This window comes from Actinophytocola sp. (genome assembly GCF_035634895.1).
Lineage (GTDB): Bacteria > Actinomycetota > Actinomycetes > Mycobacteriales > Pseudonocardiaceae > Actinophytocola.
Genome location: NZ_DASQCC010000022.1, coordinates 1 through 57,671, shown reverse-complemented (window position 1 = coordinate 57,671; position 57,671 = coordinate 1). Strand labels below are relative to the sequence as shown.

Here is a 57,671-nt window from a genome sequence, read left to right as displayed (position 1 = left end):
GGGCGAAGGTGCCGGTGAGTACGGCACGGGTCGAGGTCACGAGTGCTCCTTGGCTGGAACGGGGGACGGAGAGGCGGCGGCCGGCGCGGGCTGTTGCCTGCGCGGCCACAGGAAGATGGTCAGCACGACCACGACGTAGAGCACCCACACGACGGCCTGCAGGACCGTGGTCTGGGCGGAGTAGTTGAGCAGGCCCTTGAGCAACGCGCCGTACCAGGAGTCCTCCGGCATCGGGCCGGACAGGTCGAACGCGAGCGTGTTCAGGCCCGGCAGCACCCCGGCCTCCTGCAGGTCGTGCAGGCCGTAGCCGAGGATGCCTGCCGCGACGAACACCAGCAGGACACCCGTGTAGGTGAAGAACTTCCCCAGGTTGAACCGGACGGCACCGCGGTAGATCAACCAGCCGAGCACGACGGCGACGGTGATGCCGACGACGAAGCCGATCAGCGGCTCGTCCGGCCCGGTTTCGGCGGTACGCACGTTCGCGTAGAAGAACGCCATGGTCTCCAGGCCCTCGCGACCGACCGCGAGGCACGCCATGACCGCGACCGCCACCGGGCCGATCGCCAGCGCGTCGGACAGCCTGCCGCGCAGGTCCTTGGCGATCGTTCTGGCCGTCGAGCGCATCCAGAAGATCATCCAGGTGACGAAGGCCACCGCCATGATCGACAGTGAGCCACCGACGATCTCCTGCTGCTCGAACCGCAGTTCGCCGATCGTGTAGGCGACCACGGTGCCGATGGCGACGCAGATCAGCAGCGCGGCGGCGACCCCACCCCACACCCATCTCAGCGCCGACCGCTGGTCCGACTTGACCAGGAAGGCGACGAGAATACTGACGACCAGCGCGGCCTCGAGGCCCTCGCGCAGGCCGATCAGCGCGCTGCTGAACAGCACCGTTCCTCCCGGAGTTGGTATGCCTAACCTTGCTGAAGGTAGGCATGCCTTACCTATGTTGTCCAGCCGGGTCCGCTGGATGCGCACCGAAAGCACTCGCAACTGTCCGAATATTCGTATTTGTCCAGTTCAAGACAGCCGAAGAACCAGCCGAAAGGGGACGTTTCGCGGCGCTCCGAGCGCGCGTGAGCCACAACACCCCCGACGGATCCGTACCTTGGAGTTCGTGTCCTCCCCTGACCTGTACGACAGACCCGGGTTCGTCCCCCCGCCTCGCCGCCGCCGGATCGGTGGGGTGGTCGTGTTGGTGGCCGTGCTCATCGCCGGCCTGGTCGTCGTGGTGATCGGGACGCGGCACGAGGGCGTCGTGGCCACGCGTCCCGACTTCGTGGTGCCGGAGCTGGACGTGGCGCCGGGCAGCGCCGTGCCCACCGCGACCGCGGTGGCGGCACCGCCGGGCAAGGACAGCGTGGCGTCGTGGGCCAGACGGGTCTCGACGAAGATCCAGGTCCCGGCACGTGCCCTGGAGGCCTACGCGCAGGCGGAGATCCTGACCGCCCGGTCCACCCCCGGTTGCAGGATCACCTGGACGACGCTCGCCGGGGTCGGCCGGGTCGAGTCACAGCACGGGCGGCACGCCGGCACGCGGATCGGCGCGGACGGAGTGGTGACGCCGCCGATCATCGGCATCGCGCTCGACGGGTCGCCGGGGGTGCGGGCCATGCCGGACACCGACGGCGGACACCTCGACGGCGACGCCCAGTGGGACCGGGCCGTCGGCGCCATGCAGTTCCTGCCGACCACCTGGGCGCGGTGGGGCATGCGGGCCAGTGCGGACGGTGCCCCGCCGGACCCCCAGAACATGGACGACGCCGCGCTCACGGCCGCCAGGTACCTGTGCGCCAGCGGGGGTGACCTGGCGACCGCCGCTGGCTGGTGGAAGGCCGTGTTCACCTACAACACCTCGACCACCTACGGCCAGGAGGTCTTCAGCGGCGCCGACGCGTACGCCAAGGCCGCCGCGAAGATCTAGTCCGATGCCCACCGACAGACGCGGCGAACGTCGGTGGACCGCGCTAGCGATCCCGCTCTACGGAGATGCGCGCGCTGACCTCGCCAAGCGCCTCCTGGTAGGCCGGGTCCGGGTGCATGGCGACGGCCAGGCGCAGCTGGGTCTGTGCCTCGGAGAGCCGGCTCATCCGCTGCAGGGTCTTGCCGAGCGCGAACAACGCGTAGTGGTCGGTGGGGTCGAGCTCGATCACCCGCCGAAACGCCATCTCGGCCCGCCTGAGCTGGGCCGAGATGAGGTATGCGCGTCCGGCGAGCAGGTGCACCGACGACTTGTCTGGCTCCGCGTCGAGGACCGGCGCGAGCACCGCCAGGGCATCCAGCGGCCGGCGTTGGGCCACCAACGACTCAGCGCGGCGGAACGCCTCGAAGGTCTCCTGGGCGTCTCCGGTCATGGTGCGGTCAACGCTACCGGGGCCACCCGTGTTCCAGAAAGATCCACAAGGGTGGTTACGGAGTGTTCTTAGCGAGTCTCCATCGGGGGAATCCGGAGGCTCTGTACGCTCGTTGACGAGACTTTCCTGAACCGGTTGAGGAGCAAGCACGTGGCGGTTATCGAGCAGGTTGGTGCGCGTGAGATCTTGGACTCGCGCGGTAACCCCACCGTCGAGGTGGAGGTCGCTCTCGACGACGGCACGCTGGCCCGCGCAGCGGTGCCGTCGGGTGCGTCCACTGGGGAGCACGAGGCCGTCGAGCTCCGGGACGGGGACGCCAAGCGGTACTCGGGCAAGGGCGTCGAGAAGGCCGTGCAGGCCGTGCTCGACGAGATCGGCCCGGAGCTGAAGGACATCGACGCCGTCGACCAGCGGATCGTCGACCAGAAGCTGGTCGACCTGGACGGCACGCCGGACAAGTCGCGCCTGGGCGCCAACGCGATCCTGGGTGTTTCGCTCGCCGTCGCGAAGGCGGCCGCGGACTCCAGCGGCCTGGAGCTGTTCCGCTACATCGGCGGCCCGAACGCGCACGTGCTGCCCGTGCCGATGCTGAACATCCTCAACGGCGGCGCGCACGCCGACTCCGACGTGGACATCCAGGAGTTCATGATCGCGCCGATCGGCGCCGAGTCGTTCCGCGAGGCGCTGCGCTGGGGCGCCGAGGTCTACCACTCGCTGAAGTCGGTGCTGAAGGGCCGCGGGTTGGCCACCGGTCTGGGGGACGAGGGCGGCTTCGCGCCGAACCTGCCCAGCAACCGCGAGGCGCTCGACCTGATCGTGACCGCGGTCGAGAAGGCGGGCTACACGGTCGGGCGGGACATCGCGTTCGCGCTGGACGTGGCCGCCACCGAGTTCTTCTCCGACGGCACCTACGTGTTCGAGGGCACCAAGCGCAGCGCGGAGCAGATGACCGCGTACTACACGGAGTTGCTCAACGCGTACCCGATGGTGTCCATCGAGGATCCCCTTTCGGAGGATGACTGGGACGGCTGGGTGCGCCTGACCGACGAGATCGGCGAGCGGGTCCAGATCGTCGGCGACGACCTGTTCGTCACCAACCCGGAGCGCCTCGAGGAGGGCATCGCCCGCAGGGCGGCAAACGCGCTGCTGGTCAAGGTCAACCAGATCGGCACGCTGTCCGAGACGCTCGACGCGGTGAACCTGGCCACGTCCTACGGCTACCGCAGCATGATGAGCCACCGCTCCGGCGAGACCGAGGACACCACGATCGCCGACCTGGCCGTCGCGACCGGTGTCGGGCAGATCAAGTCGGGTGCCCCGGCCCGCGGTGAGCGGACCGCCAAGTACAACCAGCTGCTGCGCATCGAGGAGATCCTCGGCGACGCCGCGCGCTACGCCGGCGACCTCGCGTTCCCCAGGTTCAACCCGGAGAGCTGATGGCCGGCGAGCCCGCGCGGGAACCCAGGAAGCGCACCACCGGCCGGCGTCCGCAGAGCGTGCGCCGGCCGAGGGACGGCCGGCCGGCCCGGCCCGTGGTGCCGGGGCGTGCGGGCCGTAGTCGCACCGTCCGCGCGGCGGCGGCCTTCGGGCTGTCGACCACGCGGCGGGCCGCGGTGTTCGCGATCGTGGTGTGCGCGCTGGCGTTGTCGGTCGCGGTGCCGCTGCGGACCTACCTCGGCCAGCGCGACGACGTGGCCACGGAGGAGCAGCGGCAGGCCGAGCTGCGCTCACAGGTGCAGGCGCTGCAGGAACGCAAGGCACAGCTGGACGATCCGGCGCAGGTCGAGGCCGAGGCCCGCCGCCGGCTGCGGTACGTGATGCCGGGGGAGACCCCGTACATGGTGGAGCTGCCCGGCGACGGGACCAGCGAGACCGGCGACGAGCCGGCGAAGGGCAAGGCGAAGGACGAGTCGTGGTACCAGCTGCTGTGGAACGCGGTGTCGGGGTGAGTGAGCGCACCGCGACCGTGTCGGAGGCCGACCGCCTCGCGGTCGGCGAGCAGCTGGGCCGGCCGCCGCGGGCGATCCGGAAGGTCGCGGCCCGCTGCCCGAGTGGGCATCCGGCGGTGATCAAAACCTCGCCCCGGTTGGACGACGGCACCCCGTTCCCCACGCTGTACTACCTGACGTGCCCGCGGCTGACGTCCCTGACGAGCCGGCTTGAGGCGAGTGGGCTGATGAAGGAGATGACCGAGCGGCTGGCCGTGGAGCCCGAGCTGGCGGCCGCGTACCTCGCCGCGCACCGGTCGTATCTCGCGGAGCGGGACGCCATCGAGTCGCTCGGCACGGACGTGAGCGCCGGTGGAATGCCTGGTCGGGTGAAGTGCCTGCACGTACACGTGGCGCACGCGCTCGCCGTCGGGCCGGGCGTGAACCCGTTCGGGGACGAAGCGGTCGAGCTGCTGAAAGCGGACTGGCCGGCCGGTGACTGTGACGCCTAGTCACGCCAACTGGTAAACGCGAAGTTTCATGCGCGGCTAAGTTCATGTACCCGAAAGGGCAACCTGGCGCCCATATATCTACGTCTGTGATGCGGAAGGTTACGGCTTGACCGTCAACTGACCCCTTTCTTGCGATGATGGTTCGTGAGACGGTGGCAGGCGGCACACAGGCTGCGACGGACGGCGACCTGTCCGTCGCGCACGGCGCGAAGGGGTTCGGTACAGGTGAGTGCGGCGAACGGAAGATCAGCCGAGCGGCGTCTCCGGCGGCGGCGCCGGAAGCTCGCGGCGGCGACCAGCACCGTCCTGCTGGTCGCGGCGGCGGTCGCGGGGGAGCCGATCAGTCTGGCGGCGGGCGCCACCCAGGTCGCGGGTGGTATCGGCGGCGGTCTGAAGGGCATGACCGATCCCGACAACGTCGGCGCGTCCGGCCGGATGAACGACGACGACGAGATCGGCGACTACCTCAAGGACAACGCCGACGACGTCGACAGCCTGCTCAAACTCGGTGGTGACGCACCGACCGACGACCAGCTGGGCATCCCGGGCAACATGCTCGAGGCCTACATGAACGCGGCCGACATGCTGGCCGAGTCCCAGCCGAGCTGCAATCTCGACTGGTCGCTGATCGCGAGCGTCGGCCGGATCGAGTCGAACCACGCGCGTGGCGGCAAGATCGACGACAACGGCGACACGGTGCCGAAGATCTTCGGCCCGGTGCTGGACGGCGGCGGCTTCGCGGCGATCCGCGACTCCGACGGCGGCAGGTTGGACGGCGACAACCGCTGGGACCGCGCGGTCGGCGCCATGCAGTTCATCCCGACGACGTGGACCAAGTACGCCTCGGACGGCAACGACGACGGCGTGCAGAGCCCGCACAACGTCTACGACGAGACGCTGGCCGCCGGCAAGTTCCTGTGCTCGGGCAACCTCGACCTGTCGAACCCGGCGGACCGCGCCGCGTCCGTGTTCCGCTACAACCACTCGGACAGCTACGTCGCGACGGTGCTCCTGTGGGCGGACGCCTACGCGGATGGTGTCACCCCGATGCCGGACGACTACGTGCCGACGGAGGACGCGTACGGCCCGCCGTCGGTCGGCGACGAGCCGCCGCCGCCCCCGACGAACCCGCCGCCGACTGGTACGCCGGGCGGCGGCACCACGAGCACCCCGCCGACGACGCCGAGCGGACCGATCGGCTCTGGCACCGGCATCCCCACGTCTCCGCACCTGCCCACGACGACGACCACGCCGCCGTGCACCGCGACGTCCGACCCCACCACGACCACCTCGGACACGCCGGCGTCCTCGACCGAGCAGCCGGGCACCACCGACTCGGCCGAGTCGACGACAACGACCACCGAGACGACGACCACCACGACGACGCCGTCGCCGACCTGCTGAGGTTCGGGCCCGTCGCCGGCCGGCGGCGGGCACCGCAAGCAGGCGGGGTGACGGGTCGCGTCGTCGCATAGGCTGGCGGCATGGCACGGGTTGCGGCGATCGACTGCGGGACCAACTCCATCCGTCTGCTGGTCGCGGACGTGACCGAGCACGACGACGGCACCTCGCATCTCCGTGACGTGCATCGCGAGATGCGGATCGTCCGCCTCGGCGAGGGTGTCGACGCGACCAAGCGCCTTTCGGTCGCCGCGCTCAAGCGGACCAGGGACGCGCTCGCCGACTACGCGATGATCTGCCGCCGAAAGGGTGCCGAGCGGGTCCGCATGGTCGCCACCTCCGCCACCCGCGACGCCACCAACCGCGACGAGTTCTTCGCCACGACGCGGGACATCCTCGGTGTCGAGGCCGAGGTGATCTCCGGCGACGAGGAGGCGCGGCTCTCCTTCGCCGGCGCAGTCGGCGACCTGGAGCCGGCGGACGGCCCGTTCGTCGTCACGGATCTGGGCGGCGGGTCGACCGAGCTGGTCGTCGGCACCTGGGACGGCAAGCGTGCCGACGTGCTTGGCGCACTCTCCGTCGACATCGGCTGCGTGCGGATCACCGAGCGGTGCCTGCGCGGAGACCCGCCCACGGCCGACGAGATCGCACAGGCCAAGGACTTCACCGCCGAGACCCTCCGGCCCGCCTTCGACGTCGTGCCGGTCGGCGAGGCGCGGACGTGGATCGGCGTGGCCGGGACGATCACCACGCTCTCGGCCGTCGCACAGGGTCTGCCGGAGTACGACGCCGAACGCACGCACCTGTCCCGCCTTTCGCGTGCGGACATCGGCCGAACGGCGCAGTGGCTTCTTCGTGCCACGAAAGACGAACGGGCCGCCAACCGGGTGATCCACCCCGGCCGGGTGGACGTCATCGGCGGTGGCGCGCTGATCACCGAGGTGCTGGCCGACCGGCTCGCGGAAACCGCCGGGATCAGCGAGTTGCTGGTCTCCGAGCACGACATCCTCGACGGGATCGCCCTTTCCCTGCGCTGACCGGTCGCGGAGATTGTGACTCCTTCGTGATCCCACTGCGGGTGGGCCGGTTTCCGTTGAGCAACTAACGTCCTGACACATTCCGGCCGCGCGGCCGGAGCAAGCACACGCGGGCGGCGGACCGCAGGGGTACTTGTCGAGGAGTTCCCTCATGCGCAGACCGCGCGCGCTCGCGGCCGCGGCGATTCCGCTCGCCATAACACTGACGATCACCAGTTGCAACACCGCCGGCGAGAAACAGCAGGGCGGCGGCAACGCGGACAAGACCAGGTCGGCCGTGCTCACGGTCTTCGGCTCGGAGCCGGAGCGTCCGCTCGTCCCCGGTGACACCAACGAGACCGGCGGCAGCAAGATCATCGACTCGCTGTTCACCGGGCTGATGTACTTCGACCCGGCCTCCGGCCAGGCGAAGGAGGCCAACGCCGAGTCGTTCGAGCTGACCGCGCCCGACGAGTACACGGTCAAGCTCAAGAAGGGCTGGAAGTTCCACGACGGCACCGACGTCACGGCCGACAGCTACATCAAGGCCTGGAACTACACCGCCTACGGCCCGAACGCCCAGCAGATGGCGAGCTTCTTCCAGCAGATCGAGGGCTTCGACGACGTCTACACCGAGGACCCGGACGGCCCGGAGGGACCGCAGAAGGCCCCGACGCCCAAGGCGACGGAGATGTCCGGCCTGACCAAGGTGAACGACTACGAGTTCAAGATCAGGTTCTCGGCGCCGTACACCCTCTTCAAGATCAAGACCGGCTACGGGGCGTTCATGCCGCTGCCCGACGCGTTCTTCGCCGACCCCGAGGGGTGGAAGAAGAACCCGATCGGCAACGGACCGTTCCGGTACGTCGGCCGCGTGCCCGACCAGAACGTCGAGATCGAGCGCTGGGACGGCTACCAGGGCCCCGACAAGCCGAAGATCAAGGGCGTGAAGTACGTCTACACCGACGCTGACGCCGCGTACGCCGACGTCAAGGGCAACCAGCTCGACTTCCTGGACACCGTGCCGCCGCAGGGCATCGCCGGCAACGTGTGGGAGTCCGACCTGCCGGGCCGCGCCAAGGCTTTCCGGGTCATGGCGGTCCAGCAGATCTCGTTCCCGCTGTACGACCCGAAGTACCAGAACGTGGACTTCCGACACGCGATCTCGATGGCGATCAACCGCGAGCAGGTCACCAAGACGATCTTCGAGGGCAACCGCAAGCCGATCGACGGCTACGCGCTGGAAGGGGTGCCCGGTTACGAGCCGGGCGCGTGCGGCAAGTACTGCGAGTACAACCCGACCGAGGCGAAGAAGCTGTTCGACAGGTCCGGCTGGACGGGGCCCATCCAGATCACCAGCAACGCCGACAACGGCCACAAGGAGTGGATCGAGGCGGTCTGCGGCCAGCTCAAGGAGGCGCTCAAGACCGAGTGCACCTTCGAGCCGGTGCAGGCGTTCGGGCAGATCCGGCAGGCCATCAACGCCCACCAGATGACCCAGATCTACCGGGCGGGCTGGGTCATGGACTACCCGGACATCGAGAACTTCCTGAACCCGATCTTCCGCACCGGCGGGTCGTCCAACGACAACGGCTACTCAAACCCCGAGGTCGACGCCAAGCTCAAGGCGGCGGACGAGGCGTCCTCACCGGAGGAGGCGCACCGGCTGTACCACGAGGCCGAGGTGATGATCGCCAAGGACATGCCGGTCGTCCCGCTGTGGGAGACGCCGTCGATCAGTGCGTGGTCGGACCGGCTGACGAACGTGCGGCTGACCCCGTCACGTGAGCTGGACCTCTCCTACGTAGAGGTCAAGTAGACCAGCGGCTCGTGGGCCGGCTCCCCGTCACCCGGGAGCCGGCCCCCCAGGGGTACTCAGGAGATGCCATGGGACGTTACGTCCTCCGCCGCCTGCTGCAGCTGGTCCCGGTCTTCGTCGGCACCACCTTCATCATCTTCGTGCTGGTGTGGGCGGTGCCCGGCGACCCGTTCACCGGCATGTGCGGCGACCGGCCGTGCCCGCCGCAGTTCGTCGCGGCCATGACCGACAAGTACAACCTCAACGACAACGTCATAGTGCAGTACCTGAAGTACATGAGCGCGCTGCTCACCGGTGACTTCGGGACGACCTACTCCGAGCAGTCCGTCGGCGAGCTGATCGGGCTCGCGGCGCCGGTGTCGCTGCGGCTCGCCGTGGTCGCGGTGACCATCGAGGCGGTCATCGGCGTCACCGCCGGGGTCCTCACCGGCCTGCGTGGCCGGGGCTTCCTCGACAACCTGGTGCTGGTGTCGACGCTGTTCCTGATCGCGATCCCCACGTTCGTCACGGGGTTCGTGATCCAGATCGTGCTCGGTTTCCAGCTGGCGATCCTCAACCCGACCGTCTCCGCCGACGCGACCTGGGGCGAGCTGATCATTCCCGGGTTCGTGCTCGGCAGCCTGTCCATGGCGTACGTGTCCAGGCTGACCAGGACCTCGATCTCGGAGAACAGGCGCGCGGACTACATGCGCACCGCGCTCGCCAAGGGCCTGCCGAAGAGCCGGATCGTCGGCGTCCACCTGCTGCGCAACTCGGCCATCCCGGTGCTCACGTTCCTGGGCACCGACATCGGCAACCTGATGGGCGGCGCGATCGTGACCGAGGGCATCTTCGGCATCCACGGCGTCGGCAGGCTCGTATACGACGGGATCATCGACAAGCAGGGCTCGATCGTCGTCGGCGTGGTCGTCCTGCTGGTGGTGGTGTTCCTCGTGGTCAACCTGCTCATCGACCTCACCTACGCCGTACTCGACCCGAGGATCCGCTATGACTGACCCCACGACGGCGATGGCCGGGATCGGCACCGCCGAGTACGTGACCGCGGCGGAGCACCGGGAGACCGGGCCGGGCAGGCCACGCAGCCTGTGGTCCGACGCGTGGCGAGACCTGCGGCGCCGGCCGCTGTTCATCGTCGCCGGCGCGGTGATCGTCCTGCTGGCGGTCATCGCGATCTTCCCCAGCTGGTTCACCTCGGTGGACCCGAACCACCAGGACCTGGACTTCTCGCGGCAGAAGCCGTCCGGGGACGCCTGGTTCGGCTACGACCTGCAGGGCAGGGACGTGTACGCCCGCGTCATCTACGGCACCCGCTGGACGTTGCTGGTGGGGGTCGCGGCGAGCGTGCTGACCGTGCTGGTCGGCGCGTTCCTCGGCATCCTCGCCGGCTACTTCGGCGGCTGGGTGGACGGGCTGGCATCGCGGATCGGCGAGATCTTCTTCGGCCTGCCGTTCGTGCTCGGCGCGATCGTGATCCTGAACCTGGTGCGCAACGCGCAGATTCGCGGCGCGCTGCCGATCGTGTTCGCGGTGGTGGCGTCGATCGCCGTGCTGTCCTGGCCGGTGGCCATGCGCATCATGAGATCGGCGGCCATCGCGGCCAAGCAGCAGGACTACGTGAAGGCGGCCAGGGCGCTCGGCGCGAGCGCGCCGCGGATCATCTTCCGGCACCTGCTGCCGAACTGCCTGGCGCCGGTCCTCGTGTACGGGACCATCGCGCTCGGCGCGTTCATCGGGGTCGAGGCGACGCTGTCGTTCCTGGGCATCGGTCTGCGCGACCCGGCCGTGTCGTGGGGCGTGATGATCTCCGACGCCCGCAACTACGTGCGGGTGGCGCCGCACATGCTGCTGTTCCCCGCCGGCTTCCTGACCGTGACCGTCCTGGCCTTCGTGATGCTGGGCGACGCGGTCCGCGAGGCCCTCGACCCGAAACTGAGGTGAGCCATGGAGCCAGGTGCGTTGGCGGATCCGCTTCTGGAGGTCGAGGACCTCTTCGTGGAGTTCCGCACGCGGGACGGCGTGGCCAGCGTGCTCAACGGCGTCACGTACCACGTGAACGCCGGCGAGACACTGGCCGTGCTCGGCGAGTCCGGGTCGGGCAAGAGCGTGACCGCGCAGGCGATCATGGGCATCCTCGACATGCCGCCCGCGGTGATCACCGGTGGTGAGATCCGGTACCACGGCGAGAACCTGCTCGCCGTGAGCGACGAGCGGCGCAACGACGTCCGCGCCGAGGGTGTCGCGATCATCTTCCAGGACGCGCTGTCCGCGCTGAACCCCGTCTACACGGTGGGTTTCCAGATCGAGGAGCAGCTGCGCGTGCGGCTCGGGATGTCGCGGCGGGAGGCCCGGATCCGCGCGGTCGAGCTGCTCGACCTCGTACGGATTCCCAACGCGGCCCGGCGGGTGCGGCAGTACCCGCACGAGTTCTCCGGTGGCATGCGGCAGCGCGCGATGATCGCGATGTCGCTCGCCCTGGACCCGGAGGTGCTGATCGCGGACGAGCCGACGACCGCGCTCGACGTTACCGTGCAGGCCCAGATCATGGACCTGCTGAAGGAGATCCAGGTCGAACGCAGGATGGGGCTCATCCTCATCACGCACGACCTTGGCGTGGTGGCGGAGGTCGCGGACCGGATCTCGGTCATGTACGCGGGCCGGATCGTGGAGCACGCGGACGCGCCGTCGCTGTACCGCAACCCCGGCCACCCGTACACGGCGGCGCTGATGGACTCGCTGCCCAGGCTGGACCAGAAGGGCTCGACGCTCAACACCATCCGGGGGTTGCCGCCGAGCCTGCTGCACATCCCGCCGGGCTGCCCGTTCCACCCACGCTGCCCGATGGCGACCGCCCGGTGCTCGGCGGAGATCCCCGCCAACCACGGGCTGGGGTTCGGGCGGACGTCCAGGTGCCACTTCGCGGAGGAGCTGGTGTCGCGTGTCTGAGCGGAGCTTGCGGAGCGAGTCGTCGGGTGCTGAGCGGAGCTTGCGGAGCGAGTCGTCGGGTGCTGAACCCATTCTGGAGGTTCGTGATCTGGTCAAGCACTTTCCGGTTCGGGTGGGTGTGTTGTTCAAGCACACCGTCGGGCAGGTGCGGGCCGTGGACGGCGTCTCGTTCGACCTGAACGAGGGCGAGACGCTCGGCGTGGTCGGCGAGTCCGGCTGCGGCAAGTCCACGCTGGCGCAGGTGCTGATGCGGCTGGAGCCGCCGACGAGCGGCACCGCGCGCTTCCGCGGGCGGGACATCTTCGCGATGCGTGGCGGCGAGCTGCGGAAGCTGCGGCGCAGCATCCAGATCGTGCTGCAGGACCCGTACACGTCGCTCAACCCGAGGATGACCGTCGGCGACATCGTGGGTGAGCCTTTCGAAATTCACCCGGAAGTGGCACCGAAAGGGTCGCGTGCGGGCAAGGTTCAGGAGCTGCTGGACGTCGTCGGGCTCAACCCGGAGCACCTCAACCGGTACCCCCACCAGTTCTCCGGCGGGCAGCGTCAGCGCATCGGGATCGCCCGTGCGCTGGCGCTGCGACCGGACGTCATCATCTGCGACGAGCCGGTGTCCGCCCTGGACGTCTCCATCCAGGCACAGGTGATGAACCTGTTGGGAGATCTACAGTCCGAGTTCGGACTGTCCTATGTGTTCATCGCGCACGACCTGTCCGTGGTGCGGCATCTCTCGGACCGGGTGGCGGTCATGTACCTGGGCAAGGTGGTGGAGCTGGGCACGGAGGACCAGATCTACAACCACCCCGCGCACCCGTACACCCAGGCCCTGCTCTCGGCCGTGCCGGTGCCGGATCCGACCGTGCGCGGGCAGCGACAGGTCATCCGCCTGGAGGGTGACGTGCCGAGCCCTGTCGATCCGCCGTCCGGGTGTCGGTTCCGCACCAGGTGTTGGAAGGCGGCGGACATCTGCGCCGCGGAGGAGCCCGCACTTGTCCACAGGGCGGGGGATCACCCCAGCGCATGTCACTTCGCTGAGGAAAGATCGGTCGTGCCGTAGGACCGGTTGACGAGGAGGCGTGCGTGAGACGCAAGATCATGCTGGCTGTGGCGGTAGTGGGTGCCGCCGCGGTCGGTGTGCCGGCGGCCGCCGAGCCCACACCGCCCGAACCGTCCGGCAGGACGGTCGAGTACAGCGTCCTCGCCAGAGACGGCGTGGACGTCGGTGCGGTCGAGGCGGCCGTGCGGGCAGCCGGCGGCACGGTGACCCGCGACAACCCGGCCGCCGGCCTGCTGACCGTGGAGGCGCCGGAGAACGGCTTCACCACAAGGCTTTCGAGCGTGCGGAGCGTGCTCTACGTGAGTCGCACCGTCGCGATCGGGCACACGCCGACCAAGGTGCCCATTGTGGACAGGGACGCGGTCGAGAAGGAGAACCGCGCGGGCGGGGCGGGAAACAGGAGGGACAGACCCCAACCCACTGGGATGGATCCGCTCGACGGCCTGCTGTGGGGGCTGCGGTCCGTCCGGTCGGATCTCGCGCGGACCGTCCAGCCCGGGAGCAAGCGGGTGAGGGTCGGTGTGCTCGACACCGGTGTGGACGGCTCGCACCCGGACATCGCGCCGAACTTCGACGCGGGCCTGTCCCGCAACTTCACGCACGACATCCCGGTCGACGGGAACGGGCACCTCGTCGACGGGCCGTGTGAGTTCCGTGGCTGCGTCGACCCGCCGAACTGGGACGACGGCGGTCACGGCACGCACGTGGCCGGCACGATCGCCGCGGCCCCCAACGGCATCGGCATCACCGGCGTCGCGCCGCGGGTGTCCATTGTGAACATCCGAGGCGGCCAGGACTCGGGGACCTTCTTCCTGCAGCCGGTCGTGGACGCGCTCACCTACGCGAGCGACGTCGGCCTCGACGTGGTGAACATGTCGTTCTTCGTGGATCCCTGGCTGTACAACTGCGCGGCGAACCCGGCCGACACGCCGGAGCAGCGGGCGCAGCAGCGGACCGTCGTGACGGCCATGACCCGCGCACTGAACTACGCGCACCGCGGTGGCGTCACGATGGTGGTGTCGCTCGGCAACCAGCACGAGGACAACGGCGCGCCGAAGGCCGACGAGACGAGCCCGAACTTCCCGGTCGGCAGCGCGCACCATCGCGTCATCGACAACTCGTCGTGCCTGGTGTTGCCGATCGAGGGCCCGCACACGATCGGTGTCGCGGCCTACGGCCCCTCCGGCGCCAAGGCCGACTACTCCAGCTACGGCCTGGAACAGATCTCGGTGTCGGCGCCGGGCGGCTACTTCCGTGACTTCTTCGGGACGCCCCGGTTCCGGACCAACGAGAACCTGGTCCTCTCGGCGTACCCCAGGAACGTCGGCGTCGCCGCGGGCTCGATCGACCCGGCCACGGGCGAGGTGACGGCGGCGGGCGCCTCGCTCGGCGTGCGGAAGTCGTGCCGTGGCGCGGTCTGCGGCTACTACCAGTTCCTGCAGGGCACGTCGATGGCGGCCCCGCACGCGGCCGGCGTCGCGGCGCTGATCGTGTCGCAGTACGGCCGGCTCGTGGGCCGTGACATGCGCATGAACCCCGACGACGTGCAGCGGGTACTGGAGAACACGGCGTTCAGGCGCTCGTGCCCGATGCCGAGGACGGTCGACTACACCGACGAGGGCCGCGACGACTCGTTCACGGCGACGTGCGTGGGCGGCACGGACTTCAACGGCTTCTACGGCCACGGCAACGTGGACGCGTGGGCCGCGGTCACGAGCGGGGAGCAGTACCTGGGCTGACTGACAAGGGTGAGTGCCCCGTGCGGTGCTGGGCCGCACGGAGCACTCGGCTCAACCGGCCCTGCGCCTTCGGGCCAGCAGCAGCGCGCCGCCGCCCAGCAGAAGGGCGGCCATGCCGGAGAGGCCCGGCAGGACCAGGCTCGCGCCGGTGTGGGCGAGATCGGGCAAGGCGCTGCCTCGCGGCGCGGGCGGGTTGCCGCCCGGCCCACCCGGCCCGGCGCAGGCCGGTGGCGGCACCAGGTTGGGGTTGTCGCCTACGCCGCCGTAGACCCAGACGAGGTAGTCGTCGCCGTCCCGGTTGGCGACCACGTCCACCGGCACGTGGTTGCCGTACTTGAAGACCCAGTGCTTGTCCGGTGGCACCACGAACATGTCGTACTGCCCGACGGGCAGTGGTCCCAGCGAGAACCGGCCGGCCGGGTCGCTCGTGTCCTCGCCGACGATCGGGCAGCCGCCGCCCTTGTGGGTCAGGAGCACGCGGAAGCCGGCGCGGGAAGCTCCGGGGTCGTTGTTCGTGATCTGGCCGGAGAACTCGGCGACCTGGCCCGGCACCGAGGCCTGGTCGCTCGTCCGCGGGTTGGCGCCGTAGTCCACACCGGACTGTCCGAACGCGCAGTCGACCCGCACGTACCCGAAGTCGTAGGCCGTGGCCGGCATGGCTTCGGTGACCTCGACGACCTTGGACGAGTCCGCCGGGATGGTCACGCCGCCGTCGGACAGCCCGGCCCAGCCGCCGCCCGTGAGGTTCGGGTACGGCTCGCGGTGCTCACAGGTCGCGACGATGCCGGTCAGCAGCAGGCGGCCCTTGTTGGTCAGCGTCACGCGGACGGTCGGCGCGTCCTCCTTCGCGTAGGTGTCCCTGGTGAACTCCGTGCTGACGGCCAGGACGGTGTTGAGCGGGCGCTCGGGCTGAGTGGCCTTCCCGGTGATCCTGACGGGGAAGGAGTACTCCCGTTGACCGAACCGCACGTACAGCCTGGCGGTTCCGGGGTCGGCGACCGTGCCCGTGACCTCGCGGCTGACGCGTGCGCCTGCGTCGAGGGTGACGTCCATGGCCGGGTCTTCGCCGGGCGTGAGCTCGACCATGTCCGCGTGCGACGGGAAGGACCCGGACGTGGTGACCGGCTCGGCCCCGGTGTTCTCGACCGTCACGGTGGCGGTGATCTTCTTGCCGGGGAGGTAGGACGGCTGGTCGAATGTTGCGGTGACCCGCAGGTCCCTCGGCTCCTCGGCCGGTGGCGTCTCCGGCGCCGAGGACGGCGGGTTCTCCGTCGAGGAGGAGGGCGGCGACCCCGGTTCCGGCGAGGACGAGGTCGGCGGCGAGGACGGGTCGACGGGATCGGCGGTGGCCACGGCGGTGACGGCCAGACCGAGCAGCGCGGCGGTCAGTGCCAGGCCGAGCCTCGCCGTGGTTCTGTTCGAGGAACGCACGCTCATCACCTCGGGTTCGTCGAAGTCCCGAAGTGCACGCTTTCGCGCCACGCCCGGTTGCCTCGCCGGCCACCCGATCCTTCGGGTGGCCGGCGCGGGACACTAGTCCTTCTCGAGTGGGCGGCGCCTGCGAGTCCCCAGGACCGCGCCGGTGCCTGCCAGCAGTGCGAGCGTGCCGACGAGGACCGGGACGGCGATGCTCGCGCCGGTGTCGGGCAGCCCGTCCACCGGGGCGGTGCGACCCTGCGGCGCCGGGGCCTGCGGCGCGGCCGGGCAGCTGGGCAGCGTCGGCGGCGTCGCGGCACCGGGCGCCAGCTCGATGTACATCTGGCCGGTCCACCTGCCCACCACGGAGGTCGAGGTGGGGTTGTCGTACTCGACGTGCCAGCCGGCGGGCGGGAACATGTACAGGTCGTAGTCGCCGACCGGGACCTGGTGGAACGCGAAGCGGCCGTCCGCGCCGGTCGTCGCCTCGGCGACCGCGCAGCCGCCGCCCTCGGGCACGAGCACCAGCCGCACCCCGGCGATGCCGGTGTCGTCGTCGGCCAGGACACCCTCGAGGTCGCCACGCTGGCCAGGCACCGCGGCCCGGTCGGAGTCGTGCGGGTTGTGGTCGAAGTCCTCGACGTTCTTGTAGCTGAAGTCGCAGCCGACGGTGACGAAGCCGTACTCGTAGGCGTCGGCCGGCATGGGCTCGGTGACCTGGAGGACCAGGGCGGTGTGCGGTGCGACGGTGACGCCCTCGCCCGCGAGGTCGCCCCAGCCCGGTCCGCTGCCGTCGAGGCTCGTGCCGAAGCCGCCCCGGTCACAGTTCGCGACGATGCCGATGAGTGGGTCGTCCGTCGAGTTGGTCAGCGTCACCCGGACTACCGGCGCCTCGTCCCGTGCGTAGGTGTCCTTGGCGAACTCCAGGTCCACGGTCAGCCCGACGAGCGGGCCGACGGCCCGGAACAGCAGACCGTCCACACCGGACTCGTCGACGACGACCTGGCGGTACCCGACCTTCAGCCCGTCCGGCCCGCTGCCGTCGACGAAGTACGTGCTGGTCGGCAGCTTGTCGATGGCGAACCGGCCGGTCGAGTCGGACGTCGCCGTGAAGGTGGCGCCCTCATGCAGCTGGTTGCGCCACGTCAACTCGACGCCGCCCCGGCCCTCGCCGGTGTCGTACTTCCCGTTGGCGTTCTCGTCCACGTACACGGTGCCCCTCGCGTGCCCGAAGGTCTGCCTGATCGGCACGGTGAACGTGAACAGCTGGGCCGTTCCGGACGTGGCGTCGGAGAACCACGCGTAGAGCTTGGCGGTGCCGACGTCCGGGTTGCCCATCGCACCGGTCAGGTCGTGGGTGACGCTCGCACCGGCGGCGAGGGTGAACGTGCCCTCCTCGAACGGACTCGGGAAGTTCACGCCGATCGCGTCGGGCTGACTCGAGAAGAAGTGCGCGTTCAGCGAGACCGGGGTGGTGCCGGCGTTCTTGACCGTCAGCGTGATGGTCATCTTCTCGCCGGTGTTGTAGGACGGCTTGCCGAACGTCGCCGTCGCCTGGATGTCCTGGACGGACTGCGTGGTCGCGTCCTCGGCCTGGGGCTGCGCGTCGACCGGTGCATCCGGCTCGGTCGGTGCGGTGCTTTCCGTGCTCTCGGTCGGTGGCGCCGGAACGGTCGTACCGGTGGGTTCACCGGTCTCCGTGGCGGCCGGCGCCGCGGGATCGGCCGGGTCGGCGACGGCCGCGGCGCTCGCCATGGCGAGGCCGAGCACCGCCGCGCTCAGTGCCAGGCCGAGCCTGGCTAACGGGTTGGGTCTTCTAAGCACGCCAAATCACCCCAGTTGCTTGGGGCGGCCGGAATCCCGGCTGTGTCGACGGTCCCCGCACCGCACGAACGGGAGCGGGAACCGCGGCCGCCATGCGTGACAATCCGGCGAGTATATCGCGATCAGTACGAAGTCGACGATTCAACGCGGAACGGACGAACTCCGCGATGTGGCAAAGGGGGTACCGGTCTCGCGACCGGTACCCCCTTGTCCCATGTGGCTCGTGGCCGAGCCGTGTTCTACGTGCCGGGTTGGTCAGCGGTTCGACGCGGAACGGACGAACTCCGCGATGTCCTTCGACTGCTGGATCCGGGACGGCTCGTGCACGTACATCATGTGGCCGGCCTCGTAGTAGGCGACCTCGATGTTCTCCCGCAGCTCGGCCGGCAGCTGGAGGTGTGCCAGCACGTGCTCGGTCGCGAAGTACGGGGTGGCGCCGTCGGTGTAGCCGGACGCGACGTGCACCTTGAGATGCGGGTTGGCCCGCATCGCGGTGGCGAGCTTGTCGGCGACGGTCACGTGGGAGTTCTCGAACTCCTTGTACGACCAGTTCTCGTTCGTGGTCTCGCTGAGCACCTCGTAGGGCAGGTCGTTCGGGTACTCCAGCTCGGCGCGGACGTAGTGGTTGAGCGCCGCCGCGTACGCGCCGCTGATGGCGGTGATGGACGGGTCGTTCTCCCAGTGCTCGCGGGCGTAGTCGGGGTCCCAGCCGGTGAAGCGTCCGTCGAGCCGGCCGACGGTCTGGCGGCGGTGGCGCAGCAGTTCGGTGTAGAAGCGGACGTGCTCGACCCGCAGGTCGACGCGGTCGAGGAAGTCCTCGGACAGGCCGGTGAGCGAGGCCAGCTTGGCGATCGCGGCGGTCCGGTCCGCATCGGAGAGCCGGCTGCCCTGCGACAGGACCCACGGGTAGTCGCGGGCGGCGTACTCCTCGGCCTCGGCGAGCACGTCGGCGAGCGGACGGTCGCCGAGCAGGCCGTGGTAGTGCGCGATGGCCGCGTAGGTGGGGAGGAAGGTCGAGTAGGGCAGGTCGTTGCCCTTGGTGAAGTCGAGCGAGCCGAAGTCGAGCACGGCGGAGATCAGGATGATCCCGTTGAGGTAGAGGCCGTGGCGGGACTGCAGGAGGTGGGCGAGGCCGCCCGCACGGGTGGTGCCGTAGGACTCACCGGCGATGAACTTCGGGGACAGCCAGCGCCCGTTGCGGGTGGTCCACAGCCGGATCACCTCGCCGACGGACTCGAGGTCACCCTGGAACCCGTGGTAGTCGGCGGGCTTCTCGTTCTTGGCCGCACGCGAGTACCCCGTGCCGACGGGGTCGATGAACACGAGGTCACTGTGCGCGAGCAGCGACTCGGGGTTGTCGACGAGGCTGTAGGGCGGCGGCGCGGGGTCGCCCACGTCCCCCGACACCACGCGGCGGGGTCCGAACAGTCCGAGGTGCAGCCACACGCTGGCGGACCCGGGACCGCCGTTGAAGGCGAAGGTGACGGGTCGCTGGGTGGGGTCGGCGTCGTCGAGGGTGTAGGCGGTGAGGAAGACCTCGGCCTTGGGGAGGTGCCCGTCGAACTTGCCGTCGGTGAGCACCTCCTGGCGCAGCACGAGCCGGCCGGTGGTGGCGGTGTAGGTGAGCTTGCGGCGCTTCACCGTGAGTGTGTGCGAGGTGGTGACCAGATCGTCGGTTAGCTCGAGTGGCTTGGTGTCGTCGCCGGTGGTGTCTGCCATGCGGGGCAGATTACGGCTTTGGCAAGCTGTGACGGGTGAACGCCCTGGCCGAACTTGATCAGCGGGTGACGGAGTGCCGCCGCTGCCCGCGCCTGGTCGCGTGGCGCGAGGAGGTGGCGCGGGTCAAGCGGGCGTCGTTCGCGGACTGGGACTACTGGGGGCGCCCGGTGCCCGGCTTCGGGCCCGCCGACGCGTCGATGGCGATCGTGGGCCTGGCGCCGGCGGCCCACGGGGCGAACCGCACGGGCCGGATGTTCACCGGGGACCGGTCGGGGGAGGTGCTGTACGCGGCCCTGCACGCGGTCGGCCTGGCCTCGCAACCGACGGCGGTGTCCCGCGACGACGGGCTGGAGCTGTACGGGGTGCGGATCACGGCGCCGGTGAAGTGCGCGCCGCCGGAGAACAAGCCGACCCCGGCTGAGCGGGACAACTGCCGGCCCTGGCTGGCGGCCGAGCTGGAACTGCTGGCGCCGACGTTGAAGGTGATCGTGGTGCTGGGGGCGTTCGGCTGGCAGGCGTTGTTGCCGGTGCTGGCGACGGCCGGCTGGCGGATTCCGGTGCCCCGGCCGAAGTTCGGCCATGGCGTGAAGGTGGCGCTGGAGGGGCCCGCGCCGTTGACGCTGCTGGGCTGCTACCACGTGAGCCAGCAGAACACGTTCACCGGCAGGCTGACCCCGGCGATGCTGGAAGCGGTGCTGACCGAGGCCAGGGAGATCGCCGGAACGTCCCGGGACGACGTCCCGGAGGCACCGACCCCGCCGAATGAATAGGCCACCGGCCGGCCACTGCCGAGCGCTCCCCGCGGTAGGTCTCGATCGGGACACACCGTTCGACCGGCCGCTTCGGGTCCGGCATGCTGGTTCGGATGAGGGGACCCCGGCCGGCCCTGTCGCTGGTCGTCGTCGCAGTTCTCCTGCTCGTCGTGGTCGTGGCGCGTGGGCGGTCCGCGGTGCCCGGGCACATCCGGGACCTGCCGCTGGAGCGTGGTCTGCCCCCGGTCACCCTGACCCCGGGCGGCGACCGGCCGAGCACCGGCCTGCAGTACTCCGCCAACGACCCCGAACTGTTCGCGAAGGTCGTCCTCGGGATCGCCAGCGTCCTGGTCCTGACCGCCCTCGTCCTGTCCGTCCTCTCCTGGCTCCGCAACCGCCTCCGCAACCGCGGCGGGATCGGCGCCGTCATGGACCCCATCGAGGGGACCATCGACACCGTCCTGCGCATGCGGCTCAGGGAAGCCGTCACCGAGGCACGTGACCTCCTCACCCGCGCGGGCGGCGAGCCGCGGGACGCCGTCATCCGTGCCTGGGCCACCCTCGAGAACTCGACCGACCACCGGCGCGCGCCGCACCAGACCGCCACCGAGTTCACGATCTCCTTGCTGGAGAAGGAAACCACCGACGAGACCGCCCTGCGCGACCTCCGCTCGCTCTACCACCGCGCCCGTTTCGGCCACCACAGCGACGAAACCGACGTCCAGCTGGCCAGAACCGCCCTCGACCGCATCCTGGCCACTATCCGATGAGCCTCCTCCGCGTCGGGTTGCTCGCCCTCCTCGTCGCCGCCGCCACCGCCGCGCTCGCGATCGCCGGCATGAGCGTCCCCGTGCACTGGGCCGTCCTCCTGGCACTCCCCGCCGGCGCGGTCGCGCTCGCGGGCGGTCTGCTCTCCGGCGCGTTCGACGCCGACTGGACCCCCGAGCCCGAACCGCCCACCGCGAGCGTCAGCCTGCACGCGAGCTTCCTCACCGAGCGCCTCGAACGCTCCGTCCACGAACAGGACCGCTTCACCTCACGTGTCCAGCCCCGCCTCCGCCGCATCGCCGAGGCCGCGCTCCGGTGCGACCTGAACACGCGGGAAGCCAAGGAAAAGCTGGGACCCGAGCTGCATCACCTGCTGACTGCCCGGAACGCCGAACTGCCGCCACCCAGGAAGTTCGCGGCGCTCATGCGTCGACTGGAGGAACTGTGCTGACCACCACGGACATCAAGGCCGAGGCCACCGCTGTCCTCGATGCGGTCGGCGGGGTCGTCGTCGGCCGCGGCCGGACGCTGCGGCTCGCGCTCGCCGCGGTGCTCGCCGGCGGGCACGTGCTGTTCGAGGACGTGCCGGGCCTCGGCAAGACGCTCATGGCCCGCAGCCTCGCCCAGACGCTCGGCCTCGACTTCCGCCGCGTCCAGTGCACCCCCGACCTGCAGCCGGCGGACATCACCGGCTCGTTCGTCTACGACCCGACCGAGCGGGAGTTCAGCTTCCGCGAAGGTCCCGTGTTCGCGGGACTCCTGCTCGCCGACGAGATCAACCGCACGCCGCCGAAGACGCAGGCCGCGCTGCTGGAGGCCATGCAGGAGCGGCAGGTCACCGTCGAGGGCCGCACCTTCGCGCTGCCCCGGCCGTTCCACGTGCTCGCCACCTCGAACCCCATTGAGTACGAGGGCACCTACCCGCTGCCCGAGGCGCAGCTCGACCGCTTCATGCTGCGGCTCGACGTCGGTTACCCGCCGCCCGAGGAGGAGGCGGAGGTCCTGCGCCGCCGCCTCGCCCGGCAGCGCGAGGAGACCGAGCTGCCGCCGGTCGTCGACGCCGCCCGGCTCGCCGGCCTGCAGGCCGCGCTCGAACGTGTCGACGTGGACGAGGACGTGCTGCGGTACTGCGTTGACCTGGCGGGCGCCACCCGCACGCACCGCGTGGTCGAGGTCGGCGCCTCGCCGCGGGGCTCGCAGGCGTTGCTGCTGGTGGCACGGGCGCTGGCGGTGCTCGACGGCCGCGAGTACGTGCTGCCTGAGGACGTGAAGGAGTGCGCGGTCGCCGCCCTCGCGCACCGGCTGACGCTGCGTGCCGAGACGTGGAGCTCCGGCCAGACCGGCACACAGGTGGTGACGGAGCTGCTCGACCAGGTGCCCGGCCCGGCGACGACCCGCCCGGACGAGCCGTGACCGACCGGGACGTGCTGCTGGGCCGCGCCGGCGGTCGGCGCACCAGGGTGCGTGACTGGTTCACGGGCCGGCTCGCGGTCCGCACCCAGGGATGGCGGCGGACGGACGCGCTGGTCCGTGCGGTCGTGTGCGGGCTGGGGCTGCTGGTGGCCGGCGTGCTGCTGCACCGGCTGGAGCTGGTGCTGATCGGCCTGCCACTGGTGATCGGCCTGCTGCTGACGACCCCGCCGGCCGGCACGCCGGCCGTGGTGTCCCGCCCGCACGAGGCGACGGTCGACGCGGGCGGCGAGACGACGGTCGCGGTGACCGTCACGCCGGGGGAGGGCGCGGCGTTCACCGCGCTGCGCATGCCGAGGCCCGGCGGGTCGGGCGCGGGCCCGGTCCACCTGCTGCCTGCGGTCACGGGCGAGGTGCGTTCGGTGGTGTCGTGGCGCGCGTGGGGACACGGCGTCCACCAGCGCCCGGACCACCTGTTCGCCAGCCACGACGGGATGTACCTGTACGGGCCGGTGGTGGGGATCGTCGCCCACCACATCGTGCTGCCCCCGGTGGAGCCGTTGCCGACCGGGCCCCTGCCGCCACGCGCGGCCGGCCTGGTGGGCGCGCACCGTTCGGCGCGGCCGGGGGACGGGATGGAGCTGCGGGACATACGCCAGTTCCGCTCCGGCGACCGGCTGCGGCGGGTGGACTGGCGGGTGTCGCTGCGGGCGGCGGCCGCGCGGGGCGGTTCGCTGAGCGCCGACACGCTGCATGTGCGCGAGCGGCACGCCGAGGCGGACGCGGACCTGGTGCTGGCGATGGACACCCGGCTGGACGTGGACGAGGAGGTGGGGGACTGGAACGCACGGCCGGCGGGGGCGGCGGTTCGGCCCGGCGGGAGCCTGGACCTGGGGGTACGGACGGCGACGAACCTGGCCGCGGCTTTCCTGCGGCAGGGCGACCGGGTCGGCCTGGTGGACCTCGGACATCCGCGCGGCGGCGTGCCGGTGGGGGTGGGGCGGCGGCATCTGCAGCGGATCCGGCACCAGCTGGTGAATTCGGCGCGGCGGGTGGCAGGAAGCGGCGACCCGGTGCTGAACCAGGCACAGGTGCCGGCCGGGGCGACTGTGGTGGTGCTGTCGCCGCTTCTGGACGACAAGCTGGCGGACCTGGTGATCCGCCTCGCGCGGCGCGGCCGGCTGGTGGTCGCGGTCGATTTGTTGCCGACGGAACTGAGGGCGGACCGGACGACCCCGTGGGGGCAGGCGGTGGTGTCCATCCTGCGGGCCGAGCACGCGGTGCGGGTGCGGGCCCTGGAGGAACATGGCGTGCCGGTCCTCAGGTGGGAGAACGGCGCCGCGATCGGCGCCCTGCTCCGCGTGGCGAGAAGAAGGCGACGCTCATGACCACGGCGAACGCGCTCCGGCTTTGTCGGTGCTCGCGGGTAGCGTTGAAACCGGGGGACCCCCCGGCCTGCGAACGGTCCTTTCGTTCGGGTTTCGGGGGTGAACTTCGTGCCCGTTGCCGTTCGGGCAGCGGGGAGTGTCGGTGGCTGCCGGTAGCGTTGACATCGGGGGACCCCCCGGCGCACCAATGGGACTTTCGTTCGGGTTTCGAGGGTGAACTTCGTGCCGGTTGCCGTTTGAGCGGCCGGGAGTGTCGGTGCCTGCCGGTAGCGTTGAAAACCGGGGGACCCCCCGGCTCGCACGAAAGGGACTTTCGTGCGAGTGAGGGGGTCGGCGGGGGCGGTTCGTCACGGGGGTGGCGGTCGTGAGTGGAAGTGACGGGTTGGTCGTCGGGCGCGGGATGCCGGCGCTGCTGTTGCGTGGCGTGCTCCTGGCCGTCGGTCTCGGCATCCTCGTCGTGCCGTTGAGCGAGGGGATCACCACCGGCACGTTCGTCGTCCTGTTGCCGGCCGTGCTCGCCTCCGTCTACGCGCCCGCCTCGCCGGCACCGGCCGGCGTCGTGGTCGTCGCGGCCGTTCTTGCCGCGCTCGCCGATGGCGATCCCCTGCGGCCCGGGGTCCTCGTTCTCGTCCCCCTCGTCCACCTGTTCCACGTCACGTGCGGGATCGCCGGGGCCATCCCCGCCGCCGGTCGTGTCCACGTTCGTGCCCTGCGGGCCCCTGTCCTGCGCTTCCTCCTGATCCAGGCCGTGATGGCCGTCCTCGTCGTGCTCGTCGCGCTGCTCCCCACCGGCCGGAACGCGCCGTTCCTCGAAGCCCTCGCGCTGGTCGGACTCGCGGCCGTCGCCCTCGTGGTCGTGTTGCTCCAGCGTGTGAAATGAGTGTTAAGCCACAACTGAGGTGGGGTCACGGGCATTGTCAGGATCGGGGTGACACCATGAACATATGGGTCGAGGACTTTCGCAACCGAAGCGGATCGTGATATTGGGCGGCGGCTACGTCGGCCTGTACACGGCGTTGGGACTGCAGCGGAAGCTCAAGGGCAACGAGGCGTCCGTGACCGTCATCGACCCCCAGCCGCACATGACCTACCAGCCCTTTCTCCCCGAGGCGGCGGCCGGTGCCATCGAGCCGCGTCACGTCGTCGTGCCGTTGCGCCAGACGCTCAAGCGCTGCCACGTGCTGACCGCGCGGGTCACCAACATCAGCCACGCGAACAAGTGCATCGAGATCGAGGCGCCGGACGGCCACCACGAGCAGGTCGAGTTCGACATCCTCGTCGTGGCGATCGGGTCGGTCGCCCGGCTCCTGCCGATCCCGGGGCTGGCCGAGCAGGGCATCTCGTTCAAGACGATCGGCGAGGCGATCTACCTCCGCAACCACGTCATGTCCAAACTGGACGCCGCGTCGACCACACGGGACGTCGAGCTCCGGCGCAAGCTGCTCACGTTCACCTTCGTCGGCGGCGGATTCGCCGGCATCGAGGCGCTGGCCGAGCTCGAGGACATGGCCCGGTTCGCGACCCGCTACTACGAGAACATCGAGCCGGACGACCTGCGCTGGGTGCTCGTCGAGGCCGCTGGCCGGATCCTCCCCGAGGTGCGTGAGAGCCTCGGCGTCTACACCGTGCTGCAGCTGGAGAAGCGCGGCATCGAGGTGTACCTCTCGACGCTCGCCAAGTCGTTCGAGAACGGCCACGTGATGCTGTCGGACGGCACCGAGTTCGACAGCGACACGGTCGTGTGGACGGCGGGCGTGAAGGCCAACCCCGTGCTGGCCACCTCGGACCTCCCGCTCGACGAGCGCGGCCGGCTCAAGGCCACCGCCGCCCTGCGGGTCGAGGGCATGCCGGACGTCTGGACCGCGGGTGACAACGCCGCCGTGCCGGACCTGTCGCGCCGCGACGAGGACCCGGACGCGCTGTGCGCGCCCAACGCCCAGCACGCGGTGCGTCAGGCCAAGCAGATGGCCAAGAACATCGTGGCGGTGCTGCGGGACAAGCAGCCGACGGACTACTTCCACAAGAACGTGGGCTCGGTCGCGAGCCTCGGCCTGCACAAGGGCGTCGCGGACGTCTACGGCCGCAAGGCCAAGGGCTTCATCGCGTGGGGCATGCACCGCGGGTACCACGTCTCGCGGGTGCCGACGTTCAACCGGAAATTCCGCGTAGTAGCCGACTGGTTACTGGGTGGACTGTTACGCCGGGAAGTCATCTCGATGGGCCAGATCAACAATCCGCGAGCCGACTTCGACCGCGTGTCACGAAGCTGACATAACGATTTCGGAAACACCGACCGGTAGCCTTATACAGCCCAGTGTGGGTGGAGCCAACCGGCGTATCGCGGATTGGTCTATCGGAAGGTTTTTTCCGAAAACCCCTCCGTAGCGACATGATCTCGTCCTAGGCTGCGCCTGCCCCCGTAGCCCAACTGGCAGAGGCAGCCCCCTTAAAAGGGGTGGAGTGCCGGTTCGAATCCGGTCGGGGGCACAACCAGTACATTTATCCGCGCGTTCTCCGCAACTCCCAGCAATTGCATTGACACGGAGCGTGAAGCGATTCCGGGGCCATTCCCGGAATCGTTTGCGTTAACGCAGGTGAGCGCGTCCGGCAACACGCTGAATACACACTCGATCGCGTTCAGCGACGAGGAAAAGGCTTACCTGGATCACTCGGCTGGTGGTTGACACGACCCCGGCGCGTGCTATGTTCAACCTGTTGGTTAATTAACTGAATGGTTGAGCAGCATGGCAGTGGATCGGCTCAGTACGACGTTCGGCGCGTTGGCGGACCCGACGCGGCGGGCCATCCTGGCGCGGCTCGCGCAGGGGGAGGCCTCGGTCACCGAGTTGGCCGAGCCCTTCGCCATGAGCCTGCCGGCGGTCTCCAAACACCTGAAGGTCCTGGAGAACGCCGGGCTCATCACCCGGGGTCGCACCGCCCAGTGGCGACCGTGCCGGTTGGACGCAACGCCGCTCAAGCAGGCCACCGACTGGCTCGCCGAGTACCGCGAGTTCTGGGCGGGCAGCTTCGAGCGGCTGGACGAGCACCTGCGCGAGCTGCGGGAGGCCACGCGGGCCGAGGAGCGAGATGACTGACCTCGATCTCACGATCACCCGCGTCCTCGACGCGCCACGCGACCTCGTCTTCGAGGTCTGGACGAACCCGGACCACCTCGCGAAGTGGTTCGGTCCCACCGGGTTCACCGCACCGTCCTGCACGACCAGGCTCGTCGAGGGCGGCGCGTGGCGGATCTGCATCCGCAGCGAGGAGGAGCGCGTCGAGCGCTGGGCCCGCGGCGTCTACCACGAGATCAGGCGGCCCGAACGGCTCGTCTTCAGCTTCGCCTGGGAGGAGCCCGACGGCGGCCCAGGGCACGACACGCTCGTCACCGTCGTCCTCGCCGACCGGGACGGTAAGACCGAGATGACCTTCCACCAGGCGATCTTCGAGACGGTCGAGGACCGCGACGGCCACCTGGACGGTTGGCGTTCGGCGTTCGACGACCTGTTCACCTATCTGGAGGGGAGCATCCGATGACCACCACGACGAACCTGCCCGAGGTCGTCTCGGCCGAGGAGTGGGCCACGGCCCGAGAGGCCTTGCTGGTCAAGGAGAAGGCCGCGCTGAAGGCCCTCGACGCGGTGAACGCCGAGCGCCGCGGGCTGCCGATGGTCCGCTGGGACTCCGACTACGAGTTCGCCTCGACCGACGGCCCGAAGTCCCTGCTGGACCTGTTCGAGGGGCGTCGCCAGCTGATCACCTACCACTTCATGCTGCATCCCGGCGACCCGCACCGCTGTCCCGGCTGCGCGCTGCTCGTCGACCACATGCCGACACACCTCCAGCACCTGCACGCCCGCGACACCACCCTCGTGGTCACCGCGCCCGCGCCGCTCGAGGAGAGCGAGCCGTACCGGAAGCGGATGGGCTGGACCGTGCCGTGGTACTCGACGTACGGCTCGGACTTCACCGAGGACAGCGGCGCCGGCACGCTCTTCGGCGTCAGCGTCTTCCTGCGCGACGGCGACGACGTGTACCGGACCTACTTCACCGCCGGTCGCGGCACCGACCTGCTGGTCGGCACGCTGCGCTACCTCGACCTGACCCCGCTCGGGCGGCAGGAGGCGTGGGAGGAGGCCGGTCGCGGCACCGACGGACCGAGTCACTGGTGGCGCCTTCACGACGAGTACTGAGCCGGCGGATCGTGAGTTACTGTTATTCGCGGTAACAGTCAACGTGGAGGTGGTCCATGGCCCGGGAACCGATCGAGATCGCGTTCGAACGGCGTGGCGACGGCAGCCCCCTGGTGCTGCTGCACGGCATCGGTCATCGCTGGCAGGCGTGGGCGCCGGTGCTGGACGCGCTGTCCGCCGAGCATGACGTGATCGCGGTGGACCTGCCGGGCTTCGGCGCCTCGCCGCTGCTGCCCGAGGGGCGCGGCTACGACATGCCGAACGCGGTCCAGGCGTGCGCGGACATCTTCGCGGACCTGGGCCTCGGCCGGCCGCACGTCGCCGGCAACTCGCTCGGCGGGGCTATCAGCCTTGAGCTGGCCTCCCGCGGGCTGGTGTCGTCGGCGACCGCGCTGGCGCCGGCCGGGTTCTGGAACGCGCGGGACCGGGCGTGGGCACTGCGGGCGCTGACGATGATCAGGTCGAGCGGCCGGACGCCCGCGTGGCTGCGGGCGGCGTTCGTGCGTAACCGGTACTTCCGCATGGCGGCGGGCAGCATGCTCTACGGGCACCCGTCGCGGATGACCGCGGAGACCATGCTGGCCGACCTGCTGTCGATGGTCGGCGCGCGGGGCTTCGACCTGGTGGCCGAGGCCGGCCGGGAGTACACGTTCGCGGCGCCGGAGCCGACCGTGCCGGTGGCCGTGGGATGGGGGACCCGGGACCGGATCCTGTGGCCGCGTCAGGCGCGGCGGGCGGCCGCGCTGCTGCCGAAGGCGCGGCACGTCTGGCTGTACCGGGCCGGGCACGTGCCGATGATCGACGAACCGGCGCAGGTGGCGTCGCTGATCCTCGCGACCTGCGCGGCCGCGGCGGCCGACCGGGCGGCTTGACCTCGATCCCGCTGGAGGTTGCAGAATCGGGGTATGGAAGATCGCCTGCTGGCACTGCTCGCCGACCACCACAGCGGGGTCGTGGTCGCACTCAAGAGGGACGGCCGCCCCCAGCTCTCCAACGTGAGCTACACGTTCGACCCCGATCGCCGCCTGATCCGCGTGTCGATCACCGAAGGCCGCGCGAAGACGAAGAACCTGCGGCGCGACCCGCGCGTGAGCTTCTACGTGGCCGCGCCGAACTTCCGGTCCTATGTGGTGGCCGAGGGCGAGGCGGAGCTGACCCCGGTGGCGGCCGCGCCCGACGACGCGACGGTGGACGAGTTGATCGAGGTCTACCGGGCCGTCGCCGGCGAGCATCCCGACTGGGACGAGTACCGGGCGGCGATGGTCGCCGACGAGCGACTGGTGCTGCGGATTCCGGTGACTCGGGTGTACGGGATCGCCTGACGTCTCGCGCGCGGCCCGGTCAGCCGCTCGCCGCTGTCTGGCGTTTCGACACTCGTTGCGGCGGGACCGTGCGCTTCGTCGCCGCGTTCGACGCACTCACGTCGTCGTGGCCGGCTGCGGCCGGCTCGTCCGGCACGGTCGCGGCCTCGCCCTCCACCGGTTCCAGCAGGGACGTGCTGAGGTCCAGCAGCTCCTTCGTGTCCCGCAGTCGCTCGCTCAGCTGGTCGCGGACCGACGTCAGGCGTTGGACGTGGTCCGTCACCGAGTCGACGCGCCGTTGGGCTTCCGCCGTCGCCTCGGCAAGGCGTTCGGTGACCGCACGCTCGCAGGCGGCCTTCGCCTCCTCGAGCTCACTCCTGAGCGCCTCGCGCTTGGTGCTCATCGACTCGGAGAACTCGCGGTCGATGCGGATCCGGTCCTGCTCGGCGTCCTTGTCGATGGCCTCCCGCCGGCGCTCTGCCTCCGTGGTCATCTGCTCGACCTGGGCCTTCGCCGACGCCATCATCGACTTGTGTGTCCTGGCCAGCTCGTTGTGCTGGTCGTCCAGGGACGCCAGCAGCGCGTGGTAACGGTCGCGCATCGACCGGGACGCCTCCTCGGCCGCCGCCCACATCTGGTCGGCCGCAACGCGTGCCCGGGAGGTCACCTCGGCGGCCTGGGACTTCGCGACGGCCAAGAGCCGCGTCGCGCTTTCCTCGTCCGCCTGGGCCTCGAGGCGCTCGGTCAGCGCGGCCACCTCACGGCGGGCGATCTCCAGCTCGCCGTGCAGCTCGGCCAACTGCTCCCGGGCCTCGTCGCGCTCGGCCGACGCCGTCTCCGCGGACTCAGCCAGCTCCGCAACGCGTTGCCTGACCTGCGTGCGGTCGTAGCCGTGGCGCACCACGGTGAAACCATCAGGGTCACGGTCGTCGCCGACTGCCATAAGGAAACCGTACTCGGATCACCACCGTCCGCAACATCCTGCGAACGCACTGCCCACAGTGGACTGCGCGTCAGGTCCGCACCCGACCACCGGCCGCCTCGGCGGCACAGTCCCGATCCGCCTCGGTGCCGCCACCCGAGAACGCGGGCGGCGGACCGGTCACCAGTGGAAACCTCGGGTCAGCCGGGCCAGTGCCATCGCGGCCGCGCCGAGGTGACGGTCGCCCTTGCCGATCTTCATGCGGCCGGAGCCGCCCGCCGCCGTCGAGTCGGGGAAGATCCGGTAGCCCTGGTAGGCGATGGCGTCGACCAGCCCCGGGGCCATCGAGTACGCCGCCGCGATCACCTGACCCGTCGGCGTGCCGATGTGCTTGGGCCGCTTGACCAACGCGTCCATCACCATCTCCGCCGCCTGCTCGGGGGACTTCGTCGGGAACGCGTCGTAGATCTTGGTCGGGCGGATCATCGGGGTCCGGACCAGCGGCATGTGGACTGTCGTGAACGTGATCCCGGCGCCGTGCGTCTCCGTCGCGACGATCTTGGAGAAGTAGTCCAGCGCCGCCTTCGACGCCACGTACGCGGAGAACCGCGGCGCGATGCCCTGGACGCCGATCGACGACACGTTCACGATGTGCCCGAACCGCCGCTCGATCATGTGCGGCAGCAGCGCGAGGATCAGCCGCACCGCGCCGAAGTAGTTGATGGCCATCGCGCGCTCGTAGTCGTGCATGCGGTCGTAGGACAGCTGCACCGACCGCCGGATCGACCGGCCGGCGTTGTTGACCAGCATGTCGACGCCCGGCTGCTCCATCAGCATCTGCGCGACCATCTTGTCGACCGACTCGTCGTCGGTCAGGTCGCACGGATACACGAACGCCTGCCCGCCCGCGGCCGCGATCTCCGCGCGCACCTCCTCCAGCTCGGCCTGGCGCCGCGCGACCAGCAGCGGCACGCCACCCGCCTCGGCGACCTTCAGCGCGGCCGCCCGCCCGATGCCCGAGGACGCGCCGGTGATCACCACGCGCCGCCCGTCCAGCTCGCCGCGCTGCCCGGACCGGCGTGCGCGGAACGGGTCCAGGTGCTCGCGCCAGTACCGCCACAGCACGTCCGCGTAGTCCGCCAGCGGTGGCACGTCCACGCCGGAGTCGGCCAGCTCCCGGCGGGTCTCGGTCGAGTCGAAGACCGGCTCGAAGGTCAGCGTCGTCAGCACCACCGGCGGGATGCCGAGCCGGTCGAGGAACGCGTCCCGCGCGATCGTCACGCCCGGCACGTGCTCGGCCAGCTTCATGAGGTTGACCAGCGGCTTCGCGAACTGCGAGCCGAGCTCGGCGGTCGCGAGCGGCGCCCCGGCCGCGCCCGCGAACGCGTTGTACACCTCGCGCGCGGACTGCGGTGCCGGGTTGACCAGGTGGAACGCGCGGCCGTCCAGGCCCGGCCGGTTCACCAGGTGCGCCATGGCGTTCGCGACGTAGTCGACCGGCACGATGTTGGTGTCGCCGATGTCCGGGAACACGAACGGCACGCTCGGCACCGACGACAGCCGCTGCAGTGCCGAGAAGAAGTAGTACGGCCCGTCGACCTTGTCCATCTCGCCGGTCGCGGAGTTGCCGACCACGATCGCCGGCCGGTAGATCCGCCACGGCACGTCCGACTGGGTCCGCACGAGCCGCTCGGACTCGAACTTCGTCCGGTGGTAGGCCGTGACCAGGCGCTGGCCGGCGTCGAACATCTCCTCGGTGAACCGGCCGTGGTAGTCGCCGGCGACGGCGACGGAGGACACGTGGTGCAGGCAGCCGGCGCGCAGCGCCTCGGCCAGCGACAGCACGTGCCGAGTGCCCTCGACGTTCGCGGCGATCGAGGCGTCGTCGTCGGCCGCGATGTCGTACAGGGCGGCCAGGTGGACGAGGTGGTCGACGGTCCCGGTCAGCTCGGCGACCTGCTCGTCGGTGATGCCGAGCCGATCCGCGCGGATGTCCCCGACCAGCGGCCGGACTTTGTCAGCGCCCGGCCAGTCCCGCGCGACCTCGGTGAGCCGCTCCCGCGAGCGTTCCCGCACCAGCACCCACACCCGCTCGGTGTCCGGCCGCGCCAGGACCTCCGCCACGAAGTGCCGGCCGATCAGTCCGGTCGCCCCTGTCACCAGGTAGGTCGCCATCACGTGCTCCTTCCGCCGGCTGACAGCATCCCATCAAGTGATCTGTGCGTGCGGCTTGTGTCGGAAGGTGTCGAGCACGGCAGGGTCCTGCAGTTTCATCCAGTCGAGCACCTCGGAGTACGTCGCGCACACCGTGTTGGGGCGTACGCATACCTCGGTCATGAACTGTTCCGTCGCCCGGCTGAACGCGCCACCCGACCAGTCGTTGAAGTGGTTGCCGATCGTGAGCGGGGCGCGGTTGGTGTTGTACGCGGCCTGGTAGGCGGCGCGGTACGTGTCGAGGGTGGCGGCGGTGAACTCGGCGTCGCGGGCCGGGTCCTCCTGCGCGCCGTTCATGGCGTACCAGAGGTTGTAGTCCTGCAGGGTGACCTTCCGGTTGCCCAGCGCGGGCACCTTCACGACCGGCACCCAGAACTCCCAGATGCCGTCCCGCCGCTCCGGCCAGGCGATGCCGTCGGAGGTGAGGCTGGTGTCGAAGGTCATCGCGCGCTCGCCCAGCACCGGCAGGAACACGTCGGGGTTGCCCTCGAGGCACGGGGTCCGGCCACCCCGGACCTCGTTCTCCGGCACCCGCAGCCCACGCGCGGCCGCGTCCCGCAGGATGTCGAAGAACTGGTCGAGCTCGACGACCCAGTCCTCCTTCGACCAGGCCGCGACGCTCGGCTCGTTGCCGGTGCAGAAGTGGCCGTTGAAGTGGGTGCCGAGCTCGTGGCCGGCGGCGAGCGCGGCGTTGAGGTCCTTGATCCGGGTGGCGACGTCGGCGTCCGTGCCGCCGAAGCTGATCGACGCGCGGCCCGCGCCGTGCCCGGGGCCGTGGTAGACGCCACGCAGGTGGTCCGGCAGCAGGTAGAGGCCGGACAGGAAGCCGGTGACGTGTGCGTTCGCCTTCTGGGCGATCGGGAGGACGCGTTGCCAGTGGTCGTGCGACCCGGCGCCGTCGAACGAGAACAGCACGAACTGGGGCGGCTTCTCACCGGGCCGCATCCTGCGCAGCCAGTCCGGCGGCGCGGCCTTGCCCTGCGCGACCGGCGTCTCGTCCGAGGGAGGTGGCGCGGCGGGGCCGCCGCCGGTGCCGAGCACGATCAGGACGAGGAACGTGAGGGCGAGCGCGACCCCGGTGGCTATCGGTCCCCAGCGCCGGTCCATCGCGCCTCCCAGTGATGCTCCGTGAGGCTAACGGAGAGTAGTAGCTGAACTGGGGGACCCTGATCGGGGTGGCGTCGTCACAACTAGTCTTCGGGCAAGGTTTCTCACGACGACCACACCGGTGAGGGTAAAGTCTGTTTTACTTGCCGGGAACCAGCCGGCCTGGCTGGACGTTGTAGCCGTGCAGGAGCCATACAGGCCCAGGAGGAACAGGTGCGTTCTACCAGTAATCCCGCGTTCCGGAACCTGCCGCGCGGCGGCGGGCTCGGTGGCGGCTACGCGGGCTTCCAGACCCAGCCCCAGGGTGCGCCGGGATACGGCGGTTACCAGGCACCACCCACCACGTCCGACCGCCCGATGACGGTCGACGACGTGGTCACCAAGACCGCGATCACGGTCGGCCTCGCGCTCGTCGTCGGCATCATCACCGGTATCGCGGTGTACAGCGGGACGATCAGCCCGTTCCCGCCGCTGATCATCGGCCTGATCGCCGGCCTCGTGCTGTCGCTCATCGTCATCTTCAAGCAGACGCCGAACCCGGCACTCGTGCTGTCCTACTCGGCGGCCGAGGGCCTGTTCCTCGGCGCCATCACGGGCGTGTTCTCCGGCGTCGTGGAGGGCATCGCGCTGCAGGCCATCATGGCCACGGCGCTGGTGTTCATCGTGATGCTCGTGGTCTACAAGACGGGTGCGGTCAAGGTCACCCCGAAGCTGACCAAGGGGATCATCGGCGCCACGGTCGCGGCCGGCGCGCTCATGCTGATCAACCTGATCATGTCGTTCTTCGGCTTCAACCCGCTGCGTGACGGCGGCACGCTGTCGATCATCTTCTCGATCGTCGTCATCGGCATCGCGGCGTTCAACTTCCTGCTCGACTTCGACATGGCCGACCAGATGATCCGCTCGGGCATGCCGTCCAAGTGGGCGTGGTACGCGGCCTTCGGCCTGATGACCACGCTGGTCTGGCTGTACCTGGAGATCCTGCGACTGCTGTACTACCTGAACCAGGAGTGAGTGGTCCACGAAAGAAGGGGTGTTCCGTCGTGCGGGCGGAGCACCCCTTCTGTCATGTCCGGAGCGGTCATCTCCCGAGCGGTGGTCATCTCCCGAGCAGTGACTCGGCGATGTCGGTACGCGCGTAGAGGACCTCGCGGCCCACCCGGTGCGACGTCAGGAGCCCGGCGGCCCTCAGTGCCGTCAGGTGCTGGCTGACCCCACCCGGTGTGATGCCGGTCCGTCCGGCCAGGTCCTTCGTGGACGCCGGCTCGTCCAGCTCGGCGAGCAACCGCGCCCGGCCCCGCCCGAGCACACCGGCGAGCGCCGCGGACGGCGACACCTTCCGGTCGGCCCACAGCCCGGCGACGCCCCGCGCCGGGTACCGCAGCGTCGGCTGCCAACCCTGGACGGTGATCGAGAACACCCGCGGCCACACGAACGCCGACGGCACCAGCAGGAGCCCCCTGCCACGCAACCCGCGGCGCGCCGAGACCAGCGGGTGGTCGACGAGCAGCCGGTCGTCCCGCCACCGCACGGCCGGGTTGAGGTCGGCGAACAGCGCGGACGCGCCGCCGGTGGTCAGCCGCCGCGCCCGGTACCGGACGTCGGCCTCCAGCAGCGTCCTGATCCGCGGCCAGAACGGCGCGATCGCGCGGTCCCAGTACTCCTGGACGACGTCCGCCAGCGTGTCGGCGCTCGGCGGTGGCGTGGTGATGGCGGGGATCGCTCGAGTCTCGCGGGCGATCTGGTCGGCCGGCGTGGCACGCAGGACGGCCAGCTCGGTGTCGAGGTCCGGCAGGGGAGAGGCGGGCGGCGGGCAGACGAAGGCGGGGATCACCCGTGCGTGCGGCAGGACCAGGTCCCCGAGCGGGCGCCAGTCGAAGCCGCGGAGACGGTCGGTGGCCATGGCGGTCCACCTCGGGTGGATGTCCCGGCCCAGCTCGCCCTTCAGCACCAGCACGGAGGCGACGACCTCCCAGACGGGGGAGAACGCGAACCGCGTGTAGGCCACGTCCGCCGCGGTGAACGACAGCTCCAGCATTCAGCGGAGCCTAAATCAGTCGGCCGCGTGGTGGGGCCGTGTGATCTTCGTCGGCGTGAACCGTGACTTTCGTCTGCTCTTCGCCGCCGCCGCGGTCAGCCGGCTGGGGACCTCCGTCGGGTACGTCGTGACGCCGCTGATCGCCGTGACCGCGCTGCGTGCCACCCCGGGGGAGGTCGGCCTGCTCGCCACGCTGGGCACGGTGGCGTTCCTCGTCATCGGCCTGCCCGCGGGCGTGTGGACCGACCGGCTGCGCCGCCGTCCCGTGCTGGTCACGGCGGACGTGGCGCGGGCGGCGGTGCTGTGCTCGGTGCCGGTGGCGTGGTGGCTTGGGGTGCTGCACATCGGGCAGCTCTACGCGGTGGTGCTGCTGTGTGGCATCGGGACGGTGTTCTTCGACGTGGCGAACCAGTCGTACGTGCCGCAGGTGGTCGGGCGGTCGGCGCTGCTGGCCGCGAACACCAGGCTGGTCGGCATGGACGCGGTGAACGACATCGCCGGACGGGGCGTGGCGGGGTACCTGGTCGCGCTGGTCACCGCGCCGGTGGCGGTGCTGGTGGACGCGGTGAGCTACCTCGTGTCGGCGTGGTGCGTGCTGCGGGTCCGGCACCGCGAACCGGCGCTCGTGTCCTCGGGCGCCCGGTTGTGGCACGACATGACCGAGGGGGTCGCGTTCGTGGCGCGGAACCGGGTGCTGCGGGCGATCGCGATGTCCGGGGCGCTGGTCAACCTGGGGATCGTGCTGATTCTGACGATGCTGCCGGTGGTGCTGGTGGACGAGATGAGGGTGTCACCAGCGGTGCTGGGGTTGTTCCTGGCGACGGGTGGGCTCGGCACGCTGGTGGGCTCGCTCCTGGCCGGGCGGCTGGCGAGGCTGGTCGGCGCGGGCCGGTTGTCGGTGCTGGGGGCGCTGGTGGCGGCGCCGTGCGGGTTCGGGATGCCGTTCGTCGCGGAGGGACCGCCAATGTGGCTGGCGGGGGCGGGGTGGGTGGTCGTGACGGCGGTGGTGGGCTCGAACAACGTGCTGCTGGTGAGCTTCCGGCAGTCGGTGACGCCGGACCGGCTGCTCGGGCGGATGACGGCGTCGTTCCGGTTCCTGCTGACGGGCGCGCTGGCGGTGGGCGCGGCCGCGGCCGGGGTGATCGGCGAGGCGGTGTCGCCCCGCGCGGCGCTGGCGGCCGGCGCGGCCGCCCTCGCCCTCGTCTGGGTCCCGATCCTGGCCTCGCCACTGAGAAAAGCCCGCGACCTGGAAGGGTGACCCGCAAACAGCCAACCTGTGTTACGTCCGGATTTTTCGAGTTCTAGACTGAGCCTCGTTCTTTGTGAAGCGATTCACACGCAGCACGCCAAAGCTTGTGAAGATTTTCACAAAGTCAGGGTTAGGCAAGCCTAACCAGCAGCAACGTCGGGAAGCCCCATAAGGTGCCCGACGGGAAGCGGGGAAAGGACGGCGAAGGTGTCACTCGCGGCTGTCACATCTGTAGCACAGAACGAGAACGTCTCGGCAGGGCTGGGAAGTTACCTCCCGCTGCTCCTGCTCTTCGTGCTGGCCGCGGCCTTCGCGGCGTTCTCCGCGTTGCTCGGTCCGCTGGTCGGACCCAAGCGCTACAACCGGGCCAAGTTCGAGCCCTACGAATGTGGCATCGAGCCCTCGCCGCAGCCGGTGGTCGGCGGCGGGCGTGTCCCCGTGGCGTACTACCTGACAGCGATGCTCTTCATCCTGTTCGACATCGAGATGGTCTTCCTCTACCCGTTCGCGGTCTCCGCGGACGCGCTCGGCATGTTCGGGCTGGTGGAGATCGTCTTGTTCATCCTGACGCTCGGCTTCGCCTACGCCTACGTGTGGCGGCGCGGCGGGCTCGACTGGAACTGACGGGGGAGGCGGAACGGTGGGACTCGAAGAGAAGCTTCCCAACGGAATCCTTTTGGCCAGCCTGGAGAAGCTGGTCAACTGGGGCCGGAAGAACTCGCTGTGGCCGGCGACGTTCGGCCTGGCCTGCTGCGCCATCGAGATGATGACGACCGGCGGCCCGCGCTACGACATCGGCCGGTTCGGCATGGAGCGCTTCAGCGCCACGCCGCGCCAGGCCGACCTGATGATCGTCGCCGGCCGGGTGACCAACAAGATGGCCCCGGTGCTGCGCCAGATCTACGACCAGATGGCCGAGCCCAAGTGGGTGCTCGCCATGGGCGTCTGCGCCTCCTCCGGCGGCATGTTCAACAACTACGCGGTCGTCCAGGGCGTCGACCACATCGTGCCCGTCGACATGTACCTGCCCGGCTGCCCGCCGCGCCCGGAGATGCTGCTCGACGCGATCCTCAAGCTGCACGCGAAGATCGCCGACGAGCCACTGAACGCCCGCCGCGCGGCGCTGCGCGAGGCGGAAGGAAAACGGACCGAGATGGTCGCCTCCTCCGTCAAGTACGCGAAGAAGTGAACTGAGAAGACATGGCTGACGAACCCACCACACCAGCACCGGGCGACAAGTGGTCCAGCGCGGAACGGCAGGAGGACCTCCGGCCGCCGACCGAGGACGCGCTCGCCAGGCCGAGCGCCGACCCGCTGGTCACCGGCAAGGCCCGCAAGGGCATGTTCAACGTCTCGGGCTCCGGTGACACCTCCGGCTTCGGCGGCCTGCGCCTGCCGGCCCACGTCTCCGCCCCGGCCGAGCGGCCCTACGGCGACTGGTTCGACGAGTTCACCGACCGGATGCTGAGCGCCATGCGGGAGCGCGACATCCCGACCGAGTCGATCCTGCAGGTCACCATCGACCGCGGCGAGATCACCTACTACGTCGACCCCACCTACCTCGTGCGGCTGTGCAAGATGCTGCGGGACGACCAGGCGCTGCGCTTCGAGCTGTGCAGCTCGGTGTCCGGTGTGGACTACGGCGTGGGCGTGCCGCAGCGGCTGCACTCCGTCTACCACCTCACCTCGATGACCTTCCGCCGCCGCATCCGGCTGGAGGTCGCCATCGACTGGAACGGCGACGAGGACGGCCAGCCGCACTGCCCGTCGGTCGTGGAGGTCTACCCGACCGCCGACTGGCAGGAGCGCGAGACCTGGGACATGTTCGGGATCGTCTACGACGGCCACCCCGCACTGACCCGGATCCTCATGCCGGACGACTGGGACGGCCACCCACAGCGCAAGGACTACCCGCTCGGCGGCATCCCGGTCGAGTACAAGGGCGCGGAGATCCCGCCGCCGGACCAGAGGAGGTCGTACTCGTGAGCGGAGCTCGCGAAGCGAAGGAGGCCGCGGCATGACCGACAACCTCAGCGACGTCACCACCGGCACCGCCGCGGACGCCACGGACGCAGGCGGCGCGTACGCCCACGAGCGGGAGACCACCGAGGGCCGGATCTACAACGTCACCGGCGGCGACTGGGACTCCGCGCTCGAGGACGCCATCTCCGACGAGCGCATCATCATCAACATGGGTCCGCAGCACCCGTCCACGCACGGCGTGCTGCGCCTGGTCCTCGAGCTCGAGGGCGAGACGGTCACGCAGGCCCGGTCGGTCATCGGATACCTGCACACCGGCATCGAGAAGAACTGCGAGTACCGGACCTGGACCCAGGGCGTCACGTTCGTGACGCGCATGGACTACCTCGCGCCGCTGTCCAACGAGGCGGCCTACTGCCTCGCGGTCGAGAAGCTCCTCGGCATCGAGGCGCCGACCCGCGCGCAGGTCATCCGGGTACTGCTCCTGGAGATCAACCGGATCTCCTCGCACCTGGTCGCGCTCGCGACCGGCGGCATGGAGCTCGGCGCGATGACCGCCATGACCGCGGGCTTCCGCGAGCGCGAGGAGTGCCTGCACCTGCTGGAGTTCCTGACCGGCCTGCGCATGAACCACGCGTTCATCCGCCCCGGCGGCGTCGCGCAGGACCTGCCGGAGGGCTACGAGGTCAAGGTCCGTGAGTTCATCAAGACCATGAACGAGCGGCTCCCGCAGTACGACAAGCTGCTGACCGGCCAGCCGATCTGGAAGAACCGCCTCAAGGGCATCGGCTACCTGCCCGTCGACGCGTGCCTCGCGCTCGGCGTCACCGGCCCGATCCTGCGGTCGGCCGGCCTGCCGTGGGACCTGCGCAAGCACGAGCCGTACCTCGGCTACGAGGACTACACGTTCGAGGTGCCGACCTCCAACGCGGCCGACTCCTACGCGCGGTACCTGCTGCGTGTCGAGGAGATGCACCAGTCGCTGCGGATCATCAACCAGGCGCTCAAGAAGCTCGAGCCCGGCCCGGTGATGGTCGAGGACGGGAAGGTCGCCTGGCCGGCGAAGCTGTCCATCGGCGCCGACGGCATGGGCAACTCCCTCGAGCACGTGCGGAAGATCATGGGCCAGTCGATGGAGGCCCTGATCCACCACTTCAAGCTGGTGACCGAGGGCTTCGCCGTGCCGGCAGGCCAGGTGTACGTGCCGATCGAGTCGCCGCGCGGCGAGCTGGGCTACCACCTGGTGTCCGACGGCGGCACCCGGCCGATGCGGGTCCACGTCCGCGAACCCAGCTTTGTGAACCTGCAGTCGATGCCGGCGATGTCCGAGGGCGGCCTGGTCGCCGACGTCATCGCGGCCATCGCGTCGATCGACCCGGTGATGGGAGGGGTTGACCGGTGAGCAACGAGCCACTCTCCACCGGTTCCACTTACGGCGGTTCCGGCGTCGGCGCGGGGCGGACCCACGCCGCCGCGGGCCCCGACACGGACGTGATCGTGACGTCGGCGATCAGCGCCGAGCGGACCAGGGCACTGGTCGAGCCGGCCGTGGCGGACCTGTCGGTGTTCGGACCGGACGTCGTCGCAAGGGCGGCCGAGCAGATCGCCACCTACCCGGAGTCCCGGTCGGCGTTGCTGCCGATGCTCCACCTGGTGCAGTCGGTCGAGGGCTACGTCAGCCAGGCCGGGATCCAGTTCTGCGCCAACCAGCTGAGCCTGTCCACCGCCGAGGTCAGCGCGGTCGCCACGTTCTACACGATGTACAAGCGCAAGCCGTGCGGCGAGCACCTGGTGAGCGTCTGCACCAACACGCTGTGCGCGGTGCTCGGTGGCGACACGATCTACCAGCGCCTCGCCGAGCACCTGAGCACCGACGGCACCCCGCTCAAGCACGAGGACACGTCCGGCACGCCGGGCGAGCCGGGCTCGATCACCCTCGAGCACGCCGAATGCCTCGCGGCCTGCGACCTCGGCCCGGTGCTGCAGGTCAACTACGAGTTCTACGACAACCAGACGCCCGAGTCGGCGGTCGAGCTGGTCGACGCGCTGCGGCGGGGCGAGAAGCCCGCGCCGACGCGTGGCGCCCCGCTCACCGACCTGCGCACGGTCGAGCTGGAACTGGCCGGCTTCTACCCGGAGGAGGAGGCCGACTTCCGCGCGCGCGTCGATGGCCCGTCCGCCGCGGTGGAGACCCTGCGGGGCGCGCAGCTGGCCGCGGACCGCGGCTGGACCGCCCCGGCCATGCCGGAGAAGGCGCCGGAGCTTCCGGAGGTCGAGAAGAAGTGACGACGACTGAGACACCACGGCCCGACCCGGTGACACCGGTGCTCACGAAGCGCTGGCTGTCCCCGAACTCCTGGCGCCTGGACACCTACGAGCAGCTCGAGGGCTACACGGCACTGCGCAAGGCGCTGGCCGGCACGCCGGAGCAGCTCGTCCAGCTGGTCAAGGACTCCGGCCTGCGCGGCCGCGGCGGCGCGGGCTTCCCGGCCGGCGTGAAGTGGTCGTTCATGCCGCCCAACGAGGACCGGCCGCACTACCTCGTCATCAACGCCGACGAGGGCGAGCCGGGCACCTGCAAGGACATCCCGCTGATGATGGCGGACCCGCACTCGCTGATCGAGGGCGTGGTCATCGCCGCGTACGCGATGCGGTCGCACCACGCCTTCATCTACGTGCGTGGCGAGGTCCCGCACTGCATCCGCCGCCTCAACGGCGCGATCCGCGAGGCCAGGGCCGCCGGCTACGTCGGCGCGGACATCCTCGGCACCGGCTTCGACCTGGAGATCACGGTCCACGCCGGTGCCGGCGCGTACATCTGTGGTGAGGAGACCGCGCTCCTCGACTCGCTCGAGGGCCGCCGCGGCCAGCCCCGCCTCAAGCCGCCGTTCCCGGCGGCGGCGGGCCTCTACGCCGCGCCGACCACGGTCAACAACGTCGAGACCATCGCGTCCGTGCCGTTCATCGTCAACGGCGGCGCGGACTGGTTCCGCACCATGGGCTCCGAGCGCTCGCCCGGCCCGAAGATCTACTCGATCTCCGGCCACGTCGAGAAGCCCGGCCAGTACGAGGCGCCGCTCGGCACCACGCTCCGCCAGCTGCTGGAGCTGGCGGGCGGCATGAAGGACGGCGTCCCGCTGAAGTTCTGGACTCCTGGCGGGTCCTCCACGCCGATGTTCACCGCCGAGCACCTGGACGTGCCGCTGGACTTCGAGGGCGCCGTCGAGGCCGGCTCGATCCTCGGCACCACCGCGGTGATGGTGTTCAACGAGACCGTGTCCGTGCCGTGGGCCGTGATGAAGTGGACGCAGTTCTACGAGCACGAGTCCTGCGGCAAGTGCACGCCGTGCCGCGAGGGCACCTACTGGCTCGTCGGCATCCTCGAGCGGATGGTCGACGGCAGGGGCACCGAGTCCGACATCGAGACGCTGCTCGACGTCTGCGACAACATCCTGGGCCGCTCGTTCTGCGCCCTGGGCGACGGCGCGGTCAGTCCGATCCAGAGCGGCATCAAGTACTTCCGGGACGAGTTCCTCGCGCTGTGCGACCAGAACAAGTCCACCCCTGCGCTTGCGGGAGCCCAGTAAATGACTGCGATTGAAGAAAAGCCTGAGGCTGCCCCCGTACCCGAGGGGCACGTCCGGCTGACCATCGACGGCGTCGAGGTCATCGCGCCGAAGGGTGAGCTGCTCATCCGCACGGCCGAGCGCCTCGGCACCGTGATCCCGCGGTTCTGCGACCACCCGCTGCTCGACCCGGCCGGCGCCTGCCGCCAGTGCCTCGTCGAGGTCGAGATGGGTGGCCGCCCGATGCCGAAGCCGCAGGCCTCCTGCACGATCACCGTCGCCGACGGCATGGTGGTCAAGACGCAGGTGACCTCGCCGGTCGCGGACAAGGCCCAGCAGGGCGTGATGGAGCTGCTGCTCATCAACCACCCGCTGGACTGTCCGATCTGCGACAAGGGCGGCGAGTGCCCGCTGCAGAACCAGGCGCTGGCGCACGGCCGCACGGACTCCCGGTTCGTCGAGGCCAAGCGGACGTTCCCCAAGCCGATCCCGGTGTCCACGCAGGTGCTGCTGGACCGCGAGCGGTGCGTGCTCTGCCAGCGCTGCACCCGGTTCTCCGACCAGATCGCGGGCGACCCGTTCATCGAGCTGCTGGAGCGCGGCGCGCACCAGCAGATCGGCATCGCGGAGAACAAGCCGTTCCAGTCGTACTTCTCGGGCAACACCATCCAGATCTGCCCGGTGGGCGCGCTGACCAGCGCCGCGTACCGGTTCCGGTCGCGCCCGTTCGACCTGGTGTCGACGCCGAGCGTCTGCGAGCACTGCAGCTCGGGTTGCGCGGAGCGGACGGACTTCCGGCGCGGCAAGGTGATGCGCAAGCTCGCCGCCGAGGACCCGGAGGTCAACGAGGAGTGGATCTGTGACAAGGGCCGCTTCGCGTTCCGGTACGTGACGGCCGGCGACCGGATCACCCGGCCGATGGTCCGCGACGAGCAGACCGGCGAGCTGGTCCCGGCCTCGTGGACCGACGCTCTGCGGATCGCGACCGAGGGCCTCACGAAGGCCCGCGACGGCAAGGGCGTCGGCGTCCTGACCGGCGGCCGGCTGACCGTCGAGGACGCCTACGCGTACGCCAAGTTCGCCCGGGTCGCGCTGCGGACCAACGACATCGACTTCCGGGCCCGCCCGCACTCGGCGGAGGAGCTGGACTTCCTCGCCTCGCGGGTGGTCGGCACCACGCCGGCCGACGGGGTCACCTTCGCGGGCATCGAGGCCGCGCCAGCCGTGCTGTGCGTGGCGTTCGAGCCGGAGGAGGAGGCGCCGGTCGTGTTCCTGCGGCTGCGCAAGGCGGCCCGCAAGCACCGCGCCCAGATCTTCCACATCGGACAGTGGACGTCGCCGGGGGTCGAGAAGACGATCCGGCCGTTCAGTGTGGACAAGGGTTCCATCGGCACGCTGCTCGCCTGCCCGCCCGGCGGCGAGACCGCCGCGGTCGAGGGTCTGGTCACGCACGCGCCGGACGTCGCCGACGGGCTTTCCAAGCCCGGCGCGGTGATCCTGGTCGGCGAGCGGGCCGCCCGGATCCCCGGCCTGCTGACCGAGCTGGTCAAGCTGGCCGAGGTCACCGGCGCGCACCTCGCCTGGATCCCGCGCCGCGCCGGCGAGCGGGGCGCGCTGGAGGCCGGCGCCACCCCGACGCTGCTGCCCGGCGGCAGGCTGGTCACCGACGCGGACGCCCGCGCCGAGGTCGAGCAGGCCTGGGGCCTCGCGTCCGGCGCGCTGCCGTGGCTGCCGGGCCGGGACACGAGCGGCATCCTCGAGGCGACGGCCAAGGGCCTGCTCGACGGGCTCCTGGTCGGCGGCGTCGAGATCGACGACCTGCCCGACCCGGCACTGGCCGAGGAGGCGCTGCGCAAGGCGGGCTTCGTGGTCAGCCTGGAGCTGCGGGCGAGCGCGGTCACCGAGTTCGCCGACGTGGTCCTGCCGGTCGCGCCGGCCGTCGAGAAGGCCGGCACCTTCCTCAACTGGGAGGGCCGCCGCCGCGAGTTCGGCGCCACGCTGGAGAACACGGGCGCGCTGCCGGACTGCCGGGTCCTGGACACGCTCGGCGTCGAGATGGACGTCGACCTGTTCACCCAGACCCCGAAGGCCGCCGCCAGCGACCTGGCCAAGCTGCCCGCGGTGCTGCGCAAGGCGGCACTGCCGGCCACGCCCGTCCCGCCCGCGCCGACCCTCGGCGAGGGCGAGGTGCTCCTCGCGACCTGGCGGCAGCTGCTGGACAACGGCACGCTGCAGTCCGACGAGCCGCACCTGGCCGGTACCCAGCGGCCCGCCGTGGTCCGGCTGAACCCCGACACCGCGGCCCGCCACGGCGTCAACGGCACCGCGACCGTCAAGACCGAGCACGGCTCGGTCACACTGCCGGTCGAGTACGCGGACCTGCCGGACGGGGTCGTGTGGCTGCCGGGCAACTCGGGTGCGTCGAAGGTTCGCCGCGTGCTCAGGGCCGGTCACGGGGACGTCGTCACCGTGACCGCCGAAAACCTGCTCACCGGTAGTACGGGAGCGGAGCGAGGGAGCGAAGGAGGCGGCTCGCGGATGAGCGCAGCGACCCAGCAGACAGGTGGCGAGTGATGGATAGGGCGGCGCTCCTGGCCGACGACCCGGTCTGGCTGATCCTGATCAAGGTCGTGGTCGTGCTGCTGATCGGGCCGGTCATGACGATCGGCCTGATCGTGGGCGAACGGAAGATCATCGGCCGGATGCAGCAACGGCCCGGCCCCAACCGGGTCGGCCCGTTCGGCCTGCTCCAGTCCCTCGCGGACGCGATCAAGCTCCCGTTCAAGGAGCAGATCATCCCCGATGGCGCGGACCGCAAGGTCTACTTCCTGGCCCCGGTCATCGCGACCATCCCGGCGCTGCTCGCGTTCTCGGTGATGCCGGTCGGGCCGAAGGTGTCGATCTTCGGCGAGGAGACGGTCCTGCAGCTGGTCGACCTGCCGGTCGGCGTGCTCGTGGTGCTGGCCTGCTCCTCGGTCGGCGTGTACGGCATCGTGCTCGCCGGCTGGTCGTCCGGGTCGCCGTATCCGCTGCTCGGCGGGCTCCGCTCGGCCGCGCAGGTGATCTCCTACGAGATCGCGATGGGCCTGTCGATCGTCGCGGTCGTGCTGTACACGGGGTCGCTGTCCACCGGCCACATCGTCGACGCGCAGCAGGGCGGCTGGTACTTCTACCTGCTGGTCCCGAGCTTCCTGATCTACCTCGTCTCGATGGTCGGCGAGACCAACCGCGCGCCGTTCGACCTCCCCGAGGCCGAGTCCGAGCTGGTCGGCGGCTTCCACACCGAGTACAGCTCGATGAAGTTCGCGCTGTTCTTCCTGGCCGAGTACGTCAACATGGTGATCGTCTCGGCGTTCGCCACCACGCTGTTCCTCGGCGGGTACATGGCCCCGTGGCCGATCTCGCTGATCGACGACAACTACTTCAACACGGGCTGGTGGCCCGCGCTCTGGTTCTTCGCCAAGACCTTCGTGCTGCTGTTCTGCTTCATCTGGGTCCGCGCCACGCTGCCGCGGTTCCGCTACGACCAGTTCATGAAGATCGGCTGGAAGTTCCTGGTGCCGGCCAACCTGGTCTGGATCGTGCTGGTCACCGGCGTCCGCACGGTGCGCAACCAGGGCCAGGGATCGGTCGGCATGTGGGTGGCCCTGGCCCTCGCCGTCCTCATCATCATCGTGCTGGCGTCCCTGCTGCTGCCGGACCGCAAGATCGACGATGACGAGGACCTGGTGCCGGTCACCGGCAGCGGCTACCCGGTGCCGCCGCTGGACCTGGAGATCCCCGAGGCGCCGAAGCGCAAGGCCGTCCGCCGTGGCCGGGAGCGTCGCCGCCAGCGCGCGGCCGTCGGAAGCGGGGCGAACGCCGAGTCCGGCACTGAGAAGGAGTCCACCGATGGGAATGCTTGATCCGTTCAAGGGCTTCGGTGTCACCTTCTCGACGATGTTCAAGAAGGTCGTCACCGAGGAGTACCCCGAGGCCGGGGCGCCTGCCGCGCCGCGCTACCACGGCCGCCACCAGCTCAACCGGCACCCGGACGGGCTGGAGAAGTGCGTCGGGTGCGAGCTGTGCGCGTGGGCCTGCCCCGCCGACGCGATCTTCGTCGAGGGTGGCGACAACACCGAGGAGGAGCGGTACTCCCCGGGTGAGCGCTACGGCAAGGACTACCAGATCAACTACCTGCGGTGCATCGGCTGCGGCCTGTGCATCGAGGCCTGCCCGACCCGCTCGTTGACGATGATCAACGAGTACGAGCTGGCCAACGACAACCGCCAGGACCTGATCTGGACCAAGGAAGAGCTGATGGCGCCGCTGCTCAAGGGCATGGAGCTGCCGCCGCATCCCATGCGCCTCGGCGACGACGAGAAGGACTACTACGTCGACGGGCCCCAGCTCGCGCGTAAGTGGGGCTACCCCGACCCCTCGACCGAGGCGGTGAAGTGATGCACACCCATTCCCTTCTCGTGCTCGCACAGGGCGTGCAGAACCAGATGTCCACGGGCGAGGCGGTCTCGTTCTGGGTGCTGGGCCCGCTGGCGCTGCTCGGCGGGCTCGGCATGATCTTCGCGCGCAACGCGGTGCACTCGGCGCTGTTCCTGGTGCTGGCGATGCTCTCGCTCGGGGTGCTGTACATGGTCCAGCAGGCGCCGTTCCTCGGCTTCGTGCAGATCATCGTCTACACCGGCGCGATCATGATGCTGTTCCTGTTCGTGCTGATGCTGGTCGGCCGGGACTCCTCCGACTCGGTGGTGGAGGTCCTTCGCGGACAGCGGCTGTACGCCACGGTCCTGGGCATCGGCCTCGCCGTGCTGGTGGTCACCGCGGTCGCCCGCTCGCTCACCTCGGTCACCCCGGTGGGCCTGCAGGGCGACGAGGCCAACGGCGGCCCGGGCAACGTCGAGAACATCGGCCGGTCGATCTTCACCGACTGGCTGTTCCCGTTCGAGCTCACCTCGGCGCTGCTGATCACCGCGGCCGTCGGCGCCATGGTCCTCGGCTACGTCGACCGGCACACCCGCGGCCGCAAGACGCAGAAGGAACTGGTCGAGGCCCGCTTCCGCGGCGAGCACGACCGCCCGTCGCCGCTGCCCGGCCCCGGCGTCTTCGCGACGTCGACCTCGGTCGCCACGCCCGCGCTCCTGCCGGACGGCTCGATCGCGCCGGAGTCGCTGTCCAAGCTCATCGAGTCGGCCGCCGCGGAGCGGTTCGACGAGGACCGCAAGGCGGTCGCGGGTACCGCACCCGCCGCGGAGGCCCGTGCCTTGAACCCGACCCGGGAAGGGGACTCGAAATGACCCCAACCGTCTATCTGCTGCTGTCGGCTCTGCTGTTCACCATCGGCGCGGTCGGGGTGCTGGTCCGGCGCAACGCGATCGTCGTGTTCATGTGCATCGAGCTGATGCTGAACGCGGTGAACCTGTCGCTGGTCACGTTCGCGCGGATCAACGGCTCGCTGGACGGCCAGATCATGGCCTTCTTCGTAATGGTGGTGGCCGCGGCCGAGGTGGTCGTCGGGCTCGCGATCATCATGTCGATCTTCCGTACCCGCCGGTCGGCCTCCGTGGACGACGCCAACCTGCTGAAGTACTGAGGGGTAATCCGTGTCGTCTACATTCCTGCTGGCTGAGGCCCAGAAGGTCCATGACGCCAGCGGCGCTGCCGGCGGCGCCTGGCTGCTGATCGCGTTCCCGCTGATCGGCGCGGCCGTCCTGCTGCTGGGCGGCAAGGCCTCGAACGCCTGGGGCCACCTGCTCGGCTGCGCGACCGTCGTCGCGTCCTTCGTGTACGGCGTGATCCTCTTCTTCTCCTCCACCGGGTTGGCGGAGTCGCAGCGGATACAGAACCTGCACGTTTTCGACTGGATCCCGGTCGGCGACCTCCAGGTCGAGTTCGGCATGCGCATCGACCCGCTGTCCATCAGCTTCGTGCTGCTGATCACCGGTGTCGGCTCGCTGATCCACATCTACTCGATCGGCTACATGGCCGACGACCCCGACCGGCGGCGCTTCTTCGGGTACTTCAACCTGTTCGTCGCCGCGATGCTGATCCTGGTGCTGGGCAACAGCTTCGTGACGCTGTACCTCGGCTGGGAGGGCGTGGGCCTCGCCTCCTACCTGCTGATCGGCTGGTACACCAACCGCCCGTCCGCGGCGACCGCGGCCAAGAAGGCGTTCCTGATGAACCGGGTCGGCGACGTCGGCCTGGCACTGGCGATCTTCATCCTGTTCAGCCAGCTGGGCACCACGCAGTTCACCGAGGTGTTCGCGAACCTGGACAAGCTGTCGCCCGCCACGATCACCGCGCTCACGATCCTGCTCCTGCTCGGCGCCTGCGGTAAGTCCGGCCAGGTCCCGCTCCAGGCGTGGTTGCCCGACGCGATGGAGGGCCCGACCCCGGTCTCGGCCCTGATCCACGCGGCGACGATGGTGACCGCGGGCGTGTACCTGATCGCCCGCGCCAACCCGATCTACCAGCTGTCCGCGGACGGCAGGCTGGTCGTGATGATCGTCGGCACGGTCACCCTGCTGGTCGGGTCGATCATCGGCTGCGCGTACGACGACATCAAGAAGGTCCTCGCGTACTCGACGGTCAGCCAGATCGGCTACATGATGCTGGCCGTCGGCCTCGGCCCGTTCGGGTTCGCGCTCGGCATCATGCACCTGCTCACGCACGGCTTCTTCAAGGCCGGCCTGTTCCTCGGCGCCGGGTCGGTCATGCACGCCATGAACGACGATGTCGACATGCGCCGCTACGGCGGGCTCGCTCGCGTCATGCCGATCACGTTCGCGACCTTCGGCATCGGCTACCTCGCGCTGATCGGCTTCCCGTTCCTGTCCGGCTACTTCTCCAAGGACGCGATCATCGAGGCCGCGTTCGGCCAGGAGGGCTGGCGGGGCTGGATCTTCGGCGGCGCCGCGCTGCTGGGTGTCGCGCTGACCGCGTTCTACATGACCCGCCTGATGTTCATGACGTTCTTCGGCAAGCAGCGCTGGAAGGAGCTGAAGTCGGAGGACGGCAGGGACTACCACCCGCACGAGGCCGGCCCGGTGATGTGGCTGCCGATGGCGATCCTGGCGATCGGCTCGCTCGGCGCCGGCGCGTTCTTCGCGCTCGGCGACCGGCTGGTCGACTGGCTGTCCCCGACGCTCGGCAAGCTCCAGGAGAGCGAGCACCACACGATCCCCGAGGGCCTCATGCCGATCCTCACGATCGGGCTCATGGTCCTCGGCGTGCTGATCGCGTGGCTGGTCGTCGGCAGGCGCGAGGTGCCGGTGGTCAAGCCGGACCCGGTGGCGTTCCCGGTCCGCGCGGCACGCAAGGACCTGTACGGCAACGCGCTCAACGAGGTGCTGGTGGCCCGCCCGGGCACCTGGCTCACGCGGGCGCTGGTGTACGTGGACAACAAGGGAGTTGACGGGCTCGTGAACGGCATCGCCGCCGGCTTCGGCGGCAGCTCCGGCCGGTTGCGCAGACTCCAGACCGGCTTCGTCCGCTCCTACGCGGCGTCGATGCTCGCCGGCTCCATCCTGGTACTGATTGCCTTCCTGGCGGTGAGGTACGCGTGACAGTTTCGCCTCCCCGCATTTTCGACTGTTGGTTGCGTCGGGATCTGACGGTTCCGTCGATCACGTACTTGTGGCCGGTTTGCGTCCCGTTCCCCTTGGGTGCGGTCGGGAAGCACGCGGCTCTGACACAGGAGGCGTCGTCATGACCTCCACTTCTGGGGCGTTCCTTCTGGTCCTGCTCCTGCTGATCCCGCTGGCCGGCGCCGTCGTGGTGGCCTTCCTGCGGGCCAACGACAAGCTCGCCAAGCAGGTCGCGCTCGGCTTCTCGCTCGTCGAGTTCGTCCTGGCGGTGATCTCCTGGGCCTCCTACGACTCGGACGGCGCGCGGCTCCAGCAGGCGTTCTCGATCGACTGGATCCCGACGTTCGGCGTGCACATCGCGTTCGGTGTGGACGGCATCGCACTCGTGATGATCGCGGTGATCGCACTGCTGATCCCGGTGGTGATCGGCGCGGGCTGGACCGAGCGGCTGCCGGCCGACCGGTCGCAGGGTGGCTACCTCGCGCTGATCCTGCTGCAGCAGACCATCACGGTCGGCGTGTTCGCGGCGACCGACGTGTTCCTGTTCTACGTGCTGTTCGAGGTCATGCTGATCCCGATGTACTTCCTCATCGGGAACTACGGCGGGGCCCGGCGGCAGTACGCGGCGGTCAAGTTCTTCCTGTACTCGTTCCTCGGTGGCCTGATCATGCTGGCCGCCGTGATCGGCGCGTACTCGCTGTCCGTGGACCAGCTCGGCACCGGCACGTTCGACTGGGCGACGCTCGTGAAGGTCGTCTCGAACGCGCCGCTCGAGAACCAGATCTGGATCTTCCTGGGCTTCTTCCTCGCGTTCGCGGTGAAGGCGCCGCTGGTGCCGCTGCACACCTGGCTGCCGGACGCCGCCGCCGAGGCGCCGATCGGCGTCGCGGTCATCCTGGTCGGCATCCTGGACAAGGTCGGCACGTTCGGCTTCCTGCGCTACCTGCTGCCGATGACGCCGGACGCGAGCGTCAAGCTGGCGCCGCTGGTGCTGACCATGGGCGTCGCGGGCGTCCTCTACGGCGCCCTGCTGGCGACCGGGCAGCGGGACATGAAGCGCTTCATCGCGTACGTGTCGATCGCCCACTTCGGCTTCATCGCGATCGGGATCTTCTCGTTCTCGCAGCAGTCCGTGGTCGGCTCGGTGTCCTACATGGTCAACCACTCGATCTCGACCGGCATGCTGATCCTGGTGATCGGCATGGTGATCGCGCGCGGCGGCTCGACGCAGATCGCCGACTACGGCGGCCTCGCCAAGATCACGCCCGCGCTGGCCGGGGTGTTCCTCGTGGCCGGTCTCGGCACGCTTTCGTTGCCCGGCACCAACTCCTTCATCTCGGAGTTCCTGGTGCTGGTCGGCTCCTACGGGCGTGAGCCGGTCTTCACGATCCTCGCGACGGTGGGGATGATCCTCGCCGCGCTGTATGTCCTGTGGCTGTACCAGAGGATCTTCCACGGCCCGGTGCGCGGCAACGCGCTGGTGGACGTCGCAGGCGGTCCCGGCACCGCGGTGGCGCCGGAAGTCGGCGCGCGCAGGACGATCCTCGACCTGAGCGGCCGGGAGAAGCTGGTGCTCGCGCCATTGCTGGTCCTGGTCATCGGCATCGGCATCTACCCGAAGCCGGTGCTCGACGTGATCACGCCGACGGTCGACGCGACACTGTCGTCGGTCGGTATCTCGGGCAGTAACACAGACGGAGGCAACTGAGTTGTCCGCACTGGACTTCCTCGCCGCCGCACCTCCCGCCAAGGAGACGCTGGCGCCGATCAACTACCCGGCCGTCCTGCCCGTGCTGATCATCCTCGGCGCGGCGTGTGTCGGTGTGCTGTTCGAGGCGTTCCTGCCCAAGCACCAGCGCTGGTCGGCTCAGGTGTTCCTGACGCTGCTGGCACTGGTCGGCGCGGGCATCGCGCTGGCGTTCTACCTGACCGACGCCCCGGCGTCCGGTGAGGTGACGTTCTCCGGGGCCATCTCGGTCGACCGTCCGGCGCTGTTCCTGTGGGGCACGCTGCTGGCGCTGTCGCTGGGCGCGGTGCTGATGATCGCCGACCGCTCGGTCGAGCCGGGCGGCGCGTTCGTCGCCACCGCGGCGATCCGGCCGGGCACCGTCCAGGACCGCGAGCAGCGGCTGGGCGCGCACCCGCACCGGCGTGACGCCACGCGGTTCGGGATGCAGACCGAGGTCTTCCCGCTGACCCTGTTCGCGCTGGGCGGCATGATGACCTTCTGCGCGGCGAACGACCTGCTGACCATGTTCGTGGCGCTCGAGGTGCTGAGCCTGCCGCTGTACCTGATGTGCGGCCTGGCGCGCAGGCGCCGGCTGCTGTCGCAGGAGGCGGCGGTCAAGTACTTCCTGCTCGGCGCGTTCGCGTCGGCGTTCTTCCTGTACGGGCTGGCGCTGCTGTACGGGTACGCCGGCTCGGTGAAGCTGGAGGCCATCGCCAACGCCGCGGCGGGCTCCGACCGCTCCGACACGCTGCTGTTCGGCGGCATGGCGCTGTTGATCGTGGGCCTGCTGTTCAAGGGCTCGGTCGGCCCGTTCCACGCGTGGACCCCGGACGTCTACCAGGGCGCGCCGACGCCCGTCACGGCGTTCATGGCGGCGTGCACGAAGGTGGCGGCGTTCGGCGGCATCCTGCGGGTGCTGTCGGTCGGCCTGGAGACGACGCAGTGGGAGTGGCGCGGCGTCCTGTGGGGCGTGGCGATCGTGTCGATGGTCATCGGCGCGGTGCTGGGCCTGACGCAGACCGACATCAAGCGGATGATCGCGTACTCGTCGATCGCGCACGCCGGCTTCCTGCTGATCGGCGCGATCGTGCTGACGCCACAGGGCGTGTCCTCGACGCTGTTCTACCTGCTCGCGTACGGATTCACGACGGTCGCGGCGTTCGGCGTCATCTCCCTGGTCCGCGACGCCGACGGCGAGGCGACGCACCTGTCCAAGTGGGCGGGCCTGGCGAAGCGGTCGCCGCTGGTGGCGGCGACGTTCACGTTCCTCCTGCTCGCGCTGGCGGGCATACCGCTGACGTCCGGCTTCATCGGCAAGTTCGTGGTGTTCCAGGCGGCGCTGTCGAACGGCATGGCCCCACTGGTGGTCGTGGCGCTGGTCGCGTCGGCGGTGGCGGCGTTCTTCTACCTGCGGGTGATCGTGCTGATGTACTTCAGTGAGCCCGCGGCGGACGGCCCGTCGGTGACGGTGCCGGGTGCCTTCACCACGGCGGCCATCACGCTCGGCGTGGTGATCACGCTCCTGCTGGGCATCGTGCCGGCCTTCGCCCTCGACTGGGCGGGCGGCGGCACCTTCGCCGTCCAGTAGACGATCATCCGTGGCGACGGCGCCCGCCCACGCGAACGGGCGCCGTCCCCGACCGGATCCTCTCGAACACCTGACGACCCGGGGCGGCGGGCGAGTCGGATGCGTCACACGCCACTCGTGAAGTGCCGGAACCTACTGGACATTAGGCTTTAGCCAGGGAGTTCTGAGTGGGGAGCGATGCCGAGTGACTGCTGACCAGACCGTGCCGCGGCTACCGGCGTCGCTCGGTCTCGACCAGGCCGACCCCGTGCTCGTGGAGGCAATCACCAGCGGCCTGATCAAGGTCGAGGAGGTTCTCCGCGAGGTCGTCCGCAGCGACGTGGACTTCGTGAACCAGGCGGCGACCCACCTGGTCAAGGCGGGTGGCAAACGTTTTCGCCCCCTCTTCACCCTGCTGGCCGCGCAGTTCGCCGACGGCAACACCGACGAGGTGATCACCGCCGCGGCGGCCGTCGAGCTGGTCCACCTGGCGACGCTGTACCACGACGACGTCATGGACGAGGCGACCATGCGGCGCGGCACCAACAGCGTCAACGCCCGTTGGGACAACACCATCGCCATCCTGACCGGCGACTTCCTCTTCGCCCACGCGTCCGGCCTGGTGGCACGGCTGGGCAGCGAGGCCGCGCGGATCATCGCCGAGACCATGGGTGAGCTGGTCACCGGGCAGATGCGCGAGACCGTCGGCCCCGGACCGGGTGACGACGCCGTCGCGCACTACCTCACCGTGATCGGGCAGAAGACCGGGTCCCTGATCGCGACCTCGGCTCGGTACGGCGGCATGTTCTCCCACGCCACGCCGGAGCAGACCACGGCGCTGCAGCGGTTCGGCGACCTCATCGGCACGGCGTTCCAGATCTCCGACGACATCATCGACATCGCCTCCCCCGCCGACGAGTCCGGCAAGACCCCGGGCACGGACCTGCGGGAGGGCGTCAGGACCCTGCCGATGCACTACGCGCTCGCGCAGGACCCCGACCCACGGCTCGCCGAGCTGCTCGCCGGTCCGATCACGGACGATGACGAGGTCGACGAGGCACTCACCCTGTTGCGGAAGTCACCAGGACTGGAGCAGGCCATACGTACGCTCGGTGACTACGCCGATCGGGCGCGGGCCCAGCTCACGGCGCTCCCGCCCTGCTCAGCACGGGATGCCCTCGATATGCTCGCACGCTACGTTGTCGCCCGAACGCGTTAAGGCGCGGTGCTTGCCAAAACCGCCGGGCGGTGCTCACGGCTGGTCAGGCCGCAGTAGCCTGTTGCCACCCTGCTTCGCAGTTCGCGCCAGAGGGAGTTCGATCGATGCCGATCTTTGGGCAGGTCTGGTTGTGGAGTTCAGCGGCCTTCCTGCTCGGAGCGCTGCTTTGCTGGTTGCTGGTGGCCCGTCCGGCCCGCAACCGCGTAGGTGAGCTGGAGGCCCAGCTCACCACGCGAACGCGCCGTGCGGCGGTACCGGAGCGCCTTCCCGAGCCGGACCGCGAGGACTCGATGGTCCCCGGTCTCGGGGACGACGAGGACTTCCGCACGCGTGCCTACCGGTTGCAGGGCACGCCGCCGCCACCACTGCCACCGGAGCGCGGCCGCCTCGCGCCCTACACCGACCCGGAGTCACCGAGCCGCGAGTTCGCGCCGATGCCGCCCGAGCTGGTCGTGCCGCAGGAGGGCCGCGAGCCCGCGCCGGTCGAGCAGCCCAGCTCGGCGGCGACCCAGTACCTCGACGTGTCGTCGGGCTCGCTCGCGGCGCCACCCGAGGTGCCGGCGATGTCCCCGCCTCCGTCGGACCGCGGCTGGTTCGACGACGAGTTGGAGGGCGACGAGGCCAACCAGGCGCCGGAGGAGCAGGCCGCCGTGCCGCGCAACCGGCACCAGCTGATCGAGGACCCGGAGCCGTACGACGGGCACCAGGACGACGGCGACGACGACATCTTCGAGGACGTCTTCGGCGACGAGCCGCGCCCGGCCGTCGAGGAGGAGTCGGGCGGCACGGTTTTCACCCAGCGCACGCACCCGATCCCCGGCGAGCTGATCCGCCGCATCGACGAGGCAGGTCAGCAGGACCTGTCCCACGTCGACAACCTCGCCGACAACCTGGTGGAGCCGCCCGGCGAACCCGGGTTCGAGCGCACGGCCGAGCCCGAGGCGTCCGCCCCGTCCGGGACCTACCCCGAGCCGTCCGTCTTCACCGAGCCGGAGCGCTCGCAGCCGAGCTTCGCCGAGCCGGGGCCGGCGGGCTTCACCGAGCCGGCACCGGCCGCGTTCAGCGAGCCCGAGCGGTCCACTCCCACGTTCACGGAGCCGGGTTTCACCGAGCCCGAGCTGGTCTCCGGTTTCACGGAGTCGGAGCGGTCCCTGTCGCGGCACAGCGGGTCGGAGCCGGGCGTCACCGAGCCGGAGGCGGAGCGGAACGGGTTCGCCGAGCCGGAACCGGCCGCCGCGGCGTTCACCGAGCCGGAGAGCTCCCAGCCGGTCGTCCCGCCGGAGGCACCGGTGGAGCAGACCGAGGTCGTCTCGACCGTGGTCCCGGTGGAGGAGAAGAAGGCCACCCGCACCGCGAGCGACCTGCCGAAGCGGGTGCCGCAGCCGAACCGGATCAGCCAGACCGTGTCCGTCCGCGTGGAGCCGACCCCGATGGCGTTGCCGAAGCGCGTGCCGGGCAAGCCGAGGCACCAGGTCCCCTTCGGGGTCGAGGCGTCGTCGGCCGCGGAGTCGGTGGCGACCGTCACGGACGAGCCGCCAGAGGCCGCCAGGTCGCTGTTCGAGCCGATCGTCCCGGCCGAGGACGAGGGCATGGCGACCCCGCCGCCCCCGCACCGCCTGCGGCAGGGGAGCGGTGGGGGCCGTGGCCCGTTCGGGCCGGGTTCCGCGATGCCGCTCCCAGGTGGCGCGTCCCCGTCGCCGGAGTTCACAATCAAGGCGAGCGTGGCTGCTTTGCGTTACTGCACACCGGAGTCACCGCAGTTCGGCCGAACGGTGGCCGAGGTGTGGTTCCGCAGCGCCGCAGACGCCGAACGGGTGGGCTTTCGTCCGGTCGGATGATCTTCTTGACTTGAACTTGACGGCCGGTCACGAGGTGTGGTTCGACGTGTCCTATTGTTCTCGCCTACCGGTGATCGTTACCGCGTCATCATCCGCGAGGAGGCAGGCGCCGTGAGTTGGTTGCAGCAACTGGTCGGCAAGCTGAAGTCGGTCTTCGGGGCCAAGAGCGCCCCGGAGCAAGCCGCGACCGAGGCGGGCACTACGCCCAGAGCCGAGGTGGCGGATGCGCCAACCACAGCGACGCCCACCGAAGACACGACCGAGAAGGCCGTGGCCGAGGCCCCGGCGGAACCCCTGAAGGACGCGCCCACGCTGGGCTCCGACGCGCCCGCGCCGGAACCAACGGAGTCTCCCGCGGAGCCGGCTGAGGCCGCCACCGCCGCGGAACCGGCTGCTGCCGCCGCGGAACCGGCCGTCGCGGCCGCGGAACCGGCCGTCGCCGAGCCGGCTCCGCCTGCGGAAGCCGTCGACGAGGTCGTGCCGGTCGCGGACTCCGTTGCCGTCGAGCCGGTCGCCGAGACCCCGCTGGCCGTGGACTCCGTGGCCGACGCCGCGCCGATCCCGGTCGAGGAATCCGCCCCCGCCGAGGCCAACGATTCCGTCGCCACGGCCACGCCCGAGGTCTCCGACCCGGCGATCAGCACGCTGGACGTCGAGGGCATCACCGCCGACCTGAACGCCGGCCCCTACGGCCCCGGCTCCGGCAAGCCCGCCGGCGACGGCTCCGCTCCCTCCACGGACTTCACGGTCAAGGGCAAGGAGTCCTCGAAGCTCTTCCACACCGAGAAGTCCCCGTACTTCACCCGCACCAAGGCCGACGTCTGGTTCAAGTCCGAGGCCGACGCCGAGGGCGCGGGCTTCCAGGCCTGGGACCACAAGAAGCGCGCCGGCGCCAAGAAGTAGCCGGAGGAGTCACCCCAGAACGGCGAAACGGCCCCGGAACCGCGTTCCGGGGCCGTTTCGCATGCTCAGCCGGGACTGTTTCAAGATCGGTGTGTTCGGCCCGACACGCCGGGCCGAAGGTCCGGCGGGATGGGCACTGTGAGTGATGACATCTGATGTTGTGAGTCCACGCAAGAGTGACCGGATGCCGGCGCAGCTGTCGCCGGAGCA

At 70.0% G+C, this 57,671-nt stretch carries 53 protein-coding genes and 1 tRNA gene (1 of these 54 running past the window's edge); 44 read left to right on the top strand and 10 right to left on the bottom strand.

Annotated features, from left to right (window positions below):
- Window positions 1–40, bottom strand: the start of a protein-coding gene (gene efeO, locus VET29_RS03640) for an iron uptake system protein EfeO (RefSeq protein WP_414636440.1). 1,088 nt of this gene lie to the left of the window's left edge; the window shows 40 of its 1,128 coding nt (coding positions 1–40); the start codon lies at window positions 38–40; the stop codon falls past the left edge of the window.
- Window positions 37–897 carry an iron uptake transporter permease EfeU gene (efeU, locus tag VET29_RS03635; RefSeq protein ID WP_324914608.1) on the bottom strand — a complete coding sequence of 287 codons (861 nt, stop codon included), beginning with the start codon at window positions 895–897 and terminating at the stop codon, window positions 37–39. The genes efeO and efeU overlap by 4 nt, the downstream gene beginning before the upstream one ends.
- A 226-nt stretch (window positions 898–1,123) precedes the next feature.
- On the opposite strand from efeU, the gene VET29_RS03630 reads away from it, so the two are divergent.
- On the top strand, window positions 1,124–1,930 hold the full coding sequence (locus tag VET29_RS03630; protein WP_324914604.1) for a murein transglycosylase: 807 nt from the start codon (window positions 1,124–1,126) through the stop codon (window positions 1,928–1,930).
- Between the two features lie 43 nt (window positions 1,931–1,973).
- Here VET29_RS03630 and VET29_RS03625 read toward each other — a convergent pair whose 3' ends face one another.
- Window positions 1,974–2,360: a tetratricopeptide repeat protein gene (locus tag VET29_RS03625; protein ID WP_324914600.1), complete on the bottom strand. Its 387-nt coding sequence runs from the start codon at window positions 2,358–2,360 to the stop codon at window positions 1,974–1,976.
- Window positions 2,361–2,510: 150 nt separating this feature from the next.
- On the opposite strand from VET29_RS03625, the gene eno reads away from it, so the two are divergent.
- The 11 genes from eno (at window position 2,511) to VET29_RS03570 (ending at window position 14,775) form a co-directional block, all read left to right on the top strand.
- Window positions 2,511–3,797 carry a phosphopyruvate hydratase gene (eno, locus tag VET29_RS03620; protein WP_324914596.1) on the top strand — a complete coding sequence of 429 codons (1,287 nt, stop codon included), beginning with the start codon at window positions 2,511–2,513 and terminating at the stop codon, window positions 3,795–3,797.
- Window positions 3,797–4,309, top strand: coding sequence for a septum formation initiator family protein (locus tag VET29_RS03615; RefSeq protein ID WP_324914594.1), 513 nt, complete (start codon window positions 3,797–3,799; stop codon window positions 4,307–4,309). The genes eno and VET29_RS03615 overlap by 1 nt, the downstream gene beginning before the upstream one ends.
- 17 nt (window positions 4,310–4,326) lie before the next feature.
- Window positions 4,327–4,800, top strand: coding sequence for a DUF501 domain-containing protein (locus VET29_RS03610; RefSeq protein WP_324914623.1), 474 nt, complete (start codon window positions 4,327–4,329; stop codon window positions 4,798–4,800).
- A 225-nt stretch (window positions 4,801–5,025) separates the two neighbouring features.
- Window positions 5,026–6,204, top strand: coding sequence for a hypothetical protein (locus VET29_RS03605; RefSeq protein WP_324914591.1), 1,179 nt, complete (start codon window positions 5,026–5,028; stop codon window positions 6,202–6,204).
- An 80-nt stretch (window positions 6,205–6,284) separates the two neighbouring features.
- Window positions 6,285–7,238 carry a Ppx/GppA phosphatase family protein gene (locus VET29_RS03600; protein ID WP_324914587.1) on the top strand — a complete coding sequence of 318 codons (954 nt, stop codon included), beginning with the start codon at window positions 6,285–6,287 and terminating at the stop codon, window positions 7,236–7,238.
- A 151-nt stretch (window positions 7,239–7,389) separates the two neighbouring features.
- Entirely contained in the window at window positions 7,390–9,036 is a 1,647-nt protein-coding gene (locus VET29_RS03595; protein WP_324914583.1) for an ABC transporter substrate-binding protein, read from the top strand.
- A gap of 68 nt (window positions 9,037–9,104) precedes the next feature.
- Window positions 9,105–10,031 (top strand): ABC transporter permease, encoded by a 927-nt coding sequence (locus tag VET29_RS03590; protein WP_324914581.1) that lies wholly within the window; start codon window positions 9,105–9,107, stop codon window positions 10,029–10,031.
- A complete protein-coding gene (locus VET29_RS03585) occupies window positions 10,024–10,974 on the top strand; it encodes an ABC transporter permease (protein WP_324914579.1) in 951 nt (316 codons plus the stop codon). Before VET29_RS03590 ends, VET29_RS03585 begins: the two co-directional genes overlap by 8 nt.
- Window positions 10,975–10,992: 18 nt before the next feature.
- The gene (locus tag VET29_RS03580) at window positions 10,993–11,979 is read left to right on the top strand and encodes an ABC transporter ATP-binding protein (protein WP_414636439.1); all 987 of its coding nucleotides are present in this window, start codon (window positions 10,993–10,995) and stop codon (window positions 11,977–11,979) included.
- 40 nt (window positions 11,980–12,019) lie between these two features.
- Window positions 12,020–13,036, top strand: a complete 1,017-nt coding sequence (locus VET29_RS03575) for a dipeptide ABC transporter ATP-binding protein (RefSeq protein WP_324914622.1) — start codon at window positions 12,020–12,022, stop codon at window positions 13,034–13,036.
- Between the two features lie 38 nt (window positions 13,037–13,074).
- A complete protein-coding gene (locus VET29_RS03570) occupies window positions 13,075–14,775 on the top strand; it encodes a S8 family serine peptidase (protein WP_324914621.1) in 1,701 nt (566 codons plus the stop codon).
- A 51-nt stretch (window positions 14,776–14,826) separates the two neighbouring features.
- On the opposite strand, the gene VET29_RS03565 is transcribed toward VET29_RS03570, so the two are convergent.
- The 3 genes from VET29_RS03565 to VET29_RS03555 all read right to left on the bottom strand — a co-directional run bounded on the left by VET29_RS03565 (window position 14,827) and on the right by VET29_RS03555 (window position 19,734).
- Window positions 14,827–16,206, bottom strand: coding sequence for an LPXTG cell wall anchor domain-containing protein (locus tag VET29_RS03565; RefSeq protein WP_324914575.1), 1,380 nt, complete (start codon window positions 16,204–16,206; stop codon window positions 14,827–14,829).
- Between the two features lie 102 nt (window positions 16,207–16,308).
- Window positions 16,309–18,015: a carboxypeptidase-like regulatory domain-containing protein gene (locus VET29_RS03560; RefSeq protein WP_324914573.1), complete on the bottom strand. Its 1,707-nt coding sequence runs from the start codon at window positions 18,013–18,015 to the stop codon at window positions 16,309–16,311.
- 255 nt (window positions 18,016–18,270) lie between these two features.
- Window positions 18,271–19,734: a S10 family peptidase gene (locus tag VET29_RS03555; RefSeq protein ID WP_324914570.1), complete on the bottom strand. Its 1,464-nt coding sequence runs from the start codon at window positions 19,732–19,734 to the stop codon at window positions 18,271–18,273.
- Window positions 19,735–19,769: 35 nt separating this feature from the next.
- On the opposite strand from VET29_RS03555, the gene VET29_RS03550 reads away from it, so the two are divergent.
- The 13 genes from VET29_RS03550 (at window position 19,770) to VET29_RS03490 (ending at window position 29,567) form a co-directional block, all read left to right on the top strand.
- Entirely contained in the window at window positions 19,770–20,504 is a 735-nt protein-coding gene (locus VET29_RS03550) for a uracil-DNA glycosylase (RefSeq protein WP_324914568.1), read from the top strand.
- 95 nt (window positions 20,505–20,599) lie between these two features.
- Window positions 20,600–21,256, top strand: a complete 657-nt coding sequence (locus tag VET29_RS03545) for a DUF4129 domain-containing protein (protein WP_324914566.1) — start codon at window positions 20,600–20,602, stop codon at window positions 21,254–21,256.
- Window positions 21,253–21,705, top strand: coding sequence for a hypothetical protein (locus tag VET29_RS03540; protein WP_324914564.1), 453 nt, complete (start codon window positions 21,253–21,255; stop codon window positions 21,703–21,705). Before VET29_RS03545 ends, VET29_RS03540 begins: the two co-directional genes overlap by 4 nt.
- A complete protein-coding gene (locus VET29_RS03535; protein WP_324914562.1) occupies window positions 21,699–22,667 on the top strand; it encodes a MoxR family ATPase in 969 nt (322 codons plus the stop codon). Before VET29_RS03540 ends, VET29_RS03535 begins: the two co-directional genes overlap by 7 nt.
- The gene (locus VET29_RS03530) at window positions 22,664–24,052 is read left to right on the top strand and encodes a DUF58 domain-containing protein (protein ID WP_324914560.1); all 1,389 of its coding nucleotides are present in this window, start codon (window positions 22,664–22,666) and stop codon (window positions 24,050–24,052) included. The genes VET29_RS03535 and VET29_RS03530 overlap by 4 nt, the downstream gene beginning before the upstream one ends.
- Before the next feature lie 364 nt (window positions 24,053–24,416).
- Window positions 24,417–24,932, top strand: a complete 516-nt coding sequence (locus VET29_RS03525; protein ID WP_324914557.1) for a hypothetical protein — start codon at window positions 24,417–24,419, stop codon at window positions 24,930–24,932.
- Window positions 24,933–24,996: 64 nt separating this feature from the next.
- On the top strand, window positions 24,997–26,322 hold the full coding sequence (locus VET29_RS03520; protein ID WP_324914554.1) for an NAD(P)/FAD-dependent oxidoreductase: 1,326 nt from the start codon (window positions 24,997–24,999) through the stop codon (window positions 26,320–26,322).
- Window positions 26,323–26,465: 143 nt separating this feature from the next.
- Window positions 26,466–26,539, top strand: a tRNA-Leu gene (locus VET29_RS03515).
- 257 nt (window positions 26,540–26,796) lie between these two features.
- On the top strand, window positions 26,797–27,147 hold the full coding sequence (locus VET29_RS03510) for a metalloregulator ArsR/SmtB family transcription factor (protein ID WP_324914551.1): 351 nt from the start codon (window positions 26,797–26,799) through the stop codon (window positions 27,145–27,147).
- Window positions 27,140–27,589 (top strand): SRPBCC domain-containing protein, encoded by a 450-nt coding sequence (locus VET29_RS03505; protein ID WP_324914549.1) that lies wholly within the window; start codon window positions 27,140–27,142, stop codon window positions 27,587–27,589. The genes VET29_RS03510 and VET29_RS03505 overlap by 8 nt, the downstream gene beginning before the upstream one ends.
- Window positions 27,586–28,245, top strand: a complete 660-nt coding sequence (locus VET29_RS03500) for a DUF899 domain-containing protein (protein WP_324914547.1) — start codon at window positions 27,586–27,588, stop codon at window positions 28,243–28,245. The genes VET29_RS03505 and VET29_RS03500 overlap by 4 nt, the downstream gene beginning before the upstream one ends.
- Window positions 28,246–28,301: 56 nt before the next feature.
- Complete coding sequence (locus tag VET29_RS03495) at window positions 28,302–29,117, top strand: alpha/beta fold hydrolase (protein ID WP_324914542.1); 816 nt, start codon at window positions 28,302–28,304, stop codon at window positions 29,115–29,117.
- Between the two features lie 33 nt (window positions 29,118–29,150).
- Complete coding sequence (locus VET29_RS03490) at window positions 29,151–29,567, top strand: PPOX class F420-dependent oxidoreductase (RefSeq protein ID WP_324914538.1); 417 nt, start codon at window positions 29,151–29,153, stop codon at window positions 29,565–29,567.
- A 19-nt stretch (window positions 29,568–29,586) separates the two neighbouring features.
- Here the strand turns inward: VET29_RS03490 and VET29_RS03485 are convergent, their stop codons facing one another.
- The 3 genes from VET29_RS03485 to VET29_RS03475 form a co-directional block, all read right to left on the bottom strand.
- Window positions 29,587–30,489, bottom strand: a complete 903-nt coding sequence (locus VET29_RS03485) for a hypothetical protein (protein ID WP_324914534.1) — start codon at window positions 30,487–30,489, stop codon at window positions 29,587–29,589.
- A 159-nt stretch (window positions 30,490–30,648) separates the two neighbouring features.
- Window positions 30,649–32,643 (bottom strand): SDR family oxidoreductase, encoded by a 1,995-nt coding sequence (locus VET29_RS03480; protein WP_324914530.1) that lies wholly within the window; start codon window positions 32,641–32,643, stop codon window positions 30,649–30,651.
- 33 nt (window positions 32,644–32,676) lie between these two features.
- Window positions 32,677–33,789, bottom strand: a complete 1,113-nt coding sequence (locus VET29_RS03475; RefSeq protein WP_324914526.1) for a polysaccharide deacetylase — start codon at window positions 33,787–33,789, stop codon at window positions 32,677–32,679.
- A gap of 213 nt (window positions 33,790–34,002) precedes the next feature.
- Here VET29_RS03475 and VET29_RS03470 point away from each other — a divergent pair, with 213 nt between their 5' ends.
- A complete protein-coding gene (locus VET29_RS03470; RefSeq protein ID WP_324914524.1) occupies window positions 34,003–34,803 on the top strand; it encodes a Bax inhibitor-1/YccA family protein in 801 nt (266 codons plus the stop codon).
- 85 nt (window positions 34,804–34,888) lie between these two features.
- On the opposite strand, the gene VET29_RS03465 is transcribed toward VET29_RS03470, so the two are convergent.
- Window positions 34,889–35,827, bottom strand: a complete 939-nt coding sequence (locus tag VET29_RS03465; protein WP_324914520.1) for an ArsR/SmtB family transcription factor — start codon at window positions 35,825–35,827, stop codon at window positions 34,889–34,891.
- A gap of 55 nt (window positions 35,828–35,882) precedes the next feature.
- Here VET29_RS03465 and VET29_RS03460 point away from each other — a divergent pair, with 55 nt between their 5' ends.
- The 18 genes from VET29_RS03460 (at window position 35,883) to VET29_RS03375 (ending at window position 57,461) form a co-directional block, all read left to right on the top strand.
- A complete protein-coding gene (locus VET29_RS03460; protein ID WP_324914517.1) occupies window positions 35,883–37,085 on the top strand; it encodes an MFS transporter in 1,203 nt (400 codons plus the stop codon).
- 198 nt (window positions 37,086–37,283) lie between these two features.
- On the top strand, window positions 37,284–37,700 hold the full coding sequence (locus VET29_RS03455) for an NADH-quinone oxidoreductase subunit A (protein ID WP_414636438.1): 417 nt from the start codon (window positions 37,284–37,286) through the stop codon (window positions 37,698–37,700).
- Between the two features lie 16 nt (window positions 37,701–37,716).
- Window positions 37,717–38,265 (top strand): NADH-quinone oxidoreductase subunit B family protein, encoded by a 549-nt coding sequence (locus VET29_RS03450; protein WP_324914513.1) that lies wholly within the window; start codon window positions 37,717–37,719, stop codon window positions 38,263–38,265.
- Window positions 38,266–38,276: 11 nt separating this feature from the next.
- A complete protein-coding gene (locus VET29_RS03445) occupies window positions 38,277–39,062 on the top strand; it encodes an NADH-quinone oxidoreductase subunit C (RefSeq protein WP_324914510.1) in 786 nt (261 codons plus the stop codon).
- A 31-nt stretch (window positions 39,063–39,093) separates the two neighbouring features.
- Window positions 39,094–40,458 carry an NADH-quinone oxidoreductase subunit D gene (locus VET29_RS03440; protein WP_324914506.1) on the top strand — a complete coding sequence of 455 codons (1,365 nt, stop codon included), beginning with the start codon at window positions 39,094–39,096 and terminating at the stop codon, window positions 40,456–40,458.
- The gene (gene nuoE / locus VET29_RS03435; RefSeq protein WP_324914503.1) at window positions 40,455–41,342 is read left to right on the top strand and encodes an NADH-quinone oxidoreductase subunit NuoE; all 888 of its coding nucleotides are present in this window, start codon (window positions 40,455–40,457) and stop codon (window positions 41,340–41,342) included. The genes VET29_RS03440 and nuoE overlap by 4 nt, the downstream gene beginning before the upstream one ends.
- Window positions 41,339–42,643 (top strand): NADH-quinone oxidoreductase subunit NuoF, encoded by a 1,305-nt coding sequence (gene nuoF, locus VET29_RS03430; RefSeq protein WP_324914499.1) that lies wholly within the window; start codon window positions 41,339–41,341, stop codon window positions 42,641–42,643. Before nuoE ends, nuoF begins: the two co-directional genes overlap by 4 nt.
- The gene (locus tag VET29_RS03425; protein ID WP_324914495.1) at window positions 42,644–45,196 is read left to right on the top strand and encodes an NADH-quinone oxidoreductase subunit G; all 2,553 of its coding nucleotides are present in this window, start codon (window positions 42,644–42,646) and stop codon (window positions 45,194–45,196) included. It abuts the gene before it with no gap.
- Complete coding sequence (gene nuoH, locus VET29_RS03420; protein ID WP_324914490.1) at window positions 45,196–46,527, top strand: NADH-quinone oxidoreductase subunit NuoH; 1,332 nt, start codon at window positions 45,196–45,198, stop codon at window positions 46,525–46,527. Before VET29_RS03425 ends, nuoH begins: the two co-directional genes overlap by 1 nt.
- Window positions 46,514–47,062 (top strand): NADH-quinone oxidoreductase subunit NuoI, encoded by a 549-nt coding sequence (nuoI, locus tag VET29_RS03415; protein ID WP_324914486.1) that lies wholly within the window; start codon window positions 46,514–46,516, stop codon window positions 47,060–47,062. The genes nuoH and nuoI overlap by 14 nt, the downstream gene beginning before the upstream one ends.
- Window positions 47,062–47,913 (top strand): NADH-quinone oxidoreductase subunit J, encoded by an 852-nt coding sequence (locus tag VET29_RS03410; RefSeq protein ID WP_324914482.1) that lies wholly within the window; start codon window positions 47,062–47,064, stop codon window positions 47,911–47,913. The genes nuoI and VET29_RS03410 overlap by 1 nt, the downstream gene beginning before the upstream one ends.
- A complete protein-coding gene (gene nuoK / locus VET29_RS03405; RefSeq protein WP_075127779.1) occupies window positions 47,910–48,209 on the top strand; it encodes an NADH-quinone oxidoreductase subunit NuoK in 300 nt (99 codons plus the stop codon). Before VET29_RS03410 ends, nuoK begins: the two co-directional genes overlap by 4 nt.
- Before the next feature lie 28 nt (window positions 48,210–48,237).
- Window positions 48,238–50,184, top strand: a complete 1,947-nt coding sequence (gene nuoL, locus VET29_RS03400) for an NADH-quinone oxidoreductase subunit L (protein ID WP_324914619.1) — start codon at window positions 48,238–48,240, stop codon at window positions 50,182–50,184.
- 142 nt (window positions 50,185–50,326) lie between these two features.
- The gene (locus VET29_RS03395) at window positions 50,327–51,913 is read left to right on the top strand and encodes an NADH-quinone oxidoreductase subunit M (protein WP_324914475.1); all 1,587 of its coding nucleotides are present in this window, start codon (window positions 50,327–50,329) and stop codon (window positions 51,911–51,913) included.
- A 10-nt stretch (window positions 51,914–51,923) separates the two neighbouring features.
- A complete protein-coding gene (nuoN, locus tag VET29_RS03390) occupies window positions 51,924–53,522 on the top strand; it encodes an NADH-quinone oxidoreductase subunit NuoN (protein ID WP_324914618.1) in 1,599 nt (532 codons plus the stop codon).
- A 184-nt stretch (window positions 53,523–53,706) separates the two neighbouring features.
- The gene (locus tag VET29_RS03385; protein WP_324914471.1) at window positions 53,707–54,720 is read left to right on the top strand and encodes a polyprenyl synthetase family protein; all 1,014 of its coding nucleotides are present in this window, start codon (window positions 53,707–53,709) and stop codon (window positions 54,718–54,720) included.
- A gap of 104 nt (window positions 54,721–54,824) precedes the next feature.
- Entirely contained in the window at window positions 54,825–56,558 is a 1,734-nt protein-coding gene (locus VET29_RS03380) for a hypothetical protein (protein WP_324914468.1), read from the top strand.
- 111 nt (window positions 56,559–56,669) lie between these two features.
- Window positions 56,670–57,461: a hypothetical protein gene (locus tag VET29_RS03375; RefSeq protein WP_324914467.1), complete on the top strand. Its 792-nt coding sequence runs from the start codon at window positions 56,670–56,672 to the stop codon at window positions 57,459–57,461.
- Window positions 57,462–57,671 lie beyond the last annotated feature (210 nt).

What these genes read in the sequence shown, in the direction of transcription:
- nuoI (WP_324914486.1), top strand. Translation starts at nt 46,514, where the DNA reads ATGGGAATGCTTGATCCGTTCAAGGGCTTCGGTGTCACCTTCTCGACG.
- VET29_RS03440 (WP_324914506.1), top strand. Translation starts at nt 39,094, where the DNA reads ATGACCGACAACCTCAGCGACGTCACCACCGGCACCGCCGCGGACGCC.
- VET29_RS03505 (WP_324914549.1), top strand. Translation starts at nt 27,140, where the DNA reads ATGACTGACCTCGATCTCACGATCACCCGCGTCCTCGACGCGCCACGC.
- VET29_RS03475 (WP_324914526.1), bottom strand. Translation starts at nt 33,789, where the DNA reads ATGGACCGGCGCTGGGGACCGATAGCCACCGGGGTCGCGCTCGCCCTC.
- VET29_RS03555 (WP_324914570.1), bottom strand. Translation starts at nt 19,734, where the DNA reads ATGGCAGACACCACCGGCGACGACACCAAGCCACTCGAGCTAACCGAC.
- VET29_RS03540 (WP_324914564.1), top strand. Translation starts at nt 21,253, where the DNA reads ATGAGCCTCCTCCGCGTCGGGTTGCTCGCCCTCCTCGTCGCCGCCGCC.
- VET29_RS03590 (WP_324914581.1), top strand. Translation starts at nt 9,105, where the DNA reads ATGGGACGTTACGTCCTCCGCCGCCTGCTGCAGCTGGTCCCGGTCTTC.
- VET29_RS03510 (WP_324914551.1), top strand. Translation starts at nt 26,797, where the DNA reads ATGGCAGTGGATCGGCTCAGTACGACGTTCGGCGCGTTGGCGGACCCG.
- VET29_RS03425 (WP_324914495.1), top strand. Translation starts at nt 42,644, where the DNA reads ATGACTGCGATTGAAGAAAAGCCTGAGGCTGCCCCCGTACCCGAGGGG.
- VET29_RS03570 (WP_324914621.1), top strand. Translation starts at nt 13,075, where the DNA reads ATGCTGGCTGTGGCGGTAGTGGGTGCCGCCGCGGTCGGTGTGCCGGCG.
- VET29_RS03395 (WP_324914475.1), top strand. Translation starts at nt 50,327, where the DNA reads ATGACCTCCACTTCTGGGGCGTTCCTTCTGGTCCTGCTCCTGCTGATC.
- VET29_RS03410 (WP_324914482.1), top strand. Translation starts at nt 47,062, where the DNA reads ATGCACACCCATTCCCTTCTCGTGCTCGCACAGGGCGTGCAGAACCAG.
- VET29_RS03595 (WP_324914583.1), top strand. Translation starts at nt 7,390, where the DNA reads ATGCGCAGACCGCGCGCGCTCGCGGCCGCGGCGATTCCGCTCGCCATA.
- VET29_RS03485 (WP_324914534.1), bottom strand. Translation starts at nt 30,489, where the DNA reads ATGGCAGTCGGCGACGACCGTGACCCTGATGGTTTCACCGTGGTGCGC.
- VET29_RS03585 (WP_324914579.1), top strand. Translation starts at nt 10,024, where the DNA reads ATGACTGACCCCACGACGGCGATGGCCGGGATCGGCACCGCCGAGTAC.
- nuoH (WP_324914490.1), top strand. Translation starts at nt 45,196, where the DNA reads ATGGATAGGGCGGCGCTCCTGGCCGACGACCCGGTCTGGCTGATCCTG.
- VET29_RS03500 (WP_324914547.1), top strand. Translation starts at nt 27,586, where the DNA reads ATGACCACCACGACGAACCTGCCCGAGGTCGTCTCGGCCGAGGAGTGG.
- VET29_RS03480 (WP_324914530.1), bottom strand. Translation starts at nt 32,643, where the DNA reads ATGGCGACCTACCTGGTGACAGGGGCGACCGGACTGATCGGCCGGCAC.
- VET29_RS03380 (WP_324914468.1), top strand. Translation starts at nt 54,825, where the DNA reads ATGCCGATCTTTGGGCAGGTCTGGTTGTGGAGTTCAGCGGCCTTCCTG.
- VET29_RS03600 (WP_324914587.1), top strand. Translation starts at nt 6,285, where the DNA reads ATGGCACGGGTTGCGGCGATCGACTGCGGGACCAACTCCATCCGTCTG.
- VET29_RS03465 (WP_324914520.1), bottom strand. Translation starts at nt 35,827, where the DNA reads ATGCTGGAGCTGTCGTTCACCGCGGCGGACGTGGCCTACACGCGGTTC.
- nuoK (WP_075127779.1), top strand. Translation starts at nt 47,910, where the DNA reads ATGACCCCAACCGTCTATCTGCTGCTGTCGGCTCTGCTGTTCACCATC.
- VET29_RS03545 (WP_324914566.1), top strand. Translation starts at nt 20,600, where the DNA reads ATGAGGGGACCCCGGCCGGCCCTGTCGCTGGTCGTCGTCGCAGTTCTC.
- VET29_RS03625 (WP_324914600.1), bottom strand. Translation starts at nt 2,360, where the DNA reads ATGACCGGAGACGCCCAGGAGACCTTCGAGGCGTTCCGCCGCGCTGAG.
- VET29_RS03445 (WP_324914510.1), top strand. Translation starts at nt 38,277, where the DNA reads ATGGCTGACGAACCCACCACACCAGCACCGGGCGACAAGTGGTCCAGC.
- VET29_RS03495 (WP_324914542.1), top strand. Translation starts at nt 28,302, where the DNA reads ATGGCCCGGGAACCGATCGAGATCGCGTTCGAACGGCGTGGCGACGGC.
- VET29_RS03520 (WP_324914554.1), top strand. Translation starts at nt 24,997, where the DNA reads ATGGGTCGAGGACTTTCGCAACCGAAGCGGATCGTGATATTGGGCGGC.
- VET29_RS03490 (WP_324914538.1), top strand. Translation starts at nt 29,151, where the DNA reads ATGGAAGATCGCCTGCTGGCACTGCTCGCCGACCACCACAGCGGGGTC.
- VET29_RS03615 (WP_324914594.1), top strand. Translation starts at nt 3,797, where the DNA reads ATGGCCGGCGAGCCCGCGCGGGAACCCAGGAAGCGCACCACCGGCCGG.